49 protein-coding genes and 1 pseudogene (2 of these 50 cut by a window edge) are annotated in these 56740 nt (G+C 71.3%); 21 read left to right on the top strand and 29 right to left on the bottom strand.

The window, feature by feature from the left end; genetic code table 11:
* From EV562_RS22550 to EV562_RS22565, 4 genes are all read right to left on the bottom strand, one after another.
* Positions 1-1018: the beginning of a helicase-related protein gene (locus EV562_RS22550; RefSeq protein ID WP_030404635.1), read on the bottom strand. Its footprint begins 2162 nt before the window's first position; the window shows 1018 of its 3180 coding nt (coding positions 1-1018); its start codon is at positions 1016-1018; its stop codon lies beyond the left edge, outside the window.
* A complete protein-coding gene (locus EV562_RS22555) occupies positions 1015-2532 on the bottom strand; it encodes an NERD domain-containing protein (RefSeq protein ID WP_133888642.1) in 1518 nt (505 codons plus the stop codon). Before EV562_RS22555 ends, EV562_RS22550 begins: the two co-directional genes overlap by 4 nt.
* Positions 2529-7250, bottom strand: a complete 4722-nt coding sequence (locus EV562_RS22560) for a DEAD/DEAH box helicase family protein (RefSeq protein ID WP_133888643.1) — start codon at positions 7248-7250, stop codon at positions 2529-2531. The genes EV562_RS22555 and EV562_RS22560 overlap by 4 nt, the downstream gene beginning before the upstream one ends.
* Positions 7251-8116: 866 nt before the next feature.
* A complete protein-coding gene (locus EV562_RS22565) occupies positions 8117-8608 on the bottom strand; it encodes an ImmA/IrrE family metallo-endopeptidase (RefSeq protein WP_133888644.1) in 492 nt (163 codons plus the stop codon).
* Between the two features lie 633 nt (positions 8609-9241).
* Between EV562_RS22565 and EV562_RS22570 the strand changes: the two genes are divergently transcribed.
* Positions 9242-10678, top strand: coding sequence for a carboxylesterase family protein (locus tag EV562_RS22570; RefSeq protein ID WP_133888645.1), 1437 nt, complete (start codon positions 9242-9244; stop codon positions 10676-10678).
* A 63-nt stretch (positions 10679-10741) separates the two neighbouring features.
* The gene (locus EV562_RS22575; protein ID WP_133888646.1) at positions 10742-11764 is read left to right on the top strand and encodes a zinc-binding dehydrogenase; all 1023 of its coding nucleotides are present in this window, start codon (positions 10742-10744) and stop codon (positions 11762-11764) included.
* 30 nt (positions 11765-11794) lie between these two features.
* On the opposite strand, the gene EV562_RS22580 is transcribed toward EV562_RS22575, so the two are convergent.
* A complete protein-coding gene (locus tag EV562_RS22580; protein WP_133888647.1) occupies positions 11795-12730 on the bottom strand; it encodes an AraC family transcriptional regulator in 936 nt (311 codons plus the stop codon).
* A 114-nt stretch (positions 12731-12844) separates the two neighbouring features.
* Here EV562_RS22580 and EV562_RS22585 point away from each other — a divergent pair, with 114 nt between their 5' ends.
* From EV562_RS22585 to EV562_RS22605, 5 genes and pseudogenes are all read left to right on the top strand, one after another.
* Positions 12845-13240, top strand: a complete 396-nt coding sequence (locus EV562_RS22585) for an MmcQ/YjbR family DNA-binding protein (RefSeq protein WP_133888648.1) — start codon at positions 12845-12847, stop codon at positions 13238-13240.
* Entirely contained in the window at positions 13237-13605 is a 369-nt protein-coding gene (locus tag EV562_RS22590) for an MmcQ/YjbR family DNA-binding protein (protein ID WP_133888649.1), read from the top strand. The genes EV562_RS22585 and EV562_RS22590 overlap by 4 nt, the downstream gene beginning before the upstream one ends.
* A gap of 86 nt (positions 13606-13691) precedes the next feature.
* Positions 13692-14996, top strand: coding sequence for a replication-associated recombination protein A (locus EV562_RS22595; protein WP_133888650.1), 1305 nt, complete (start codon positions 13692-13694; stop codon positions 14994-14996).
* Positions 14997-15098: 102 nt separating this feature from the next.
* Positions 15099-15443 (top strand): annotated as a pseudogene (locus EV562_RS22600) (GNAT family N-acetyltransferase); the annotation flags it as partial.
* Between the two features lie 10 nt (positions 15444-15453).
* A complete protein-coding gene (locus EV562_RS22605) occupies positions 15454-16026 on the top strand; it encodes an SLATT domain-containing protein (protein ID WP_166661949.1) in 573 nt (190 codons plus the stop codon).
* 98 nt (positions 16027-16124) lie between these two features.
* Here EV562_RS22605 and EV562_RS22610 read toward each other — a convergent pair whose 3' ends face one another.
* Together EV562_RS22610 and EV562_RS22615 are read right to left on the bottom strand one after the other, a co-directional pair.
* On the bottom strand, positions 16125-17228 hold the full coding sequence (locus EV562_RS22610; RefSeq protein ID WP_279588510.1) for a HAMP domain-containing sensor histidine kinase: 1104 nt from the start codon (positions 17226-17228) through the stop codon (positions 16125-16127).
* A 10-nt stretch (positions 17229-17238) separates the two neighbouring features.
* Complete coding sequence (locus tag EV562_RS22615) at positions 17239-17934, bottom strand: response regulator transcription factor (RefSeq protein ID WP_133888654.1); 696 nt, start codon at positions 17932-17934, stop codon at positions 17239-17241.
* 309 nt (positions 17935-18243) lie between these two features.
* On the opposite strand from EV562_RS22615, the gene EV562_RS22620 reads away from it, so the two are divergent.
* From EV562_RS22620 to EV562_RS22635, 4 genes are all read left to right on the top strand, one after another.
* Positions 18244-19152 carry an endonuclease/exonuclease/phosphatase family protein gene (locus tag EV562_RS22620; protein WP_243860138.1) on the top strand — a complete coding sequence of 303 codons (909 nt, stop codon included), beginning with the start codon at positions 18244-18246 and terminating at the stop codon, positions 19150-19152.
* Between the two features lie 230 nt (positions 19153-19382).
* A complete protein-coding gene (locus EV562_RS22625) occupies positions 19383-19694 on the top strand; it encodes a zinc ribbon domain-containing protein (protein WP_133888656.1) in 312 nt (103 codons plus the stop codon).
* Positions 19695-19850: 156 nt separating this feature from the next.
* Entirely contained in the window at positions 19851-20933 is a 1083-nt protein-coding gene (locus tag EV562_RS22630; RefSeq protein ID WP_133888657.1) for a helix-turn-helix domain-containing protein, read from the top strand.
* Positions 20934-21419: 486 nt separating this feature from the next.
* The gene (locus tag EV562_RS22635) at positions 21420-23357 is read left to right on the top strand and encodes an NAD-binding protein (protein WP_133888853.1); all 1938 of its coding nucleotides are present in this window, start codon (positions 21420-21422) and stop codon (positions 23355-23357) included.
* Between the two features lie 96 nt (positions 23358-23453).
* Here EV562_RS22635 and EV562_RS22640 read toward each other — a convergent pair whose 3' ends face one another.
* Positions 23454-25313, bottom strand: a complete 1860-nt coding sequence (locus EV562_RS22640; RefSeq protein WP_208298401.1) for a prolyl oligopeptidase family serine peptidase — start codon at positions 25311-25313, stop codon at positions 23454-23456.
* 143 nt (positions 25314-25456) lie between these two features.
* Here EV562_RS22640 and EV562_RS22645 point away from each other — a divergent pair, with 143 nt between their 5' ends.
* The gene (locus tag EV562_RS22645) at positions 25457-26326 is read left to right on the top strand and encodes an SURF1 family protein (protein ID WP_243860118.1); all 870 of its coding nucleotides are present in this window, start codon (positions 25457-25459) and stop codon (positions 26324-26326) included.
* A 22-nt stretch (positions 26327-26348) separates the two neighbouring features.
* Here the strand turns inward: EV562_RS22645 and EV562_RS22650 are convergent, their stop codons facing one another.
* The 4 genes from EV562_RS22650 to EV562_RS22665 all read right to left on the bottom strand — a co-directional run bounded on the left by EV562_RS22650 (position 26349) and on the right by EV562_RS22665 (position 31359).
* The gene (locus tag EV562_RS22650) at positions 26349-27800 is read right to left on the bottom strand and encodes a hypothetical protein (protein ID WP_243860119.1); all 1452 of its coding nucleotides are present in this window, start codon (positions 27798-27800) and stop codon (positions 26349-26351) included.
* A gap of 104 nt (positions 27801-27904) precedes the next feature.
* A complete protein-coding gene (locus EV562_RS22655; protein WP_133888855.1) occupies positions 27905-28477 on the bottom strand; it encodes a SigE family RNA polymerase sigma factor in 573 nt (190 codons plus the stop codon).
* A gap of 519 nt (positions 28478-28996) precedes the next feature.
* A complete protein-coding gene (locus EV562_RS22660; protein ID WP_133888658.1) occupies positions 28997-30082 on the bottom strand; it encodes an aspartate-semialdehyde dehydrogenase in 1086 nt (361 codons plus the stop codon).
* Complete coding sequence (locus EV562_RS22665) at positions 30082-31359, bottom strand: aspartate kinase (RefSeq protein ID WP_133888659.1); 1278 nt, start codon at positions 31357-31359, stop codon at positions 30082-30084. The genes EV562_RS22660 and EV562_RS22665 overlap by 1 nt, the downstream gene beginning before the upstream one ends.
* A 299-nt stretch (positions 31360-31658) precedes the next feature.
* Between EV562_RS22665 and EV562_RS22670 the strand changes: the two genes are divergently transcribed.
* A complete protein-coding gene (locus EV562_RS22670) occupies positions 31659-33869 on the top strand; it encodes a VCBS repeat-containing protein (RefSeq protein ID WP_133888660.1) in 2211 nt (736 codons plus the stop codon).
* A 47-nt stretch (positions 33870-33916) separates the two neighbouring features.
* Here the strand turns inward: EV562_RS22670 and EV562_RS22675 are convergent, their stop codons facing one another.
* The 7 genes from EV562_RS22675 to EV562_RS22705 all read right to left on the bottom strand — a co-directional run bounded on the left by EV562_RS22675 (position 33917) and on the right by EV562_RS22705 (position 38565).
* Positions 33917-34495, bottom strand: coding sequence for a Uma2 family endonuclease (locus EV562_RS22675; RefSeq protein WP_133888661.1), 579 nt, complete (start codon positions 34493-34495; stop codon positions 33917-33919).
* A gap of 50 nt (positions 34496-34545) precedes the next feature.
* Positions 34546-35535, bottom strand: coding sequence for a hypothetical protein (locus EV562_RS22680; protein ID WP_243860120.1), 990 nt, complete (start codon positions 35533-35535; stop codon positions 34546-34548).
* Between the two features lie 285 nt (positions 35536-35820).
* On the bottom strand, positions 35821-36006 hold the full coding sequence (locus EV562_RS22685) for a DUF397 domain-containing protein (RefSeq protein ID WP_133888663.1): 186 nt from the start codon (positions 36004-36006) through the stop codon (positions 35821-35823).
* Positions 36003-36815, bottom strand: coding sequence for a helix-turn-helix transcriptional regulator (locus EV562_RS22690; RefSeq protein ID WP_133888664.1), 813 nt, complete (start codon positions 36813-36815; stop codon positions 36003-36005). The genes EV562_RS22685 and EV562_RS22690 overlap by 4 nt, the downstream gene beginning before the upstream one ends.
* 62 nt (positions 36816-36877) lie before the next feature.
* Positions 36878-37537, bottom strand: coding sequence for a DUF5063 domain-containing protein (locus tag EV562_RS22695; RefSeq protein ID WP_133888665.1), 660 nt, complete (start codon positions 37535-37537; stop codon positions 36878-36880).
* Entirely contained in the window at positions 37530-38129 is a 600-nt protein-coding gene (gene recR / locus EV562_RS22700) for a recombination mediator RecR (RefSeq protein ID WP_133888666.1), read from the bottom strand. Before recR ends, EV562_RS22695 begins: the two co-directional genes overlap by 8 nt.
* Positions 38130-38217: 88 nt before the next feature.
* Positions 38218-38565 (bottom strand): YbaB/EbfC family nucleoid-associated protein, encoded by a 348-nt coding sequence (locus tag EV562_RS22705; protein ID WP_133888667.1) that lies wholly within the window; start codon positions 38563-38565, stop codon positions 38218-38220.
* Between the two features lie 248 nt (positions 38566-38813).
* On the opposite strand from EV562_RS22705, the gene EV562_RS22710 reads away from it, so the two are divergent.
* The gene (locus EV562_RS22710; RefSeq protein ID WP_133888668.1) at positions 38814-39572 is read left to right on the top strand and encodes an SLATT domain-containing protein; all 759 of its coding nucleotides are present in this window, start codon (positions 38814-38816) and stop codon (positions 39570-39572) included.
* 31 nt (positions 39573-39603) lie between these two features.
* On the opposite strand, the gene EV562_RS22715 is transcribed toward EV562_RS22710, so the two are convergent.
* Positions 39604-41817, bottom strand: coding sequence for a serine/threonine-protein kinase (locus tag EV562_RS22715; protein ID WP_133888669.1), 2214 nt, complete (start codon positions 41815-41817; stop codon positions 39604-39606).
* 213 nt (positions 41818-42030) lie between these two features.
* Between EV562_RS22715 and EV562_RS22720 the strand changes: the two genes are divergently transcribed.
* The 3 genes from EV562_RS22720 (at position 42031) to EV562_RS22730 (ending at position 44990) form a co-directional block, all read left to right on the top strand.
* Positions 42031-43386 carry an aspartate aminotransferase family protein gene (locus EV562_RS22720; RefSeq protein WP_133888670.1) on the top strand — a complete coding sequence of 452 codons (1356 nt, stop codon included), beginning with the start codon at positions 42031-42033 and terminating at the stop codon, positions 43384-43386.
* A gap of 154 nt (positions 43387-43540) precedes the next feature.
* On the top strand, positions 43541-44233 hold the full coding sequence (locus tag EV562_RS22725) for a GntR family transcriptional regulator (RefSeq protein WP_133888671.1): 693 nt from the start codon (positions 43541-43543) through the stop codon (positions 44231-44233).
* A 106-nt stretch (positions 44234-44339) separates the two neighbouring features.
* Complete coding sequence (locus tag EV562_RS22730) at positions 44340-44990, top strand: hypothetical protein (protein WP_133888672.1); 651 nt, start codon at positions 44340-44342, stop codon at positions 44988-44990.
* 9 nt (positions 44991-44999) lie between these two features.
* On the opposite strand, the gene EV562_RS22735 is transcribed toward EV562_RS22730, so the two are convergent.
* The 4 genes from EV562_RS22735 to EV562_RS22750 all read right to left on the bottom strand — a co-directional run bounded on the left by EV562_RS22735 (position 45000) and on the right by EV562_RS22750 (position 47587).
* Complete coding sequence (locus EV562_RS22735) at positions 45000-45290, bottom strand: hypothetical protein (protein WP_133888673.1); 291 nt, start codon at positions 45288-45290, stop codon at positions 45000-45002.
* A gap of 108 nt (positions 45291-45398) precedes the next feature.
* Complete coding sequence (locus EV562_RS22740; protein ID WP_133888674.1) at positions 45399-45599, bottom strand: hypothetical protein; 201 nt, start codon at positions 45597-45599, stop codon at positions 45399-45401.
* A gap of 58 nt (positions 45600-45657) precedes the next feature.
* Positions 45658-46149, bottom strand: a complete 492-nt coding sequence (locus EV562_RS22745) for a DUF3515 family protein (RefSeq protein ID WP_133888675.1) — start codon at positions 46147-46149, stop codon at positions 45658-45660.
* Positions 46150-46303: 154 nt separating this feature from the next.
* Positions 46304-47587, bottom strand: coding sequence for an adenylosuccinate synthase (locus EV562_RS22750; protein WP_003975310.1), 1284 nt, complete (start codon positions 47585-47587; stop codon positions 46304-46306).
* A 185-nt stretch (positions 47588-47772) separates the two neighbouring features.
* On the opposite strand from EV562_RS22750, the gene EV562_RS22755 reads away from it, so the two are divergent.
* A complete protein-coding gene (locus EV562_RS22755; protein ID WP_133888676.1) occupies positions 47773-48678 on the top strand; it encodes a diacylglycerol kinase family protein in 906 nt (301 codons plus the stop codon).
* Between the two features lie 34 nt (positions 48679-48712).
* Here the strand turns inward: EV562_RS22755 and EV562_RS22760 are convergent, their stop codons facing one another.
* Positions 48713-49219: a helix-turn-helix domain-containing protein gene (locus EV562_RS22760; protein ID WP_208298402.1), complete on the bottom strand. Its 507-nt coding sequence runs from the start codon at positions 49217-49219 to the stop codon at positions 48713-48715.
* 73 nt (positions 49220-49292) lie between these two features.
* Here EV562_RS22760 and EV562_RS22765 point away from each other — a divergent pair, with 73 nt between their 5' ends.
* Together EV562_RS22765 and EV562_RS22770 are read left to right on the top strand one after the other, a co-directional pair.
* A complete protein-coding gene (locus EV562_RS22765; RefSeq protein WP_133888677.1) occupies positions 49293-50210 on the top strand; it encodes an ABC transporter ATP-binding protein in 918 nt (305 codons plus the stop codon).
* Positions 50207-51832 (top strand): ABC transporter permease, encoded by a 1626-nt coding sequence (locus EV562_RS22770; RefSeq protein WP_133888678.1) that lies wholly within the window; start codon positions 50207-50209, stop codon positions 51830-51832. The genes EV562_RS22765 and EV562_RS22770 overlap by 4 nt, the downstream gene beginning before the upstream one ends.
* A gap of 63 nt (positions 51833-51895) precedes the next feature.
* On the opposite strand, the gene EV562_RS22775 is transcribed toward EV562_RS22770, so the two are convergent.
* The gene (locus tag EV562_RS22775; protein ID WP_133888679.1) at positions 51896-53407 is read right to left on the bottom strand and encodes an endonuclease/exonuclease/phosphatase family protein; all 1512 of its coding nucleotides are present in this window, start codon (positions 53405-53407) and stop codon (positions 51896-51898) included.
* Positions 53408-53547: 140 nt separating this feature from the next.
* Between EV562_RS22775 and EV562_RS22780 the strand changes: the two genes are divergently transcribed.
* Positions 53548-53772: a hypothetical protein gene (locus EV562_RS22780; RefSeq protein ID WP_243860121.1), complete on the top strand. Its 225-nt coding sequence runs from the start codon at positions 53548-53550 to the stop codon at positions 53770-53772.
* Here EV562_RS22780 and EV562_RS22785 read toward each other — a convergent pair.
* The 3 genes from EV562_RS22785 to EV562_RS22795 form a co-directional block, all read right to left on the bottom strand.
* Positions 53755-54984 (bottom strand): cytochrome P450, encoded by a 1230-nt coding sequence (locus EV562_RS22785; protein ID WP_133888681.1) that lies wholly within the window; start codon positions 54982-54984, stop codon positions 53755-53757. The genes EV562_RS22780 and EV562_RS22785 overlap by 18 nt on opposite strands.
* A gap of 168 nt (positions 54985-55152) precedes the next feature.
* Entirely contained in the window at positions 55153-55818 is a 666-nt protein-coding gene (locus EV562_RS22790; RefSeq protein ID WP_133888682.1) for a response regulator transcription factor, read from the bottom strand.
* A protein-coding gene (locus EV562_RS22795) for a histidine kinase (RefSeq protein ID WP_166661950.1) crosses the window boundary here: on the bottom strand, positions 55815-56740 show its 3' portion. 421 nt of this gene lie beyond the right edge of the window; 926 of the gene's 1347 nt are visible here — the last part of the coding sequence; its start codon lies off the right edge, out of view; it ends in the stop codon at positions 55815-55817. The genes EV562_RS22790 and EV562_RS22795 overlap by 4 nt, the downstream gene beginning before the upstream one ends.

Consider the following 56740-nt stretch of genomic DNA (forward strand, 5'->3'; position numbering starts at 1 on the left):
CCTTCTTCATCCTGCCGACCGTGTTCTCCGAACGTTCGGCGATACGGACGGCCACGGCTTTGTCGTCGCCGAACGCTTCCGCCCGTTCCATCTGCCGGGAAGCCCAGCCGGCGAACGCCTCGACGAAGGCGTCCAACGATTGCAGTACCGCTCCGGGGTCCTCGTCGATCTGCTGGAGGTGCCTCATCTCCAAGGCCCCGGCTTCGGCCGTCCCCTCGTCGAAACCCGTGGTCTCGACGGCGGGCACCACGAACGCCGGGACGGGTTCGAGGAAGATCCGTGTGCAACGGCCAGCCGTGAACTCCCAGTCCGCGGCCATTCCGTGCCCGACCGCGTAGACCTTTCGGTTGCGGTACCGCAGACGCAGCTCGGCGGCTTCCGGATCGGCATCGAACGAACGCGTCGTGTCGTACTCCAGGATCTCTGCACCAGCGGGCGGAGTGACGGCCAGACGGACCTGGAACAGCATCCCGGGGATGTCGAGACGGTCGTCACCCGTGGACTCGGTCAGAACCCGTACATGGACGGTGACCAACGAGTTTCCCCCGAAGACGCGCCAGCGCGATCCGACCTCGACCGAAACACCCCCCACGGACAGGCGCTCGATCTTCTTCTCCCGCCGGAGCTCGATGACTCCGGCGGAGAACGGAGTACGCCGCCATCCGGGTGGCCCGTCCCCGTCGACGACGGCGTACGTGCCGCACGAGAAGTCGACGTCGACGGAATCGCCGTCGGTGACGAAGGAGATCGCGACGGACGAGGGCCTCCAGTCCTCTGCCAGGGGGACCCCGGCGCCGCTCTCCTCCACCTCGCCGTCCGGGACGTCGGCGGAAACGTCTTCGTCCGTGTCTCCGCCGCCGTGAGTCCCTCGATTCCCGGCCTCGACCGGGAACAGCATGCCGACGGCGTACTGCCGGTGAGGCAGGTTCGTCGTGACCTCGTCATCGCCCGCCTCGGGCCCTACGTAGGACTCTCGAAGGTGTTCCAGGGCCTTCTTCTGAGCCACGGTGAGGTTCACTTGCAGACCTGCTTTCGAAGAAGAGCCTGGAGCCGCTTCTTGTCCTCTTTGGACGCGATCACGTGGAGCGTGACCCGCGCCCTCGTGACTGCCACGTAGAAGGCGGCCAGGCCCCGATCGTCGTACTCACGGGGCAGGCCGCAGACGATGACGTGCTCTGCTTCCAGCCCCTTGGCGAACCGCGGGTTCGTCACGAGGAACCCGGCCTCGCTTCTATAAGGCTCGGCGCCCTCGGAGACGTTGATGATCCAGATGTCTTGACGACGGGCGCCGTCCGCGACGAGGTCCCGGGCCACGGATTCCGCGGCGTCGACGTCGGCCGTCCCATCGGACCACCGCCACTCCACTCGGTCACCGTGGACGATGCCCGGGTCTCCGACGTCGGCACCCAGGTATTCCTGCACGACGTGGACGATCGCCCGGGTGTTGCGGACGTTCCGGTCCAGGTCGTACTGGAGCGCCTCCTGCTGGACCAGCTCACAGACATCCGGGTCGAATTCGCCGTCGACGCGTGCCTGGTTGTTCGGATCCAGGAACATCCTCCACCGACCGCCCTCGCGACCTCCGCGGATCACGGAGTCCAGTGCGTCCATACCCTCGGCGTTCATAAGGTCCTGCGCCTCGTCGACGAAGACGACGTCGTACTGCTTGTCACCTGACAAGTCCGCGAACGGAAGAAGATCGATGTCTCTGCCCTCGATCCGCGGGCCGAAGAAGTCGACGAGAGCGGGTGAGTGGAAGGTGATGAGAACCGACTTTCCCTCGCCCGCCTCCTGCTTCGCGCCTTCCACCAACACCAGGGACTTTCCGGTGCCCGCACCGCCGAAGACGAGCATCCTCGGGTTTCGGGAGAGCGCGGCCAGGACCCGTGCCTGCCCCTCGGTCGCCCGGTTCTGCTCCTCCAGGACGGCGCCCCGCTGTGCATCCATGACGGGCATCCGCGTGAACTCGCCGAAGAGGCGTGCCCGCAGGGTCTCGGACCGAGCGATCCTGACTCCGAAGGGTGCGGTCCTGGCCTCACCGGCGACCTTTTCGAAGGCTTCCGTCATCGCCGCGGTGGTCATCTGGTCCCTAGCCCACCAGTGGCTCCCCTTCCACTCGACCGCGGCCGGAGGCGCGTCGATGTCGGGGGTGAGGGCGACGGCCTCGGTCGCGAACCAACCGACGCCTTCCTCCTGAAGAATGTCCCGCAACGCGTACATCGCCGACTGCGCCTGGTCCATCGGGGACTCGCGCAGCTTCTTCCAGTCACCGTGGCGGTCGATGGAGTACCAGACGCCGTCGTACTTCTTGACACCCCCGCCCTTGACCTCGACGATGACGACGACACCGTCCCAGAGCACGACGAAGTCGGCTTCCCCCTGCTGCTTGACCGCATGACTCCGCAGCTTCACCGAGTGGAAGGCGACCGCCCCGTGGGGCCCGTCGATAGCCCGCAGCAGTCGCGCCACCCGCCGTTCGGCGTTGCTGGTGGTCGTCGTCTCGACGTCGGCGAGATCCGGTACCAGGATCATGCTCCCTGCTTTCGCCAGAGGTCTTCGTAGGCGCGGTATCCGAGGAAATCGTTTACCGCCCCGAAGTTGTCGGCGACGTCCACGATGAGGCACTCCGGTTTGCCGCCGTTCGCGGGGCCGCGCAGTCCGCGGCCGGCCATCTGGATGTACGCGCTGGGGCTGAACGTCGGCCTCGCGATGTACAAGGCCCGGACACCGGGTGCGTCGAAGCCCTGGATCAACAGATCGCAGTTGGCCAGGACCCGGATCTCCCCCTTCTTGAACTTCTCGATTACGTCACGGCGTGCCTGCCGTCCGGTCTGGCCGCTGACCGCCTCGGCCGCGACCTGCCTGTAACGAAGCGTGGCGGCGAGGACCTGGGCGGACAGGACGTTCGGAGTGAACACGAGGATCGGCCATTCCGGGTCCCTGCGAAGAATGTCCTCCACGAGGATCCGCATGCGGGCCTGGTCCCGCCCGATGCGGTCGAGAACCTTGGGCTCGAGTTTGCGCCAGGACTGCACCTGCTCGAGTTCGTCCGGCTTCAGTGCGACGTCCACGCCCTTCAGCACCTCGTGTCGAACCCGCGCGAGGACGCCCCTCTTCGACAGCTCCTCGTAGGCGTTGCCTCCGAAGGCCCTCATGATGTGGTGGCCGAAGCGGGCCGCCAGCTCCTCCGTCGGCTTGGTGACGACGTCGCTCTTCCCCTTGAACGGGGTGGCCGAGACGCCCACCAGAGGCCGCTCCCAGCTACGGCCGTCGACTCCGAGCCACCTGAGGATTTTCGTGTACATCTTCGATCCGCCCGCCCGGTGGGCCTCGTCGATGAACACCGCGGACGCGCGACTGAGCCACTCGTACTCGGGGGTGTCGGCGACCCTGTCGAGCTTGGCGTCGGTGGCCACGACCACGCTGAACTCGGTATCGGGCTCGTGGACCACGTTGGAGTTCCAAAGCCTGCCGATGGTCAACGGACGCTCGTCGCCGAGCCATCGCCAGACGGTCTCGAACGTCTGCACCGCCTGCTCGCAGAGCTCCTCCGACTGCGCGATCCAGATCACGGTTCCGCTCATGTCGCCGTCGACGAAGAGCCGCAGCACGGTTTCGGTGGCGACGCGAGTTTTTCCGGCTCCCGTCGGAAGTTCCACCATGCCCTTGCGTGCGCGCCCGTCCGCTTCCCGGGACGTCAGAACCTCCTTCAGCTCCCGGCTGATCTCCTTCTGGAAATCGTGCAGAGGGTTGAGCCTCACGGCACCGGGCACGACGAACTCCTCGTCCTGGTGCCGACCGCGGCGTCCGGCATACTGCGTGCCGAATCCCATCTTCCGGAGCCAGGCGACGGTCGACGCTCCCCCCGCCCACGCCGTGGGAACGTCCGTGTACCCCTCGACGCTGAATTGATCTTTGAGGAATCTGATCGAGTCGCTGCCGTAGACCGTCAGGAAGAGCTCCGCAACGGACGTGGAGTCGTCCACCAGGCCCTGCCCTTCGAGTGCCTGCCAGAGCCCCTTCGGCAGGCACTCCTTCAGCGTGTCGTCGCCGAAGAAGATCTCCAGGCGCTCCGCATCACCGGTTGCGGCACGGGCGGCCTGCCGCTGTTCCTCCAGACGTTGGTCTGCACGTGCTCGGAGGATGTCGCTCAGCTCGGCGTTCGACAGACGCAGGTCGAACGCGCCGTTGACGATCTGCAGAACGCGCTTTTCGTCGAGGTCGGCATGGACCACAAGAGTCAGCCCCTCGAGATGCCACTCGAGCGTCTGGTCCTCGACGCCGTCCTCGGTGGTCACGCGCTTCGTGATCTGGACGGCCTTCGCCACGGTCGCGTTCACGACCTTGTCCTCGACGAACGTCGAACGCAGCCCGGCGTACAAGTCGATGACGCGCTCCTCGCCCTGCCGGCCGTCGACCAGCAGCGAGAAGGAGAAGCTGTCCTCGAACCGACGACATCCGACCTCCTCGACGAGCAGCTCCGCTTCGTCGGGGTCCGCCTTGAGGTACGGCTTCTGCCTCATGCTGAGGAACGCGCGTTCTTCTTCGGTCGTCGCCAAGTACACCGCGTCGGGCCGCCTCGCCTCGATGACGCGTCCAACCCTGGCGGGGATGAGTGCCGGACGCCCGTCCGGGAATGCGGTCCTGCCGGCAGTGAGAACGAACCCCGTCAGGGCCCCGTTCTTGATCGGCTTGAGGACCTCCGACCGGAGCGCTTCGCGCATGACTTCCGCCGGAACCTCGTCCAGTCCCTTCGGCAGTGCCAGGGCGTCTTCGACGTGGCGCGGTCCGCGGAAGAGAGGCAGCAGAGCCTCGTACTCGACGAGCGACGCGGAGACTACGTGACCGGGTGCCCGGTACCCGCGGCTCGACTTCAGCAGGCCAGCCTGGTCCACCGCCCATCGCACGGGGGAAGCGACTCGGTGGGTGAGCCCCGTGTCGACGTCCGTGCAGAGCCAGTGACCCGTCTCGTCGAGCCGGAGCAGCCTCTCCGTCCAGTGTTCGCGGATGCCCTCGGGCGCCTCCGCCTCCTTCAGCATCAGGAGCGCCGAGAACGGACCCGGACCGTCGCCCCTATCGAACTCGACCTCTTCGACGGGGCGCTCTCCGGGCCCCAGCCTCCGGTTCAGCTCGTCCAGGACGTACTGGCAGTAGTCGTCGAAATGGACCTCCTCTTCGACCGAGTACGAAGCCACAGGTTCTGTGATGACGCCTGCTGCATGGGCGATCTGGGGAACGCACTTCGTCCTGTCCAACACTCGGTCGGCAATGCCGTCACCGAGGCCGTCGATGTCCAGCACGTACTCGGGCGACGCCCAGCCGCCGTCGCGTGTCGGAACCTTGAGGGAACCTGCCTTGTTGCCCGCCACGAGCTTCTGCGCCTGCGCTATGGGCACGTCGACGGCCGCGTCCCAGAATTTCGGAAGCTCGTCGTCCTCCGACTCCGGCGACAGCTTGGCCATCCTGGCCTCGAACTTCGCGAGCGGATCCAGGTCCCGGAAGCCCCTGTCACCGAGCTTCTTCTCGACGCCGGGAACGGCTAGAAAATTCGGATCGACGAAGCACGATCCCTCGACCTCGATGCCCTCCACGCGATGGAGGAAGACCTGACCGCGATCCTTGACGGACTTCATGCCGCGAGTCGTGGGTATGACCTTCGCGGAGCCGATGCCGTCGACTCTGGGATTCCGCAGCACGAAGTCGAGCGCTCTCGCGGCAGAGGCCGCGTCGGCCCCCTCCGCCCACTCACGCAGCCACGACAGGACGCCTCTCTTGGGTACCTTCTCCAGCGCCTTCGCCTCATCCCTCGGCCGCGAGTCGACGAAGGCGGAGGAGGCACTGCACACGTAAAGCGTCCGCAGACGCGTCATACGCTGATTGTTGGCGTAGCAACGCCAGTGCGGCACATCGCCGCTAGTGTGGGGAGACTTGATCCACTCTTCGTGGTCGCGCTCGGACGCCTCGCTGACGCGGAAGTCGAGAGGACGGAGCTCCGGCGGCGTGCGCAGTACACCTGCAGCATCGGGGATCAGAGCCCTCTCGCATCCGAGCTGCGGGATATGAACGCAGAGGATCTCATCGCCGAACGAGTGGGTCTCGCGACCACGTGCAGGCATGTAGTCCAAGTGCGCTGCAGGATCGTCGAAGGACGAAACCTTCGGCAACATGTCGAGGAACATCCCGGAGAGAGTCACGAGGATCTCCCGGTTGTACGCGTTCGCGAGCAGCGTGGTGCGGTCGTCGTTGACGCTCCAAGGGGCGTTAAAGAGGGCGGATGCCGACGTCCTGTCCTGGAGCGGGAAATACGACCAGAACCCGCCCGTCTTCAGTTGGGCGAACCGTGCCGGCATGGCGACCGTGACCTTCATCCGGTCACGCGACACCGCTTCACCGACCTCGGTCCGAGCCTCGGGGCTGGGTGCGTGCATCCGATTCTCGACGTACCACTCCTCGTGGTCACCGTCGGGACGCTCGATGCGGAACCTACCGTCACCGAGGTCACACGACACGTGGCTCGTCACGAAGTCGGCGTCGGCGCCGACGACCCGGAGCCGGACCTCGCGCACCGAGTTGACGAAGAGGAGGAACTCGGAGCGGAACTCCTCGATCTCCCTCCGGAGGTTCTCCAACCTCGACGCATGCGGCAGTCTGACGATCGTCACCGCCCAGTCCGCCAGCTCGGCCAGGATCGGGTCCTCGGCGAACTCGACGTCGGCATCGATCCGCGTCAGGGTCCTTAGGACCGGCAGCCTCTTGGATGCGGGGGCGATCGCCGCGAGGGCCGTCTTCGCCTTGGGGGAGTTGAACTCGAAGGCGATCGACCGGCTGAACACCTGCGGAGCGTCGGTGACCGCGAGCACAGATTTGAACCCGAGTCCGAACCGCCCGATCTCATCGCCTCTCTTACCGCTGAGGTGCGCGTGCGCGAGCGTGGTCAGGCCGCTACGCGAAAACGGACGCCCGGCGTTCGCGCAGTACAAGGTCTGGCGATCGAGGTCGAGGACGATCTCGACCCGCCCGGCCCCCTCCTCGTGCTCGGCGGCTCCCGACATCGCGTCGGCCGCGTTCTGCACCAGCTCCAGTAGCGTGCGGTTCGAGTAACCGCCGACTCGGATGGACTCCTCCTGATTGGCATGCTCCGCGATCAGGTGCGAGTTCGCACGATACGAGTTGGTCGCCCGCTCGAAGAGGTCGTCGACCTCGCGAACCAGACGCTCGTCGGGAATCCAACCGGCTCGATTCGTCGCCACGCCTACACCGCCCCCGCTGCCGACACAGCAACGCACCACTGCCAAAGCCGCACTTGCATGGCTCCTGAAACGTCGATCACCATGTTCACCGGCGATGTGTCACACACCACACCACCGACCTGCCACGGACTGTAGACGCATCCACTGACAGACCGACCGGTTATTAGCAGATAGGTCGTCGAAGCAGGAGGATAGAAACCTACGCCAAACCTTCACAAGTTGTAAGGCGCAGGTACGTCACGGGTCGGTGTCGACGGGTCACTCAGCGAGAGCCGAGACGACACCGACTCGGTGGCACAGGAGGATGGGCCAAGTGAACGGGAACGTCGCACGGTTGCCGGCGTGAAGGTCCTCGCCCGAGCTGGGGTAGGAAACGCTGTGGGAGCCGTTTGGGAGCCGACCCGCTCCCCAAGCCCGTTCCATACGGCGTGAGACCAAGCGAGACCACCCACCTGACCAGGGCAAACAGGATTCATGCTGGCAGGGGTGGTAGCCGAACCTCATTCGGGACGAAGAGGTCGTGGGTTCAAATCCCGCCACCCCGACAGCTGAAACAGCAGGTCAAGGGCCTGACTCTCTCTGAGGGTCAGGCCCTTGCTGCGTCTCCGGAGATCGTCGGGGAGAAATCTGAGAGAAGATCTTGGTCGGGGTCTCCCAAGCCGCTGTAGCCACGCCACTCGATCACCGGGTCACAGCATCGTGGTCCCGTGCACAACCGCGAACCGGTCACTCCGGATGACCGTGTCACAGAGCGCCCGGCAGCGAACGCGTAGAGGCTGCGCGCAGCCCAACGGGCCAGCGCTTATCGATTCAACTGGCCGATCGGATACGCCGCCCGCGCGCACCACTCATGTTCATGCGCCATGTCAACATGCTTCTTGTAACTCCGTACTGGAGCATTGCTTCCGCAGGGTGCGCCTGGCGATGGACCACGCCGCTTCGTTGGTGATGAGGAGACTGCCGGCCAGCCAGTCGGCCTCCTCTTCGATCACTCCATCCCAGTGCCTACAACCGTGAAGGTCGAGCGCAGGTCCGGGTGGGTGCATCAGGAGCGCATACGCGTTTTCGTGATCGGCTGAGCTGTTCTGCCGCCCCGGATCGTGAGAGTCGTTCACCCAGATCTCTCGCCGCGACGCCGCGGGGACGGTCAAAGCACTCACGGCTTCCCGCTCGTCGGCGAGGAGTCGACCGATCCGTGCGTCATGGGCTATCGCCGAGCTGAAAGTCTTGACCGGGAACGCCAAGTGTTCGGCGAGTCGGGCGGGTGCGAGTGGCGACGCGGGATGGAGCCCCAACTCCTTCCGCATCTGCACCGCGAGACGGTTGGCTTCAGCCTTGAAGCCATGACGCAACGACATAGGGAGCTCCCCTACTCCGGCTGATCGTTCACCAACTGGTTGTAGGCGACAGTGATCAGAGCTTCGAGGGCTTCCGCAGCCTGCGGCGTGAGGTTGCGATCCGATCTGTCCTGTCTGTCCCAAGCGAACCCGTCCTTTGACATCCGATCGAGGCGTTTGGCAACGAACTCAGTCGTCTCGGCTTGCCCGACAGGAAATCCAGTCGGAGGGGTGATCACGCTGCGGCGCCGAATGCCGGTATCGACAGGAGTGGAGAGCACTGCCCCGCCTGCCGAGGTGTCGTGTCGACGACAAACGCGGGAGTAAGCAGCGCCGTCCGTTGCTGGACCGCGCGACGGTCAGGTTCGAAGACGCATTGCCGGTCCGGCCGTTTCGGTGGTCGTGGGGCGGACGCAATTTCCCCGGACGGTGCTGGGCGGCGGCTACAGCGGAGTGCCGTCTGTGACAAGCGGCCGCAAGAGCTGCGAATGACGAAGAAGAGGAGCGTCAAAGTGTCACCTGGTGACCATCGGGTGACCGCTGCCCGCCGGGCGATTTGTCGGATCCCGGGGAAGGATGGGAGAGCGCCACGGCGAGCAATCACCCGCCGACGCCCCCTCGCACATCACCCGAACCGCGCCGGAAGGACATGTCATGACCGCCACCGCACCCAAGGCTCCGACTGCACCAGGGGTGCGGTCCTGGTGGGGGATCCCGTACGCCACCGCCGAGCGGTACCGCCGCCCCGTGGTCGCTGAGTTCGATCCGAACCTCCCTTATGACCGCAAGGGCGTCGTCTCCATCCAGCCCGACAGCGGCGACTGGCTCGAAGCGGACAGCGGGATGGGCGAGGACTGCCTGAACCTGAACGTATGGGCCCCCGAGCAGCCGGCCGGCAAAGCGCTCCCGGTGACCGTGTACATCCACGGCGGCGGATTCGAGTACGGCGCGAACACGCAGATCACCTCGAACGCCGCCGGCCTCGCCGCGACGGGGCGCGTGGTGGGCGTGTCCATCAACTACCGGCTCGGCGCCTTGGGCCCGCTCTCACTCTCGCAGTACGGCGGGAAGCTCGCCGAGGCCAGCAACCTCTTCCTCCAGGACGTCATCGCCGCACTCACCTGGATCCAGCGGAACATCGCCCACTTCGGGGGCGACCCCGACAACGTCACCGTCTACGGCCACAGCGGCGGCGCCTATACCTCCTACGGTCTGCTCGGCGCCTCTTCCGCCGACGGTCTGTACCGGCGTCTGGCCGGGTTCTCCGGCGGACCCGCCCGCTCGATTCCGGCCTGGTGGGCCGAGGAGCTCGCGCACCGGTTCGTCACCGAGCTCGGCGTCGCGGACAACCCGGAGAAGCTGCTCGACCTCGACCCGCTCCCCCTGCGGGACGCCCTGCGCAAGGTCCTTCCGACGGACCTCGGCGTCCGCGGCGGGGTGGACAACCAGGCCACCGGCGTCGTCCTGGACATCGGACAGCCAGGCGCGGTGGTACACGCTCACCCCCTGGACGTCCTGGCCTCGGGCGCGCGCCGCGACGTCGACGTGCTGCTGAGCATGGCCAGCGACGACATGGGCTGGTGGGTGGCGAACGACCTCGACCGGTTCGACCCGCAGACGATCGACCGCGTCGTCGACGAGGTCGCGGGGTGGCGCATTTCCCGCTCCCGCGCCAAGAAGATCGTCGATACCTATGACCAGGGCGGCCGTACCCCGGCCGAGGTCCGCGCCGCAGTCATGGCGGACTACCTCTTCGCGATCCCCGCCGCCCGCGGCGCCCTGGCCCACGCCGCCGCGGGCGGCAACGCACACCTTCTGGTGATCGGCCCCGCCGAGGGCGCGCCCGCCGTACACGGCACCGAGATGTATGCCCTGGTCGGCCAAGAGCAGCCGGGCCGCAGCGCCGAACAGGCCGAGCGCGACACCCGGATCCGCGACATCGTGCTCGACTTCGCCACCGGCGAGCACTCCCGCCTGTGGCCCGCCGTCACGGACAAGCCCACCGCGGAAACCGTCGGCAACTCCCCCTTCGAGGGCACCGCGCACTACCAGCAGGTCCTCGACCTGTGGGAGGGCATCGAACGCCCCTGACGACTTCCGGGTCGCCATCCGGAACAGCGCACCCAGAGGGCGAAACAGAGTGAGGAACTCGGCATGAGCCAATCAACAGCAGCCGGCGACGCCGTACAGGCGACGATGCGGGCCGTCGTCGTCACCCGGCCCGGCGGCCTCGACGCACTGGAGATCAAGGAAGTGCCGGTGCCCGTCCGCAAGCCCCGCTGGGTGCGGATCCGGGTGAAGGCGTTCGGCGTCAACGAGTCCGAGGTCACCACCCGCAAGGGCGAGTCAGATGCGGAGGTCACCTACCCGCGCGTTCCCGGCATCGAGGGCGTCGGCGTGGTCGACGAGGCCGACGAGGACAGCGGACTGCGGCCAGGCCAGCATGTGGCGACCATGATGGGCAACATGGGCCGCTCGTACGACGGCTCGTACGCCCAGTACGTGACCGTCCCCGCGGCGCAGGTCATCCCGTTCGACACCAGCCTGCCGTGGGACCTCGCCGGCGCGCTGCCGGAGATGTTCCAGACCGCGTACGGCTCCCTCGCCACGGGCCTGGGCCTGCGAGCGGGGCAGACACTGCTGATCCGCGGCGGCACCTCCACGGTCGGGCTGAGCGCGGCCACGATCGCGAAGGACCTGGGAGCCACCGTGCTGTCCACCACCCGCAGCCCGGACCGGGCAGGGGAACTGCGGGCCGTGGGCGTCGACCATCCCCTCGTCGACAACGGCACCCTCGCCGACCAGGTGCGCGAGCTGCTGCCGGACGGTGTCGACGCCGCACTGGAACTGGTGGGCTGCTCGGTCCTCGCCGACACCCTCCGCACCGTCCGCCGCCACGGCACCGTCTGCTTCACCGGAGCCCTGGCGGGCCAGTGGACGATCCCCGACTTCACCCCGTTCATGATCCCCAGCGGGGTGCGGCTGACCAGCTACGCAGGCGAGGCCGCCGACCTGCCGGCCGACGTCTTCGCCCACCAGCTCCAGGCCATCACCGAAGGGCGCCTCAAGGTCCCGGTCGCCAAGGTCTACCACGGCCTGGAACAGGTCCGTGACGCCCAGGCCGACCTCGAGTCCGGCACCACCCCGGGCAAGCACGTCGTCGTCCTGGACGACTGAGAATCGGACCATCGGGGCGCCGCACTCCGCTCACGGCCCTGTCACGTCCTCCCGGGCCGCGAACGCGGCCGGCGGGATGCCGGTGCGGTCGCGGAAGAAGCGCCCGAAGTTCGCGGGATCGGTGAAACCGAGGTGAGCGGCCACAGCGCGGGCGTCCCACCGGGCATCTCCCAGCAGACGCCGGGCTTCGAGGAGGCGCCGCTCGTCGATGAGCTCCCGCACCCCCTTGCCGGTGGCCTCCCGGGCAGCGCGGCTGAGGGTGCGGACCGAGCAGCCGAGCAGCTCGGCGTAGTCCGCGGCCCGGTGCAGTTCGCGGAAGCGCAGCTCCAGGGCATCCACGAACCGCCCGTAGGTGTCACCACGGCCCGTTCCGGCCGTCGCCGCGCCCGCGGGGGTGATGCCAGCGGCGCCCGCGAGGCGCAGCAGCAGCGATTCGAGCAGGTTGCGCCGCAGGGCGTGGTGGACATCGAGAGGGCGGCGCCCGAGGGCCCGGTGTTCGTCCAGGAGCTGCAGGGCCGTCTGCTGGAGCCAGGCGGCGTCGTCGGGGTGCGGGCTGAGCACGGCAGGGGCGTCGTGCGCGGTGAGCGGTGCCAGGAGACGCGCGATTTCGGGCCTCAGCACATCCGGCTCGAACAGGATGAACGGGCCGCGGGCGGCGCCGGGCGGATGCCAGCACTGCACGTGTCCGGGACGCACCCACAACCACTGGCCGGGCGTCACCGTCCGCGTGACGTGGTCGACGTCGTGCTGCAGCTCACCCTCGGTGACCGCGATGAGGTAGTGGAAGGTGGCACGGCCCGGACGGGGCGGGTTCCACGGCCAGTCGTCGTGCTGGGCGAAGAAGTCCTCGACGGTACTTACCTCAAGGCCGTACGGAGTGCCGACCGGGGGCTGGAAACCGTACAGCGGGACCTCGGCCGGTCCGGCCTGGCCGCTCGGGCTCGGGTGTCGCTTGTCGACCATCACGTGTCCGCAGCCTACCGCCCTTTTTGTCGGCTTCGAGGGAAGGATGGGACGTGCCGGCGCGACCGCCGAGACATCCGACGTCCCTGCCGCAGCCACCCGAGGAAGGCAACGCCCATGAACGGATCGACCCTGTACAAGACCGCCGCCGATCATGCGGAGGGACTCCCCGGAGCCCAGCTGGAGCATCCCTTCGGCGACGACTGGGAGGTCTTCAAGGTACGCGGCAAGGTGTTCATGCTGATGACCGAGGTGCCGGGGCGTCCCGTGGTGATCCTCAAAGCGGACCCCGGCGAGGCCCTCGACCTGCGGGAACACAACAGCCACATCACCCCCGGCTACCACATGAACAAGAAGCACTGGATCACGCTGGAGGGCGGTGACGGCGTCGACAAGGAACTCGTCGGAGAGCTCGTCACCGAGTCCTACCGGCTCGTCGTCTCCCGTCTCCCCAAGGCCGAGCGCCCCGTCGACCCGCACACCTACGGCAGCACCACGCGGGCGGCCCGGTGAGCGCGGCCGGCGACCGGCTCCAGGACACCGTCCGTCAGGCGGCCCTCGCGCTGCCCGGAACAGACCACGGCTACCCGTTCACCAAGCACCTTGACGTGTACAAGGTCGCGGGCAAGGTGTTCCTGATCGTCACCGACGACCCGGACGAACAGATCATCACGGTCAAGTGCGAACCCGAACACGCCCGCGCGCAAGTTCGCCGCTACGCCACGATCACACCGGGCCGCTACCTCGACAAACGGCACTGGATCTCACTCGGACCAGGCCCCGGCATCACCGAGCGGCTGGTCACAGACGCGGTCGAGGATTCCTACGACCTGGCCGTCGAACGGCTGCCGCGACGCGACCGCCCTGATGCTCGATGAGCACCACGAGCGCCTGAGCCCTCGCTCCCCAGCGGCCGTGCCACGCCCGCCGCATCCGCACACGACACCTTCGACGCGAGAGACCGATGGAACCGACCCTGCCGCTCTTCGACGAGGAGCCCGCCCGGCCACTCGCCTACCGCCTGCGCCCTACCCGGCTGGAAGACGTCGTCGGGCAGGACCACATCCTGGCCCAGGACGCCCCGCTGGGCCGCATGGTCGCCCAGCAGCGTCTCGGCTCCGCCATACTGTGGGGCCCGCCCGGCGTCGGAAAGACGACCATCGCCCGCCTCCTCGCGGACAGCAGCAACCTGGCCTTCGAACCGGTGTCGGCCACCTTCTCCGGCGTGGCCGAACTGCGGAAGGTCTTCGCCGCCGCCCGCAGCCGGCGCACCATCGGCCAGGGCACCCTGCTGTTCGTCGACGAGATCCACCGCTTCAACCGCGCCCAGCAGGACAGCTTCCTGCCCTACGTCGAGGACGGCACGATCACCCTGATCGGCGCCACCACCGAGAACCCGAGCTTCGAACTCAACGGCGCCCTGCTCTCCCGCACCCAGGTCCTCGTCCTCAAACGCCTCGACGAAACTGCCCTGTCCACACTCCTCGACCGCGCCGAGCAGCTCATCGGACACCGGCTGCCCCTGGACGACGACGCGCGCAGCGCCTTGATCGCCATGGCCGACGGCGACGGCCGCTACCTCCTCAACACAGCCGAACAGCTCCAGGCCCTCCCGGACACCGGCACCCCCCTGGACACCGCCGCGCTCGCCCACCACATCCAGCAGCGTGCCCCGCTGTACGACAAGGCGCAGGAGGGCCACTACAACCTGATCTCCGCGCTGCACAAGTCGATGCGCGGCTCCGACCCGGACGCGGCCCTGTACTGGCTCGCCCGCATGCTCGACGGCGGCGAGGACCCCCTGTTCGTAGCCCGCCGTCTGGTCCGCTTCGCGAACGAGGACATCGGCATGGCCGACCCGCACGCCGTCCAGCAGGCCCTTGCCGCCTGGGACGTGTACGAGCGCCTCGGCTCTCCCGAGGGCGAACTGGCGATCGCCCAGGCCGTCGTCCACCTCGCCACCGCCCCCAAATCCATCGCCGTCCACCGCGGCCTCATCGCCGCGCACCGCGCCGTCCGCCGCACCGGCTCCCTTATGCCGCCCGCCCACATCCTCAACGCCCCGACCCGGCTGATGAAAGACCTCGGCTACGGCAAGGACTACCAGTACGACCCCGACACCACCGACGGCTTCTCCGGCGCCGACTACTTCCCCGACGGTATGGACCGCGAGACGTACTACCAGCCCACCCGCAACGGCTACGAAGCCCAGCTCACCGAGCGCCTACGCCACTGGGCCGCCTTGCGCGCTCGTCGACGCAGCGGCTGACGTGGACGCGTGGGCGGCGGGCCAGAATCTCGCGGTCGGTGGCGGGGGAAGTCGGATCCGACGCCATGTTGAGATTCGCAGGTCGCAGGAGGCAAGAGAGTGATCGACGGTGAGCCGGCCGGTTGCGTCACGGTCCGGCCCGTCGAGGGCAGGCAGTGGCTGGAGCACTTCTACCTCGCTCCGGACCGGCAGGGCCGAGGGCTGGGGTCCGCCGTGCTGCGCTCCGTACTGGAGCGAACGGACGCGCAGGGCATGACCGTGGGGCTGAACGTCCTGCAGGGCAGTGCCGCCCGCCGGCTCTACGAGCGCCACGGTTTCGTCGTGGAGTCCCAGGACTCGATCGACGTCTTCATGATGCGGCCGCCCGGGGTGAGGGCGGGTGCTGCCGAGAATTCCCAGGTTCGGAATGCGGCTGCCGGCGCTGCCGTGCCGGAGGGCACGCCCTAGGCTCGGCGGTATGGGACAGCGGGGTGGGGCGGAGCAACAGGCGGACGTGGCGCAGAAGTTCACCGGTATGCGGCCGATGGAGCCGCCGCCTGCCGGGTCGGACGCGCTCGGGGTGACGACCCACTACCTGACGCATTTCAGGAAGGAATACACCCGCACGCGCGAGCTGATGAAGAAGAAGGCCCGCCGGACCACCGTGGGGATCGCGGCCCTGAACGGACTGATCGCCGTGCTCGGTGTGGCCGTCGCGGCCTGGAGGTCCTACGCCCCCTGGCTCGGGCTGGCGAGTACCGGTGTCGCGGGCATCGTCGGTGTGATCTCGGCGTGGAGCGGTCTCATGCGCCACCACGAGCTGTGGCAGCAGCGGAGTCTGATACTCGCGGAACTCCAGCGCGTCATCCGGAACGTCGAGCGCCGGGAAGCGGCGGGCGACGACCGGCAGCTCATCGCCCGGGAAGCGATGGAGCTGCTCGACGCGACGCTGAGCCAGGACGCCAGCAACTGGGGCAGCCTGAGCCGGACTCCGCTGGCCGGAGCCCCGTACCCGTCCCTCTCGGCGCCCGCCGAACGCTCGCAGGAGTGACGACGGCGCCGCCCGTGGCCGCCCGGCCGGCGACAGCCCTCGTACCGCTCCGCGGGTCCCGCCGACGGCCACGGCCCCGGCAGCCTGCGGGACTGCCGCTAGGTAGAGATCCTTCCCGGGCCCTGACCGCCCGCGGGACTCTCCGGGCCCGTCGGCAGTGCCACCGTGACGCGGAGGCCGCCCTCGGGGCGGGGGGCGACGGTGAGGGTGCCGTCGTGGGCCTCGGTGATGGTGGCGACGATGGCCAGGCCCAGGCCGGTGCCCGCGTGGTCGGTGTGGACGCGTTCCGTGCCGCGCTGGAACGGTTCGGTGAGGGTCGTCGCCTGGGCGGGGCTGATCGGGTCGCCGGTGTTCTCGACGGTGAGCAGCGCGGTGCGGGGGCCCGGGGCGGCATGGATCCGGACCCAGCCACGTTCGGGGAGGTTGTGGACGATCGCGTTGTGGACGAGGTTCGCGGTCAGTTGGAGGAGGAGGGCCGGTGAGCCCAGGGCGGGGGTCACGTCACCGGCGGTTTCGAGGGTGATGCCGTTCCGCTCCGCCAGGGGGAGCAGGGTCTCGGCGGCCTCTTCCGCGAGGAGGGACAGGTCGACGTGCTCCCGGGTGAAGGAGCGCTGTCCCGCGCGGCTGAGCAGGAGCAGGGACTCGGTGAGGTCGATCGCCCGGGTGTTGACGGCGTGCAGGCGCTCGATGATCTCGCCGGTGTCCTGGTCGGGGTCGGTGCGGGCCACGTCGAGGAGGGTCCTGGAGACGGCCAGCGGGGTGCGCAGTTCGTGCGAGGCGTTGGCCGCGAAACGCTGCTGTGCGGCCACGTGGGCTTCCAGGCGGTCGAGCATGGTGTCGAAGGCGTCGGCCAGTTCCCGGAACTCGTCCCTGCGGCCCGGCATCCGGATCCGGTGGGAGAGCGATCCGGTCTGCGCCGTGCGGGTGGCGTGGGTGATCCGGTCCAGGGGGGCGAGCATCCGTCCGGCGAGGAACCATCCGCCCAGCAGGCCGAAGACCAGCAGGAACGCCATGACCGCGACCGCCGTCGGGGCGAAGCTGCGGAGGAAGACCGTGCCCGGGGTCGCTCTCACCGCTCCCCGTTCATTGGTGATCAGCCACCCCTGCCGTACGAGGAACACTCCCACGGCCGCGAGCAGCAGGGCGCCCGCGAGCATGAGGAAACCCGCGTAGCTGAGGGTGAGTTTGAGGCGGACGCTCATGCCGGAAGGTCTAGGCACGGTCGCCGCCGTCGTGCCCGTCGGCGGGCGGGGTGTCGATGCGGTAACCGACGCCCGGCACGGTGGCGATGATCCAGGGTTCGCCGAGGCGCTTGCGCAGGGCCGACACGGTGATGCGGACGGCGTTGGTGAACGGGTCGGCGTGCTCGTCCCACGCGCGCTCCAGGAGTTCCTCGGCGCTGACGACACCGCCCTCGGCGGCGACCAGCACGTCGAGCACCGCGAACTGCTTCCTGGTCAGGGCGACGTAGCGGCCGTCCCGGTAGACCTCCCTGCGGAACGGGTCGACGCGCAGACCGGCGATCTCCCGTACGGGGGGCCTGCTGTGGGCGCGCCTGCGGTCGAGCGCACGGAGTCTGAGGGCGAGTTCCCGCAGGTCGAAGGGCTTGGTCAGGTAGTCGTCCGCGCCGAGTCCGAAGCCGGAGGCCTTGTCGTCGAGGCGGTCGGCCGCGGTGAGCATGAGGATCGGCATGCCGCTGCCGGAGGCGACGATGCGACGGGCGACCTCGTCACCGGACGGGCCGGGGATGTCGCGGTCGAGGACGGCGATGTCGTAGGCGTTGACCCCCAGGAGGTGCAGGGCCGTGTCGCCGTCGCCCGCGATGTCCGCAGCGATCGCTTCCAGGCGCAGGCCGTCGCGGATGGCCTCCGCCAGATAGGGCTCGTCCTCGACGATCAGCACACGCATGCCGTCGAGGTTACGAGCCGGCACGTGTCGTGGGCGTATCGAAAAGCGCATACGCCGGTGCAACGGGGTCTTCCCTTCACTGACGGCATGTCTCCGACACGACCGACCTCCACACCGCCGACGTCCGCCCCTGCCCCTGCCCCGGCTCCTGCCCCTGCGCCCGCCCCCGTGCCCACACCCACCCCCACACCCGCACCGGCGTCCCTGGTCCGCGCGCTGCCGCGGCGGGTGCTGCGCGGAGCGGGCCGCGCCGGGCTCTGGAAGCGTGCGCCGGTGCTCACCGGGGCGGCGCTGGTGCTGGGCCTGGTCATGCTGCTGCACGCGTACGTCCCGAACCGGTGGGGGAACGCCGGCAGCCTGGTCGAGACCTTCCTGCCGTGGTTCGGGCTCCTCGTCCCGGTGCTGGCGGCGGGGGCGGTGTGGCGCCGGGCGCCCGCCGCGGTGCTCGCGCTGGTGCTGCCGGTCACGGTGTGGCTGAGCCTGTTCGGCGGGCTGCTGGTCGACAAGTCCCGCCCGGGCGGCGACCTCACCCTGGTGAGCCACAACGTCGGCGCCGACAATCCGGACCCGGCCGGCACCGCCCGCGACCTGGCCGCGTCCGGCGCCGACGTGCTGGCCCTGGAGGAGATCACCGCTCAGGACCGGGGCGTGTACGAGGCGGAGCTGGCGGAGCGGTACCCGTACCACGCGGTGCGGGGCACGGTCGGGGTGTGGAGCAGGCTGCCGTTGTCGGACACGCGGCCGGTCGACATCGCGACGGACGTCGGGCCGCTGGCCGCCACGAAACCGGCCGACGTCAGGGCGGCCGGGGACCGGGCGCTGCGCACCACGGTGGCGACGGAGCGGGGCCCGCTGGCGGTGTACGCGGTCCACCTGGGCTCCGTACGGCTGAACCCCGGGTCCGGGTTCTGGACGGGCTCGCGCGACCGGAACGCACAGGCGCTCGGTGAGGTACTCGCCGCCGACCGGAGCGAGCGCGTGGTGCTGCTCGGCGACCTGAACGGCACCCTGGACGACCGCGCGCTGGCGGGCATCACCTCGAGGCTGCACTCGGCCCAGGACGCGGCCGGGGACGGCTTCGGCTTCAGCTGGCCGGCGAAGTTCCCGGTGGCGCGGATCGACCAGATCCTGGTGCGCGGCGTGGAACCGGCCGGTTCGTGGGTGCTGCCCGCCACCGGCAGCGACCACCTGCCGGTCGCGGCCGGAGTCGACTGGTGAGCCTCGCGGGCTTCGCACGGCCGGGCGCCGCCGCCCTGCGACGAGGTGCCCCCGGGCAGGAAGTCCCTGCCCGGGGTGCGGGCTCACGTCTGCCGACTACGTCGACCGGAGATCGGCCGCCGTGACCCACGGTCCCGCGGGTGGCCCTCGTGGTCCGTTCCGGCGCAATCTGGGAGAGGATCTACGTGTCCTGCGCGCTCGCGGGGGGCCGACCGGGAAGGACCCAGCTCATGATCATTTTTGGCACCAAGGGATATCTCTACCAGCTCGCGATACTGACGCTGGTGTGCAGCCGGTGCGGGAACCCCTCCGCGCACACGCTCAGGAAGCGCGTCACGAAGTTCACGCTGTTCTTCGTGCCGCTGTTCCCCTTCTCCACGAAGTACGCGATGCAGTGCACGTTCTGCGGCGTCGAACAGCAGGTGACCAAGGAACAGGCGGAGCAGCTCCAGGCGCAGGAGACCGGCGGCCAGGGCGGCTTCCCGGGGTCCGGCGGCCAGGCGTACGGGCCGTCGGGGCAGCAGCCGTACCAGCGGCCGTGAGCACGCGGGCCCAGTCGCGGGGCGGCGGGGCCCGGTGGCTGCCGCCCGACGTGCGCGTTGCCGCTTTCCGGCAGCGTTGCCGCTTTCCGGCAGCGCTGACTACCCTCGCACAGTCGTACACCGCGCACCGGGCGTGAGCGGCAGGGGAGGTGCGGGGTGACGGACCTGCGGACGGACGAGCCGGAGGCATACCTGACCGGGTATGCCGAGATCCTCGCGGGGGTCGCCGACACGGGCCGCCGGCCCACCCGCGACGAGCTGGAGGAGCGGCGGCTCCTCGGTGAGCGGGCGGCGGAGGCGGGGCACAGTCTGCGCAGTCTCGTACGGCTCCACCTCGACGCCACGCGCACCTCCTGGCCCCGTGTCGGGCCGGCGTCCTCCGGCCTGGACGGCACCGGCACCGTGCTCGCCGCCGTCGCCCAGGCCGTGGACGCCTTCGCCGACGGGTACGAACGCGCGCAGCGGCTCGCCGTACGCCAGGAAGAGGCCGCGCGGCGGGAGTTCATCGACGACCTGCTCTACGGGCGCAGCGATCTGGGCCGCCTCGCCGAACGGGCCGAGCGTTTCGGGCTCGTCCTCTCCCGTGCCCACGCCGTCGCGGTGGCCGAGGGCCCCGAGGCGTACGACGACACCGCCCCGGTCACCCGGACCGTGGAGACCGCGCTCATCTCCCGGTTCGGTGACCGGCGGGTCCTGATCACCACCAAGAACGGGCAGTTGATCTGCATCGCGCCCGGCGACCAGGACGACGTCCTGTCCTTCTTCGCCAAGCAGGCCTTCGCCGCCACGGACGGCAGCAGGGTGGCCATCGGCCGCCCCCGGAGCGGCGCGGGCGGGGTGGTGCACAGCTACGAGGAGGCGCTCAGCACCCTCGAACTCGCCGACCGGCTGAGCCTGGACGAGCCCGTGGTGCGCGCCGCGGACATGCTGGTCTACCCGGTCCTCGCCCGGGACCGGCAGGCGATGGCCGACCTGGTGCTGAGCGCGCTGGGCCCGCTGCGCGGGGCCCGTGGCGGTGCGGAGCCGCTGCTGCGGACCCTGGAGGTGTACTTCGACGCCGGCTGCACCGCGGCCGAGGCCGCCCGGCGGCTCGCGCTCAGCGTGCGGGCGCTGACCTACCGGCTGGACCGCATCCACCAGCTGACCGGGGCGAACCCGTCCGATCCGGTGCACCGCTACACGCTGCAGACCGCGGTCATCGGGGCCCGTCTGCTCCAGTGGCCCGCGCAGGAGCTGTAGCCGCCCCCTCGGCAGTCCCCCGTCGCGCCCGGCGCGGCGCCGTCGGCAGTCCTCGGGCAGCACAGCGCCCTCGGCGGCCCTCGGCGTCCCCGGCGCGGCGCCGTCGGCAGTCCTCCGGCACAGCGTCGTCGGCAGGCCCTCGGCACCCCCCGGCGCAACGCCGTCGGGCGCCCGCTCGCGCGGTCCGCCGAAGTCCAGCGACAGGGCGGGCGGCACGCCCCCCGTGCGGCCCGGTCCGAGAAGCCGGGCCCTGCGTGCCGTCCCCCGCCCGCCCGTCGCCGAGCTTCGGTGAGAGGGATCGTGCCACGGGGCGCGGCAGCGCGTCACTGCCGGGTTCCGGCAGCTTTCAGGCGTCTTCGATGCCGCCTTCGCTCTCTTCCGGCGCCCCCTGGAACCGCACCGGGTGCCTGTGCTGTCCTTGCCCCAATGGGGACTCATACGGGGAACGTTCCGAACCAGCTTCCGCAGGGCGACGGTTACGCGCACATGGTGGTGTGCGGCGACGACGGGCTGGCGCACCGGCTGGCCGCCGAACTGCGCGGCGTCTACCGCGAACAGGTCACTCTCGTCGTCCCACCCTCCGTACGCCGGGTGCGGCAGCCGGTGGTCGGACGGGCCCGCGCCGCCTCGGCGGCGCTCCTCGACCGGGTCAGCGCGGCCGTCAACCGGACGGGCAACGGCGATCCGGTCGGGCCGGGCCGCGCGGTGGAGGCCACCGAGCCGACCGAGGACGTGCTCGCCGAGGCCGGTGTGGAGCGGGCCACCGCGCTGGCCCTCGTGTACGACGACGACGAGACCAACATCCGCGCCGCCCTGACCGCGCGGCGGCTCAACCCCCGGCTGCGGCTGGTCCTGCGCCTGTACAACCGGCGCCTGGGCCAGCACATCGAGGAACTCCTCGACCAGACGGCCGCGTTGGCGACCGGTGACGGTACCGCACCGGATTCCGGGCCCGGCGGCCGGACCGGTGCCGGGGCGGGGCCCGGCGGCGGCGAGGGGTCGACGACCGTGCTGTCCGACGCCGACACCGCCGCGCCCGCGCTGGCGGCCACCGCCCTCGTCGGCACCAGCAAGGTCGTCGAGACGGACGGCATCCTGCTGCGCGCCGTCGAACGCGACCCGCCCCGCCCGGGCGAGGTGGCCGACCCGGGACTGTGCACCCTCGCGCTGCTGTCCGCGACGAGCAACGACCCGGCCGGCGCGGACGGTTCGGAGAACAGCGGCGCGCAGGGGCCGCAACTGCTGCCCGACGCGGCGGCGGTGAGGGCGGCCACCGGACGCGGGACCGTCGTCCTGGAGCAGGTGTCGTACTCCGGTCCTTCGCTGTCCGCCGGGCGGGCCGGGGTGCCCGCCTTCGGCGAACTGTTCTCGCGGCGACTGCGGTGGTCGCTGGCCGGTCTGGGCGCGTGCGTGGTCGCGCTCGCCGTGGCGCTGATGGTGGTCACCGGGGACCATCCGCTGCACGCCACCTACGTGACGCTGCTCGACCTGTTCTCCATCAACGAGCCCGCCCACAACAAGGACTCCGGCCGTCAGATCCTCCAGCTCCTCTCCGGGTTCGTCGGGCTCCTGCTGCTGCCCGTCCTGCTCGCGGCCGTGCTGGAGGCCCTCGGCACCTTCCGCAGCGCCTCGGCCCTGCGCAAGCCCCCGCGCGGGCTCGGCGGGCACGTCGTGCTGCTGGGTCTCGGCAAGATCGGCACGCGGGTCCTGACCCGGCTGCGGGAGATGAACATCCCCGTGGTGTGCGTCGAGGCCGACCCCGAGGCACGGGGCATGGCGACCGCGCGGCGGCTGCGGGTGCCGGTGGTGCTCGGCGACGTCACCCAGGAGGGCGTCCTGGAGGCCGCCAAGATCCACCGCGCGCACTCCCTGCTCGCCCTGACCAGCGTGGACACGACGAACCTGGAGGCGGTGCTGTACGCGCGGTCCGTACGGTCGCGGCTGCGGGTGGTACTGCGGCTGTACGACGACGACTTCGCGACCGCCGTGTACCGCACCCTGCGGGCCGCGCACCCCTTCGCGCTCACCCGGAGCCGCAGCGTGACGCACCTGGCGGCGCCGTCGTTCGCCGGGGCGATGATGGGCCGCCAGATCCTGGGGGCGATCCCCGTCGAGCGGCGGGTGCTGCTGTTCGCCGCACTGAGGGTGGCGGGGCATCCGCAGCTGGAGGGGAAGACGGTCGGGGAGGCGTTCCGGGCGGGGGCGTGGCGGGTGCTGGCGCTCGAGGTCTCCGACGGTGTCCTGGACGGGGAGCGGGCGGGGGGCGCGGCTCCCGAGGGGGCGGCGGGACGTGGGTCGCGGTTGGTGTGGGAGCTGCCCGACACGTACGTCCTGCGGGGCTCGGACCGGGTGGTGCTGGCGGCCACGCGGCGGGGGCTGGCGGAGTTGCTGGGGCGGCGGGCGCGGCGGGGGGCGGACGTGTAGGGGCACCGCCCCCACGACCCGTCCAGGGGACTCCGCCCCCTGGACCCCCCGCCCGTGCCCGCCCACCACCCGGCTCGGCCGGCCGAGAGACCGGCGTTACGGCAAGTGCCTCCTGGCGAAGTCGAGTTCCAGGGAGACCTGCTTGATGCGTTCGTCGACGACCAGGGAGCCGTGGCCCGCGTCGTAGCGGTAGACCTCGTGGACGGCTCCCCTGGCCTCCAGCCGCTTGACGTAGTTCTCGACCTGGCGGATCGGGCAGCGCGGGTCGTTGACCCCGGCGGAGATGTACACCGGGGCCTTGACCGCGTCGACGTAGGTCAGCGGGGAGGACGCCTCGAAGCGCTCGGGGACCTCCTCCGGGGTGCCGCCCAGCAGGGTGCGGTCGAGAGCCTTGAGGCCCTCCATCTCGTCGTGGTACGCGGTGACGTAGTCGGCGACCGGCACCGCCGCGATGCCCAGCGCCCACGCCTCGGGCTGGGTGCCGATGCCGAGCAGGGTGAGGTACCCGCCCCAGGAGCCGCCGGTGAGGATCAGGCGCTCGGGGTCGGCGAGGCCCGAGGCGACCGCCCATTCCCGCACCGCCGCGATGTCCTCCAGCTCGATGAGGCCCACCCGGTGCTTGAGGGCGTCGGTCCACGCGCGGCCGTACCCGGTGGAACCCCGGTAGTTGACGCGGACCACCGCGTATCCGTGGTCGACCCAGGCGGCCGGGCCCGCGGCGAAGGCGTCGCTGTCGTGCCAGGTCGGCCCGCCGTGGATGTCGAAGACCGTCGGGAGCGGACCGGCCGCCCCGGCCGGCTTCTGGACCAGGGCGTGGATGCGGCCTCCGGGCCCGTCCACCCACACGTCCTCCACCGGGACCGAGCGGGGCGACTTCATGCCGGGCGGGTCCAGGACGACGCGCCCGGTGGTGGAGCGGACGGCCGGCGGCTCGGCGGCCGAGGACCACAGGTACTCCACGCTCCCGTCGGGGCGGGCCGTGGCGCCGGAGACGGTGCCGGGCGGGGTCTCGATCTCCGTCAGCCCGCGCTCGGCGAAGTCGTACCGGAACAGCTCGCTGCGGGCCTCGAAGCCGTGCACGATCAGCAGCCCGGAGCCGTCCGGATACCACTCCGCGCTCACGTCGCCCGGCAGCTCCAGGGCGAGGTCGGTCTGCTCCCCCGTCGCCACGTCCCACACCAGGGGCTCCCAGCGGCCCCGGCGCTGGTGGCCGATGAGCAGGCGGGTGTCGCCGTCGACGGGCGCGAAGCCCAGGACCTCGAGGCCCAGCTCCTCCTCGCCGCCCCGGGTGTCGTCCAGCTCGGCGACCGTGCTTCCGTCGGGGCGCAGGACGCGCAGCGCCGAGTGCATGGCGTCGCCGTGCTCGGTGTGCTCGATCGCGATGAGGGAGCCGTCGTGGGAGAGATCGCCGACGCCCGCGGACTCACGGTGCCGGTAGATCTCCGCCGGGGGGCCGCCCGCGTACGCGAGGTGGATCGTCGTGCCGTCCTCGTCCGTGGAGCGGCCGATCACCGCCGTGCGCCCGTCCCGGCCGAGGGCCAGGCCCGCCGGGTAGGAGGGGTCGAGGCCCGGCACGGCCGGCTCGTCCTCGCCGCCCGCGAAGGGCTGGCGGCGCCAGACGCCGAACTCGTCGCCGTCCTTGTCGTCGAACCACCAGATCCACTGCCCGTCGGGCGCGAGCACTCCGTCCGTGGTGCCGTTGGGACGGTCCGTGACCTGGCGCTGCTCGCCGCCGGCGCGGTCCCACGCGTACAGCTCGTACGTCCCCGTCGCGTTCGACACGAACAGGGAGCGGTCCGGGGCGTCCTCGGCCCAGTCGGGCAGCGACACCCTCGGCGCGCGGAACCGCTTCTCCCAGTCGGGCAGCTGCCCGTCCCGCGTCCGCCGCTCGGCCGCGCCCCGCTCGTCCGCGTCCACGTCCCTGTCCGGCGGTACGGACCCGTTGCTCTCAGTCATGGCCCCATACTGCCCCGACCGGGCGACCACGCGCAGAAGAGATCCCCAGCCTGTGGACAACCTCCCCCGCCCCGCCCCTCTCCCCCACGTTTTCCACAGCCCCGAGGCAGGGGCGCCGGGGCACGCACCGTACCGTGGAGGGCGTGTACCGGTTTCTGCTGACGCCCCGCTGGTGGGGGATCAACGTCTTCGTCGTCCTGGCCATCCCGTTCTGCATCTTCATGGGGTCCTGGCAGCTCGGCCGGTTCGAGGACCGGGTGCAGGACCACGAGACCGCCTCCACGCAGCAGGACTCGGCCCGCCGGGAAGCGGCGCGCCCGCTGAGCGAGCTGCTGCCCGTGGACAAGGCGACGGTCGGCGAGCAGACCACCGTCACCGGCCGGTACGACGATCAGCTGCTGGTCCCGGAGCGCAAGCTGGACGACCGGGAGGGCTTCTACGTCCTCACCCTCCTGCGCACCGACGACGGCGAGGCCCTGCCCGTCGTGCGCGGCTGGCTGCCGGGCGAGCCCGACCCGGCGAAGGCCCCGACCCCGCCGGCCGGCGAGGTCACCGTGACCGGGGCGCTCCAGGCCGCCGAGTCCCCCGGCAGCAACGGCGTCAGCGGCCGCTCCGGCTGGCCCGACGGGCAGACCGGCGCGATCAGCGCGGCGACGCTGCTGAACCTCGTGCCGTACGACGTGTACGACGCCTGGGTCACGTTGAACGAGGGCGACTCCGGGATGCGGACCGTGCCCGTGAGCGCGCCGCAGAACACGGGGCTCGACCTGAAGGCCTTCCAGAACCTCGGCTACACCGCCGAGTGGTTCGCCTTCGTCGGCTTCGTGATCTTCATGTGGTTCCGGCTGCTGCGCCGCGAGGTCGAACTCGCCCGCGACGCGGAGCTGGGCCTGGTCACGGAGGACGAGCAGGGCGCGCAGGACCAGCAGAGCGAGCAGGACCCGCAGGGCACGCGGGACCAGCGGGACGAGACCGACGGGGCCGACGGGACGAAGGCGGGCCTCGTCTCCTGACCCGCCCAGGGCGACCCCGGGCTCACGCCCCCTGGTCCGCCAGCAGCCCCGTCCAGTACACGGTCCCCACGCACGCGTCGGTCACCGTGGCCGTCGCCGAGCCGGAGCCGCCCTCGGGGCTGTACGTCACCGACACGCTTCCCTCGGCCGGGCCGTCCTCGGTGACCAGCTGGGCCGTGGGACCGGCCTCGCCGCCGCCTCCCGCGGAGCTGCCCCCCGCGGCGGTGGTGTCCCCGGTGGGCGAGGGCTCGGGCGAGGGCCCGCCCGTGCCGCCCCCCGTGGTGCCGCCGGGCGTGGGACAGGTCTCCGAGGGCACCCAGGCGAACTGCACCTCGTACGCGGCACCCGGCGCCAGGGTCAGCGCGGGGGACTCCAGCGACGGGTCCGGCAGACCGGCCGCGGCGTCCCCGGCGGCGTGCCGCGCAGTGCCGATCCGGGAGGCGTCCGCGGCGCCCAGCGAGGCGGTGACGACGCTGCCGGGGCCCGTGACGGTGCAGCCGGCCGGTGAGACGTTCGTGACCCGGAAGGAGCCGTAGACCACGCCGGTGGAGTCGGGCGCGGCGCTGCTCGCCACGGCCGGGCCGAGCGAGCCCGGCGCACACGCGGGGACGTCGGCGGGGGTGCTGGTGCTGGGGGCGCCCGAGGGGGACGATCCCGCCGCGGCGCCGCTCTCCTTGCCGCCGGGCGTCTCCTCGGGGTCGGCCTTGTCCTTGCCCTTGTCGGTGTCCCCGGTGCCCGCGATGCCGCTCTGGCCGCCGGCCGGGTCCTTGCCCTGGGAGGCGCCGCCCTGGGCCTGCGAGGCGTTGCCCGCGACGGACGGGTCGGCGCCCGCGCCGGTGGTGTTGGAGACGTGCACCAGGGCCGGGACCGCCGTGCCCAGGAAGAGGACGGCGGCGGCCGCGCCGACGAAGGCCTGCCGCTTGCGGGCCCGCCGGGCGGGCACGGCGCGCCGCAGGTGGTCCAGGGTGCCGTCGCTCGGCTCCATCGCGTCGACCGCGCGCCGCATCATCGCGCGCAGGGCGGCCTCGTCGGTGGCCGGTTCCTCGGCCCCCGGAGCGTCGGGGCCCAGGCCGTACGGTCCCTGCTCACCGGGGTTCAGCCCCTCGGGGCCCTGCCCACCGGCCCTCGGGCCCCCGGGGCCCTGCCCGTCCGCGCCCTGCCCGTCCGCGCCTTGCAGCTTGTCCGCGCCCCGCTCATCGAGGCCCAGGCCGTCCCGGCCCCGCACCTCGGGGCTCCCGCCGTCGGGACCCGGCTCACCGCGACCGAGGCCGTCCGGACCCCGCTCGTCCGCGCTCCCCTCACCGGGGCCCAGGTCGTCCGGCCCCTGCACATCCGCGCCCCGCTCCTCGGGGATCACACCGTCGGAACCCTGCTCGTCGCGCTCGTCGGGACCCTGCTCGGCGGAGTCGTCGGGCTCGTCGGGCCCCTGCTCGTCGGGCTCGTCGGGGCCCTGTCCTTCGGGGCCGTGGTTCACGTTTCCGTTCCCAGCGTGCGTGTGCCTGTGCTGATCTCGCCCGTCCGGCCCGGAGGGCACCTCGGGTCCCTCGGGGTCGTGCGGTCGGGCGTCGTTGCCGTCGCTCATGCCGGCGCCTCCATGGCCACCCTGAGCGCCGCGATCCCGCGTGAGCCGTACGCCTTGACCGAGCCCAGGGATATGCCGAGCGTCTCGGCGACCTGGGCCTCCGTCATGTCCGCGAAGTAGCGCAGGACCAGCACCTCGCGCTGCCGGCGCTGCAGTCCCTTCATCGCCTTGATCAGGGAGTCCCGCTCCAGCTGGTCGTAGGCCCCCTCCTCCGCGCTCGCCATGTCCGGCATGGGCTTGGACAGGAGCTTGAGTCCGAGGATGCGGCGGCGCAGCGCCGAGCGCGACAGGTTGACGACGGTCTGACGCAGGTACGCCAGGGTCTTCTCCGGGTCACGGACGCGTTTGCGCGCCGAGTGGACGCGGATGAAGGCCTCCTGGACCACGTCCTCGCAGGAGGCGGTGTCGTCGAGGAGGAGGGCGGCGAGGCCGAGCAGCGAGCGGTAGTGCGCCCGGTAGGTCTCGGTGAGGTGGTCGACGGTGGTCCCCGCCGCCACGTCCTCGGCGCCGTCGCGCTGGTTCGGTATGCGGGCCGGCCGCGCTGCGGGCATGGGCGCGATCACCGGCATGCCACCGGCCGGACCGGCCACACGGGGACGGACGGACCGGACGGGCGGGACGGGCGGGCGCAGTGCCGCTCCCCGTGCCCCTGCGGTGAATTCGAGAACCTCTGCCACGCCAGTTGGACACCTTCACCCCCGAGAGGGTTGTACGTGCCGGACGTCACGTTCCGGTGTCCGTCGGACAGCCGTCCGGACGGTCTTCCGGGCGGCCGCTCGCCTGACGGTGCGTCATAGGCCCTCATCGTCCCGCTCTTCCCCTATGTCCCATGGGCACGAGCGTCCCCACGCCCGTGCTCGGCGTCCCCACGCCGACCCACGCGTCTCCGCGCCCTGAATGGGTGACCGCAAAGACGCTCCCCGCCGCTCGCGCGGTTGCGGAGGGCGGGGAGGAAATCCTCTGACGGCTCGGGTGTCCGGTACAAGTAGTCCGGACCAACTTCCGGATCACATCTCGTCCATGGATCCTACAAACGAAGTCCACGGTGGCCAGGGCTTTTGCCCTACTGATCCGATTCTGACCGCGGGTCAGCCGAACTCGGCCGCCACCAGTTCGGCGATCTGCGCGGTGTTCAGCGCGGAACCCTTGCGGAGGTTGTCCCCGCACACGAAGAGTTCGAGGGCGGTCGGGTCGTCCAGGGCCCGGCGCACCCGGCCGACCCACGTCGGGTCGGTGCCGACCGCGTCGGCGGGGGTGGGGAACTCCCCCGCGGCCGGGTTGTCGAACAGGACGACACCGGGCGCGGTGGCGAGGATCTCCCGGGCTCCCTCGACGCTGACCTCGCCCTCGAAGCGGGCGTGCACGGTCAGGGAATGGGTGGTGACCACGGGGACCCGTACGCACGTCACGGCGACCGGCAACTGCGGCAGCCCGAGGATCTTGCGGGACTCGTCCCGCACCTTCATCTCCTCCGACGACCAGCCGTCCTCCCGCAGCGACCCGGCCCACGGCACGACGTTCAGCGCGACCGGCTCGGGGAACGGCCCGGTGTCGTCGCCGACGGCCCGCCGTACGTCACCGGGGTGGGTCCCCAGCTCCGTCCCGGCCACCAGGGACATCTGCCGGCGCAGGGTGTCCACGCCGTCCCGTCCGGCCCCGCTGACCGCCTGGTACGAGGAGACGACCAGCTCGCGCAGGCCGAACTCGGCGTGCAGCGCGCCCAGCGCCACGATCATGGACAGCGTCGTGCAGTTCGGGTTGGCGACGATGCCGCGCGGCCGCATCCGCAGCGTGTGCGGGTTGACCTCGGGCACGACGAGCGGCACGTCCGGGTCCATCCGGAACGCGCCGGAGTTGTCGACCACCACCACGCCCTTGGCGGCGGCGACGGGCGCCCACTGCGCGGAGACCTCGTCGGGTACGTCGAACATCGCGACGTCGACCCCGTCGAGAGCCTCTTCGCTCAGCGCGACGACCTCGACCTCCTCCCCGCGTACGGTCAGCTTGCGGCCGGCCGAGCGCGGGGAGGCGATCAGGCGGATCTCACCCCAGACGTCCGCGTGCTGGGACAGGATCTGGAGGATGACCGAGCCGACGGCACCGGTCGCGCCCACGACGGCGAGCGTGGGCCTGCCGGTACGGCCGTCCCGGCCGTTGCCCTGCGCGGCGGACATCAGCGTCCGGTGCCTCCGTAGACCACGGCCTCGTCGCGGTCGGAGTCGAGCCCGAAGGCGGTGTGCACGGCTCGCACGGCCTCGTTCACGTCGTCCTTGCGGGTGACGACCGAGATGCGGATCTCGGAGGTCGAGATCAGCTCGATGTTCACTCCGGCGTCGGAGAGCGCGGTGAAGAAGTCGGCGGTGACGCCCGGGTTGCTCTTCATCCCCGCGCCGACCAGGGAGATCTTGCCGATCTGGTCGTCGTAGCGCAGCGAGTCGAAGCCGATGCCGGGCCGGTTCTTCTCCAGCGCGTCGATGGCCTTGCGGCCCTCGGCCTTGGGCAGCGTGAAGGAGATGTCCGTCAGGCCCGTGGAGGCGGCCGAGACGTTCTGGACGACCATGTCGATGTTGACCTGGGCGTCGGCGATGGCGCGGAAGATCGCGGCCGCCTCGCCCGGCTTGTCGGGCACCCCGACGACCGTGACCTTGGCCTCGGAGGTGTCGTGCGCGACTCCGGAGATGAGGGCCTGCTCCACGTGCTTTTCCCCTTGCTTGATCGGCTCGCTGCTGACCCACGTGCCCTGCAGTCCGCTGAAGCTGGACCTCACGTGAATCGGAATGTTGTACCGGCGGGCGTACTCCACGCAACGGTGGAGGAGCACCTTCGAGCCGGAGGCAGCGAGCTCCAGCATGTCCTCGAAGGAGATCCAGTCGATCTTCTTCGCCTTCGGCACCACGCGCGGGTCGGCGGTGAACACGCCGTCGACGTCCGTGTAGATCTCGCAGACGTCCGCGTCGAGCGCGGCGGCGAGCGCGACGGCCGTGGTGTCGGAGCCGCCGCGGCCCAGCGTGGTGATGTCCTTGCTGTCCTGGCTGACGCCCTGGAAGCCGGCCACGATGGCGACGTTGCCCTCGTCCACCGAGGTGCGGATGCGACCCGGCGTGACGTCGATGATCCGGGCCTTGTTGTGGACCGAGTCGGTGATGACTCCGGCCTGGCTGCCGGTGAACGACTGGGCCTCGTGGCCCAGGTTTTTGATCGCCATGGCCAGCAGCGCCATGGAGATACGCTCTCCGGCGGTCAGCAGCATGTCGAGTTCCCGTCCGGCAGGGATCGGGGAAACCTGCTCGGCGAGATCGATCAGCTCGTCCGTCGTGTCGCCCATCGCGGAAACGACGGCGACCACCTGGTTGCCGTTCTTCTTCGCTTCCACGATCCGCTTGGCGACGCGCTTGATGCCCTCGGCATCGGCTACGGAGGAGCCTCCGTACTTCTGCACGACAAGGCCCACGTGCGCTCCTCGCTCAATCCGTCTCTTTCCGCAGGTACGTACATGTACTGCGGTCGGCTCATTTTACCGAGCGTCCGGATCCCGCCACTGCGGTATCGCATGGTGAGACCCGGGTACTCGCTCCGGTTGGCTCATGCCCAGGGCCACGCGGGTCACTCGGGAAAGTGCGGCGTGTCACACGTTCACAAGTGTCTCCCGGCCGCGTGAAAAGGGCTCGCGGAACGGGCAACCCTTGGGGCCGGTGGTGAGTCTGAGGGCTGTGGCGCGCGGTGCGCCACGTCCTGGGGAGGACCACCGCCTTGTCTCACGCACGCCCGCCCGGCCGCCGGTTCGCGGCCGCCGTCACCATCGTTCTCGCCGTGACCGCCGGTCTGACCGGCACGACCGGCCCGGCCGAGGCCGCACCCACGGCGCCGGCCGTGTCGACGGCCGTGTCGACGGTCCACCAGGCAGGGGCCGAGTCCGTCGCCGCGTTCCCGGTCGGCCACGCGATCGAGGGGGTGACCGAATCGGGCTACCTGACCAAGGGCCCCGCGACCTCGGCACTCTCGTGGGTCCGAGCGTCGGACGGAGCCGTGACCGCGCTGCCGGACGGCCCGTCCGTGTCACCCACCGGTGCGGGCGATCTGCTGGCGATGAACACCGGCTCCGAGGCCTGGCTCCAGGACGCGGCCGACGGCGGACAGCTCTTCAAGGTCCGGTTCAAGGAAGGCGGAGGCACCGGCGCCTACACGGGCGCCGCCGGGCGGGCGCTGTTCAGCACGGCGGCCAGGCCCGAGGGGGGCGTCGACCTGCGCATGCACACCGAGGGCGACGTGACCTCGACGGTGATCGGTTTTCCCCGTGGCTTCCGGTCCTTCTCCGTCACCCCCGGTACGTCCGCACACGCTGTGCTCACCTACCGGGCCCTCACCGACACCGGCTCCTACGAAGACCGCTGGGCCCTGATCGATCTCGCCACCGGCACGATCACGGAAACCGGGAGGCGCGAGGACATCGGCACCGAAGGCGTCGCCGTCTCCCCGTCCCACGTCGCGTGGGTCGAGCACGGCACGACGGAGACCAGTGCGGTGGTCCGCACTCGCTCCACCGGAGAGACGCGCCGGATCCCCTTGGGGGACCAGTGGACCGGCAACCTGAGGATCGGCCTCCAGGGCGACCACCTGATCTACGGCCTTCCCGGCGGCGCCATCGCCAAGGCCCCCAAGGCGCTGTTCGCCCTGACGGCCTACGACCTGACGACGGGCGCCAGGACCAAGCTCCTGGACCATGTCACCTCGACCGCGGTCTCGTCCGACGGTGTCTTCCACGCCCGCGGCGGCACCGTCGCCCAGGGCGAGGGGCTCTACCGCGTCGACGCGGGCACCGACGGCGGGGCGCCGAGCGCGTCCCTGGTCGCGAGCACGGGGGAGCCGACGAGCCTAACCCTGGTAGGCCACGACATCCCCGAGGTGATCGATCTCAGTCACGGCGGCGGACGGAGCCTGGCCTGGACCCTCTCCCGGAGCAACGCGAGCATCACGGCCAGCCTGCGCCACGTTCGCACCGGAAAGACGGAGACGCTCCAGTTCTACGGGCCCATGTCCGCGAACTTCACCACGAGTTGGCACGGAACGCTGGACGACTCACAACTCACCGCGTACAACGGCGACTACGAGTGGGAGATGTCCGCGCGCCCGCTCAACGGCATCGGCCCGGCCCTGACCGCCTCCGGCACCTTCAAGGTCGTCAGGTCGCCCGTCGCTCCGCACGACTTCAACGACAACGGAACCCCCGACCTCCTGGCGCGGGACACCTCCGGCCGTATGTGGCGCTCGGACTCGCACGCCGCGAGCTACGAAGGAGAGAACGAGCTCGTCGGCGGTGGCTGGAACGCGTACGACCGCATCGAGGCGACCGGGGACGTCGGCGGTGCCGCGACGGGTGATCTGGTCGCCCGCGACACGAGCGGCGTGCTCTGGCTCTACCTCGGCAAGGGCGACGGCACCTTCGCCGCCCGCACCCGGATCGGCGGCGGCTGGGGGATCTACGACCAGATCGCGGCGGGCAGCGACCTCACCGGCGACGGCAGGGCCGACCTCCTGGCCACCGACAAGAACGGCGTCCTGTGGCTCTACAGGAGCACCGGCGACTGGCGCTCCCCCTTCACCGCCCCCATCCGCGTCGGCGGCGGCTGGAACGTCTACGACCAGCTCACCGCGACCGGTGACATCGGCGGCGCCGCGAGCGGTGATCTGGTCGCCCGTGACAAGGCAGGCGTCCTCTGGCTCTACCTCGGCAAGGGCGACGGCACCTTCGCCACCCGCACCCGGATCGGCACCGGCTGGGACATCTACCGGTACACCGTCGGCATCGGCGACGCGGACCGTGACGGACGCCCCGACCTGTTCGCCTACACGGACTACGGCACGTACTACTACCCGGGCACAGGAGACTGGCGCTCCCCGTTCGGCACCCGGGAGAGCGGGAGCCTCCCGGTCACCGATCCGGTCCACACGGCAGTGCTCTGACCGGCAGGCCCCGGCCCGGCCCGGCCCTCACCGTCCCCGGGCCGGGCTCAGTCCGCCAGCTCCTTGAGGGGCTCGGTGTCGAGGGTGATGTCGACGGGGGCGGGGAGGTGGACGGTCGCGCCGAAGGGCAGCCTCTCCTCGTGCTGGTAGCTGCCGTTCTTCGGTTGGTTGAACACGACGACGGAGCAGCTTTCCCGGTCGATGAGGAGGTAGACCGGGATCCCGGCAGCCGCGTACCCGTCGGGCTTGTCCACACGGTCCCGCCGCGCGGCATCCGCGTCCCACGAGGTGACTTCCACAGCCATCAGAGCGCCGTCGGGCGGTGACCACTCACCGTGCCCCTTGAAGGCACCCGGGGGAACCAGCACCCCGTCCGCTCGCGCCCGCCCGTTGCGGTACGCCTCCGTCTTGAGACCACGCTCCGCGTGCAGCCAGAGATCGGGGCGGTGCTGCATACAGAGCCTTTGCAGCCAAGCGACGATCTCACTGTGGTTGCCGTCCGGCATGGGCTTGACCGCGACCTTTCCCCTGATGAACTCCAGCCGCACCAGCTCTGGTGCACGGCGGTCGAGCTCCTCGAACTCCTCGACGGACATATCGGGCCGGTGCTCGGTCCTGGGGGTCATGGCGTCGCCTCCTCGACACCATGGTGCCCTGGCCGGCGCCTGCCGCACGCTCACAGCGCCCGCTCCGGCCCGGGCCGCAGGCCGGCCGCCGCGCGTACCTCGGCCGCGCGGCGGGGGACGTCCACGATCTCGTACACCGCGTCGGGGGCGGCCAGGAACGTGTCCGGCACGTAGCCGACGTCCAGCAGACCGGCCTCCTCGGCGGCCACGGCCGCCTTGAACTCGGCGTGGCAGTCGGGGCACATGCCGTCCTTGATCTCCACCGTCCGCTCGTCCGCGTCGCAGTCCATGCAGGCCATGACCGCACGGGTCACGCGGGCCCGGCGCGGGGCGGCCTTCTGGCGGATCTTCGCCTTCTTCGGGGGCATCCTGTTCTCCAGTCGGTTGCGGGCGAGACCGCCCGGGTTGTTCACGGTCGCGGGAAGGCCGTCGGTCACCGCGCGGGTGATGTCCTGGGGCGTGGCGCCGCGGGTCAGCCATTCCTCGGCCAGGGCCGCGAGGGACCGGCAGTCGGCCTCGGACAGGCGCATTCGAGGTTCCGCCTCGCGGATCGCGGCGAGGGCGAGGTACGAGGTCCTGGCCTCCGGGTCCGCTCCGGCGTCGGAACGCGGCTCGGGCTCCGGCTCCGGTTCGGGCAGCTCGGGCTCGTCGGTGCGGGCCAGGCCGGGGCGGAGGTCACCGGGCACGATCCGGCCGCCCCGCCGCCGCGCGAACTCCGCCCACCACTGCGGTGACCTGCGGGTACGCGACCAGTACGTCCGCGTGACCCACCGCATGGTGTTGTCCTCGACGGTGAGGTGCTCCCTGATCCAGCGCAGGTGGCCGGCCTCGCTGATGCGGTTGAGGGACGTGCGGATCGCCTGCTGGCCGTAGCGCGGGTGCTCGGCCGCGAGCACCTTGTGGCCCATCGCCTGACCGTCGCCGAGGTGGTCGACGAAGACGGCGATCTCGGCCTCACGCGGGGACAGATGTGCGAAGTCCGGGTCGGCGTGCGGGTCTTCGTCGCCCGCAGGGCGTTTTCCGTAGCCCGGATTGGCCATGGGGTGGGACGGGGAGGGCAGGGCGGGACTAGGGTTGGCGTAAGCCACCATCGAAAGGCTCGATTCGATGCGTCGGTCAGGTCCCGGATTGGTGTTGGCGCACCGCCGGGGCCGACTCACTTGTCGGTCATATGCCGCGAACCTAGAGCGGCTTGACGCAGCGACGCAAGCCGATCACGGAACGTCACCCTAACGAGGTACGCCGCCTCAACTCACGTTCAGACTTGGTTGGTTGGGTACTTCAACCAGATCGGAAAACCAAGGGAAGAGCTCGGATCCCGAGGCTCAAGCTCCGGGCTGAACTGCGGCGATGAACGCCGACCAGGCGGGAGCCGAGACTTGGAACCGGGGGCCCGTCGGGGCGGACTTGGAGTCGCGGATGTGTATCGCGCGGCAGCGCGCGACTTCTACACAGGCTCCGCCTTCGTTGTCGCTGTAGCTCGACCGGAACCACTTCAATTCGTCGCTCACGACTGATTCACCATCCGCTCGATGAAACGGGCGGTCTCGTCGGGATCGAGTGCCCGCGTGCGGATCATGCTTAGCCGCTCGGTGACGCGGCTGACAACACCCGCATCAGCCGAAAGTTCGCTGGCGAACGCGCCCTCCATGAAGGCGACCCGCTCGTGGTCCTGCCCCTCCACCAACACCATGGGGCCCATCAGCGCATCACTGAAAGCCTGCCCGAAGGGGAGAACCTGCAACGCGACGTTGCGCAGCCGGGACGCTTCCAGCAAGCGCTCCAACTGCTCTTCGTCCACCAACGGGCTGCGCAGCGCAGCCTCATACAGAACGAAGCTGAGCCCGACAGGGGGTTTCCGTTGGGTAAGAATCGCCTGTCGCTCCATCCGGGCCGCGACCCGCTCCTCCACCGTCTCCTCGTCGAGGGGCGGAATACGGTTGTCGATGAGTCCCTGCGCGTAAGTCTGTGTCTGTAACAGGCCCGGCACCAAAGAGACTTCGTACCACCACAGGCTCGTCGCCTCCCGCTCCCGCTCGATGAAGTCGACGGCCCGTGCGGAGTACCGCTCCCTGCGGACGTACTCCTTCGCCGCGCTCAGCATGCCCTGTGCGCCGCAGAGTTCGTCCGCGATGTCGAGGAGGCGGGGCGACGGCATCCGTACGCCGCGCTCCATGGACGAGATGGTCTCCGGGGCGTAGTTGGCAGCGGTGGCCAGGGCCTCACGGCTGACGTTGGCCAGAGTGCGCCAGCGTTTGATCTGGTTGCCGCTGTAGCACCAGGCTGCGGGCGGCTGGGAGTTGTGACTGGGGTTCGGCACGGCGCCCACCTCCGACTGCTCGTTGGCTACCGAGCGTAGGTGAGCGGGGCGGCTTGCGTGACCTACTTCACCGGGCGCAGCCCCAGCGGGCCCGCGATCTCCCGCACCATGACGCGGCCCGCCTCGGACTCCAGGGCGTCGTCGCCGAGGTCCTGGTCGGTGTCGAGGCCGTCCAGCTCCTCCAGGGGCTGGTTCAGGCGGACGTGGGCCACGACCGACTGGAGCGCGCGCAGGGTCGCGGAGGCCGTGGAGCCCCAGTTGGAGAAGTAGGAGAACTGCCACCACCACAGGGCCTCGGTGGTGCGGCCGGCCTTGTAGTGGACCATGCCGTGGCGGAGGTCGGTGATGACGTCCGTGAGGTCGTCCGAGATACGGGCCGGGACCGGGGCCTTGCGCGGCTCGTAGGGGTCGAAGACCTCGGAGTACACGTCGATCGGGTCGAGGATGCGGGCCAGGTTCTCGCGGACCTCGTCCACGTCCAGCTCCGGTCCGGGGTCGGGCTCGTAGCGCTCGTCGGGGACGATGTCCTCGTGGGCTCCGAGGCGGCCCCCGGCCAGCATCAGCTGGGAGACCTCCAGGAGGAGGAAGGGGACGGCCGAGGCGGGCTCATCGCCCTTCGCGACCTCGGTGACGGCCACCAGGAAGCTCTCGATCTGGTCGGCGATCTGGACCGCGAAGTCGTCCGGGTTCTGGTTGGTCGCGTGCAGCGTGGCGTCAGACATCTAGGAGTCGTCTCCCCTCGAAGGCGCGGCCGAGGGTCACCTCGTCCGCGTACTCCAGGTCGCCGCCCACCGGGAGGCCGCTGGCCAGGCGGGTGACCTTGAGGCCCATGGGCTTGATCATGCGGGCGAGGTACGTGGCCGTGGCCTCGCCCTCAAGATTCGGGTCCGTGGCCAGGATCAGTTCCGTGACCGTGCCGTCCGCCAGGCGGGCCAGCAGCTCACGGATGCGGAGGTCGTCGGGGCCGACCCCGTCGATCGGGCTGATCGCGCCGCCGAGCACGTGGTAGCGGCCGCGGAACTCGCGGGTGCGCTCGATGGCGACGACGTCCTTCGGCTCCTCCACCACGCAGATGACGGAGGGATCACGCCGGGCGTCGCGGCAGATGTTGCACTGCTCCTCCTGCGCGACGTTTCCGCAGGTCGCGCAGAAGCGGACCTTGGCCTTCACTTCCATGAGGGCCTGGGCGAGCCGCCGTACGTCGGTGGGCTCCGCCTGCAGGATGTGGAAGGCGATCCGCTGCGCGCTCTTGGGACCGACGCCGGGCAGCCGCCCGAGTTCGTCGATGAGGTCCTGGACCACGCCTTCGTACAACGGACTGCCGTCCTTCCTGAGGTTGCTGCACTACGTACGGTAGATGGCTCGGGCCGGTCTGAGAAAGGCGAACCGGGAAAAGGCGTGCTCAGAAGGGCAGGCCGGGGATGCCGCTGCCGCCGCCGCCCAGTCCCTCGGCGAGCGGGCCGAGCTTCTGCTGCTGGAGGGTCTGCGCGTTCTCGTTGGCCGCCTGGACGGCCGCGAGGATCAGGTCGGCGAGGGTCTCGGTGTCCTCCGGGTCCACCGCCTTCGGGTCGATCTTCAGGCCGCGCAGCTCGCCGGAGCCGGTGACCGTGGCCTTCACGAGGCCGCCGCCCGACTGGCCGTCGACCTCGGTCTGTGCCAGTTCCTCCTGGGCCTTCGCCAGGTCCTGCTGCATCTTCTGGGCCTGCTGGAGCAGCTGCTGCATGTTGGGCTGGCCACCACCGGGAATCACGTTCAGCTCCCATCACGTCGGGTCACGACGGTTTTGCCGTTCGGCACGAGCCTACGTGGTCCGGGCGGCCCTCGCCCCAGCACTCTTTCGAGTGATGCCGCCGCAGCCCTATACCTGATCAACGCCCTCTTCCGGGCGGAAAAGCGGCGGAACCCGGCTCTTCGCCACCCATTGGGCGGTAGGAAGGTTCCGGCGCGTGAGGCCTCGCGGACGGCGAGCAGGTACGGCGAGCAGGTAGGGAGTGCCGGGTGGGTCAGCCGGAGATGCAGCCCGAGGGGCCGCCGCACTACGGGCGGGACGGCGAGGAGGCGGCCGGGCCGCGGCCGGGCGACCTGGCCGGGCGGCCGTTCCCGCTCGGGGACTGGGCCCTGCCCGCGGAGCGGCTGGACGAGCTGTACCGGTGGGTGGAGCGGGGCGCGCTGGACGCGGCGGCCTGGTACCTCGCGGACCGGGTGTGGAAGCGGCGCGGCGCCGTGCTGCTGCGGGCCGGGGCCGCGGCGGGCGCGGTCGCCGGGGCGGCGCTGCCGCTGCTCGATCTGTCCGGCGCGGTGGGCGGCGTCGCACGCTGGGGGTATCTGGCGCTGCTGTGGGCGGTGGCCTGCGTGGCGGGTGACCGGTATTTCGGGGTCACGTCCGGGTGGATGCGGGACGTGGCCACGGCGCAGGCGGTGCAGCGCCGGCTCCTGGCGCTCCAGTTCGACTGGGCGTCGGAGAGCGTGCGGGAGGTGCTGGGGCCGGCGGAGGGCACGGCGAGCGAGGCTGCGGAGCGGTGCCTGTCGGTGCTGCGGCGGTTCTCGGAGGACGTGTCGGAGCTGGTGCGGGCGGAGACGGCGGACTGGATGGTGAGCTTCCGCCCGGGACCGGCACGGCTGGGTCCGCCCGCCGGGACGGCGGACGGACCGCGCCCCGAGGGCGGGGGCGCGGGGGGCACCGGGCGCTTCGCGGTCCCGCCGCAGAACGGCTCCCGGCCGAACATGCCGCGCCAGCGCCCGCCGGAGCCGCGGTGACCTGCCCCCGGCGGGCGCGGCACCGGCCGGGTCAGTCCGCCGGGGCGCGGGTGTAGACCAGCGACTCGCCCGTGTCCTCGTTGGTGCGCTCCAGGCCGCCGCCCGGCAGCAGGGTGACCGTGCTCGCCCCGCCCGGGGCGCAGCTGCCGGACGGCCCGGTCGTGACCTGGGACGGGCCGAGCCGCAGCGGCCCGTCACCGCCCGGATCGGCGGCGAGGGCGGCCTCGAACACGCAGTGGTACGTGCCGGTGTCCGTCGGGCCGTCCGCCACCAGGGTCAGCACCGTGTCGCCGACCTCGCCCTGCACGATGCTCAGCTTCCGGGGGTGCGTGCCGGACGTGTTGTCGATGGTGGTCGTCCAGTCACCCACGTAGGCGGCCGGGACCGGGCCCTCGTCGGCGGCCGGGTCGGTCGAACCGGTCGACGGTGATCCGTCCGCGGTCGTGCCCGACGTGCCGGACGAGTCGGTGCTCGGGTCCCGCGGCGCGCCGGTGGACCGGGTGGGGGCGGAGCCGCCGTCCGCCTTCTGGTCGCCGCCCCCGCGCATCAGCGCGTAGACCGTGCCGCCGGCGCCCAGCGCGACGACCAGGGCGACGACGATCAGCAGCGCGGTGGAGCGGCCGTTCCGGGCGGGATCGCGCGGGGGGCCGTAGGGCGGGGGTCCGTAGGGCGGGGTGGCGTAGGGCGGGGTGGCGTAGGGAGCGGGCCCCTGGGGCGGGAGCCCTGGGGGCAGGGGCCCTTGGGGCGGGGGCCCTTGGGGCGGGGTCGGGCCGAGGCCGCCTCCGGCGCCGTACGGCGGCCGGTACCCGGGCTGGGACGCCTGCCAGGCCGGGGCCGGGGCGTATCCCGGCACGGGCGGCTGGGGGTGGCCGTGGGCGGTGGGCGGAGGCGTGGGCGGGGCCTGGCCCGCGACCATCGTCGGGAGGTGGTTCAGCGGAGTGACGCCGCTGCCCGGCTCACGCGGGGGCGGCGGACCCACCCGCGTCGTACCGTCCGGCGCCGCGCCGGACGGGTGCGCCGCGCCGGGCGTCTCGGGGTGGGACGTCTCGCCGTGGGGCGCCGCGCCGTGGGGCGCCTCACCACCGGAGCGTGCACCGCCGGGTGCCACACCGCCGTGCTCCGCACCGCCGGGCGTCTCGTCGCCGGACGCCACGCCACCGGGGCGCGCGCCGCCACTCCCCGCACCACCGGGTGCCACGCCACCGTGCTCCCCACCACCGGACCCCGCGCCTCCCGGCCCCGCACCCCCGCGTACCGCTGCCGCATCCGCGGCCGGCGTCCCGGGGGCTCCGGCGTGTCCGTGACTCCCGGCGGGTCCGGGGTCTTCGGGGTTCTCCGTGTCCAGGAGCCGTACCGCGTGCCGGCCGAGCTGGGCCACCAGCGCACCGGGCAGCCACGGGTCACGGGAGCGGCCGTCGGAGACCGTGTCCTGGGCGCCGGTGCGCTCCAGGACCTCGGCGAGGCCCGGCCGGGCGGCGGGATCCTTCTTCAGGCAGTCGCGTACGAGGTCGGCGATGCCCTCGGGCACCCCCTCCAGGACGGGCTCCTCCTGCGCGATGCGGAACATCAGCGCGTGCACGCCGCTGTTCGCGGTGCCGAAGGGCAGCCGGCCCGTGGCGGCGTAGGCGAGGACCGAGCCGAGGCAGAACACGTCGCACGCGGGCGTGATCCGGTCGCCGCGCACCTGCTCGGGCGCCATGAAGCCGGGCGAGCCGACGAGCGCGCCGGTGCGGGTCAGGCCGCCGTCGGTCACCGTCTCCAGGGCCCGCGCGATACCGAAGTCGATGACGCGGGGGCCGTCGATGGTGACCAGGACGTTGGACGGCTTGAGGTCGCGGTGGACGATCCCGGCGGCGTGGATGTCCTGGAGCGCGTGCGCCAGACCGGCGCCCAGCGTGCGGACCGAGCGTTCCGGCAGCGCTCCGTGGTCGTGCCCGACGACCTGCTGGAGGCTGGGCCCCGCGACGTACCCGGTGGCCACCCACGGCACCGCGGCCTCGGTGTCCGCGTCCAGTACGGGCGCCGTCCAGTACCCGCCGACCCGGCGCGCGGACTCCACCTCCTGCCGGAACCGCTCGCGGAACTCCTCCAGCGCGGCCAGCTCCTCGCGCACCAGCTTCACGGCGACGGTGCGCCCGCGGTCCGAGCGGGCCAGGTAGACGTGGCCCATGCCGCCGGCCCCCAGCCGCCCCAGCAGCCGGTAGGCCCCGATGTTCTGTGGGTCCCCGTCCCCCAGTGTCCGCATGCTGCGCCGCCTTCCCCCGAACGTGAGCAACAGAGTGAGGATAGTGCGGGGGCGGGCCCGCGGAGCGCGGGCGATGTCCACGGTTCCGTAACGGAGCGCCTCCGCGCGCCGACCACGCGTCGCGGGCGCGTCGACAACCTGTCGTGGAAAGCTCCCGACCGCAGACAGGACGCCGATTCCGTTTCCGCATCGCGGACATCTACCCTCGGCCGCATGACCCCTCAGCCCTCCCCCCAGGCCGGCGCCGCCGTGAAGGCCGCGGACCGCGCGCACGTCTTCCACTCATGGTCAGCGCAAGAGCTGATCGACCCGCTCGCCGTCGCCGGCGCCGAGGGGTCGTACTTCTGGGACTACGAAGGCAAGCGCTACCTCGACTTCTCCAGCGGACTCGTCTACACCAACATCGGCTACCAGCACCCCAAGGTCGTCGCCGCGATCCAGGAGCAGGCGGCGAAGATGACGACGTTCGCTCCCGCCTTCGCCGTCGAGGCGCGCTCGGAGGCGGCCCGGCTGATCGCCGAGCGGACGCCCGGCGACCTGGACAAGATCTTCTTCACCAACGGCGGCGCCGACGCCGTCGAGCACGCCCTGCGCATGGCCCGGCTGCACACCGGCCGCCCCAAGGTGCTCTCCGCGTACCGCTCGTACCACGGCGGCACCCAGCAGGCCGTGAACCTCACCGGTGACCCGCGCCGCTGGGCCTCCGACAGCGGCACGGCCGGGGTCGTGCACTTCTGGGCGCCGTTCCTGTACCGCTCGCGCTTCTACGCCGAGACGGAGGAGCAGGAGTGCGCGCGGGCGCTGGAGCACCTGGAGACGACGATCGCCTTCGAGGGCCCGGGGACGGTCGCCGCGATCGTGCTGGAGACGGTCCCGGGCACCGCGGGGATCATGATGCCGCCGGCCGGCTACCTGGCCGGGGTGCGCGAGATCTGCGACAAGTACGGCATCGTCTTCGTGCTGGACGAGGTCATGGCCGGTTTCGGACGCACCGGCACCTGGTTCGCGGCCGACCTGTACGACGTCGTGCCCGACCTGATGACCTTCGCCAAGGGCGTGAACTCGGGGTACGTGCCCCTGGGCGGCGTCGCGATCTCCGGTGAGATCGCCGCGACCTTCGCCGAGCGGCCCTACCCGGGCGGGCTGACCTACTCCGGGCACCCGCTGGCCTGCGCCGCCGCCGTCGCCACGATCAACGTGATGGCGGAGGAGGGTGTGGTCGAGCACGCCGCCCGGCTCGGCGGCGAGGTCGTCGAGCCGGCGCTGCGGGAGCTGGCCGAGCGCCACCCGTGCGTGGGCGAGGTGCGCGGGACCGGCATGTTCTGGGCGCTGGAGCTGGTGCGGAACCGGGAGACCCGGGAGCCGCTGGTGCCCTACAACGCGACCGGCCAGGCGGCCACCCCCATGTCCGCGTTCGCCGCCTCCGCCAAGGCCCACGGCCTGTGGCCGTTCGTGAACATGAACCGCACCCACGTGGTCCCGCCGTGCAACATCACCGAGGCGGAGCTGAAGGAGGGCCTCACGGCCCTCGACGCGGCACTGTCCGTGGCGGACGAGTACACGCGGTAGCCGGGGCGGGGCAGGGGGTCCGAGCGCGTAGGGTTGCGTGCTCGTACGCGGTAGACATGTGTACGAGTACGCCCCCGAACGTCGCTCCCGGACGCGTCACCTCCCCCACGACGCTCCGGCCGGCGCCCCGGACCCGACGAGGAGACGCCCGCCCATGCCCGGCCCCAGCGCCACCGGTGCCGTCACGCGCAGCACCCTGCGGCGGCAGATCGCCGACGCGCTCCGCGACGAGGTGCTGGCCGGGCGGCTCCAGCCGGGGCAGGAGTTCACGGTCAAGGAGATCGCCGAGCAGTACGGGGTGTCCGCGACGCCGGTGCGCGAGGCCCTGGTCGACCTGTCCGCGCAGGGGCTCCTCGACGCCGACCACCACCGCGGCTTCCGCGTCCACGAGTACTCGGCCGACGACTTCCGCGGCATGATCGAGGCCCGCAGCCTGGTGACCGACGGGATGTTCCTCGCCCTCGCCGCCGACCTGCCGGACCCGGCCGACCCGCGCATCGCCGCCGCCCTCGCCGGGGTCCGCCGACGCGGCGAGGAGGCCCAGCGCGCCGCCGCGGCCGGGGACCTGACCGTCCTGATCGGCTACGACCTGCGCTACTGGCGCGAACTGGCCGCCCTCTTCGGCAATCCCTACCTCTCCGACTTCCTGCACCGGCTGCGTGTGCAGAGCTGGGTGTGCACGGTGCAGCACCTGCGCCGGCTCAGCGAGCTGCGCGGCGCGCTGTGGTCCGGGCACACCGAACTGGTCGACGCCCTCGCCCGCCGTGACGTCCCCGGCGCCCGCGCGCTGGTCGACGCGTACAACGGCCACTCGCTCGCCCTCATCGAGAGCCTCACGGCGGGATGACCAACGCCGGACGTGTCGTGGTCGGGCCCCAGATGGGTATGGGACCTGCACGCAACACGCACCGACTACGCTGCCCTGACCACCGTGCTGTGTGAGGAGCCCTCTTTTGGCCTGTGACCTGTGGCTGGTACCGCTCGTCGATGTCTTGTGCCACACGCCGGACAACCCGTTCGCCGAGGAACTCGCGCAATACGACAAGGTGCTGGCCGAGGCCGGGCTGCCGCCGGTGCCCGTGTACCAGTACATGCCGGGTCTGTCCGGCGAGGTCGCGCCGGTGGCCGGTTTCGACTACGACGCACTGCATTTCCTGCGCCGGGCGTACCTCCTTCAGGTGTGCGGCCTTCCGGTGACCCCGGTGGACGAACTCGGCGGCGACTACGAGCAGTTGTTGGAGATGTTCGAGTCGACGGCCCAGCAGTCCCACCTCGTCTGGCACTACGACCACGCCGGTGCCTACGTCCCGGTCGACTTCCCGCACCCGCTCGCCAACGACGAACTCCTCGCCGGCGGCGGCCCGCTGGGCTCCGCGCACACCCTGCTGCGGGAACTGGAGTCCGTCGCCCCGGCCCTCGGCATCGACCCGGCCAACCCCCCGGCCCCGCCGCAGCCGCCGCTCGCCCCGACGGAGCTGGAGGAACCGGCCGTTCCCGCGCCGTACGACTCCAGCCCGTTCGCCCGGGAGCGCCATGTGTGGCTGGGCCTGCACGCGGCGGCGACGCGGAGCCTGGCGCAGGGGTCGATGATCGTCTTCAGCTGACCCCTCGGGTCACCGGAGTCCGTGGAGGCCGAGGGACAGATCCTCGGCGTTCATGATCGGGCAGACCTCGATCTCGGCCTTCAACTCGCTGAAGAACGGCTCACCGATCCGGGGCATGTCCGAGTTGTTCTGCATGTCGAACACCAGCAGGGCCGTCCGGCGTCCACCGAGGGCGCCGAAGTAGGCGGCCTCCGGCTTGATGTCGTCGAGCATCTTCCTCATGGCGTCCTGCATCCTGCCGCTACGGATCAGTTCGTTCGACGTCTCCGTGTCCATCGTCGCCTTGAGCAGCATGCGCATCGCACTCACCTTCTTACACCGACGCGACGCGTGAAGCCTCGTCTCCAGCCTATGCCCGCGGGGTGCGGCCCGCTCAGCCGATCCGGCTCCGCGACCGACGTGGCCCCGTCACCGCACCAGAGTGATCCCCGGCGGCCACAGCACCCCGTCGGCCAGCAGCAGCGACGGTCCCAGGTGGACGGGGCACACCCGCAGCGGCGCCCGCAGGTGCCGGGCGACCTCGAAGCGGGCGGGGTCGCCGCAGTCGCCGGGCCCGGTCTCGCCGCCGTACGGGCCCCGGCAGACAGCGGCGCGGTCACGGTCGGTCATGCCCCGATCCGACACCACCGCACGCGTCGCCGCCCGGCGGAGGGGGCCGAACGAAGGGCTACAGCGTGGTGTCGGCGTCGTCCAGGCCGATGCACTTGCGCTCCTGCGGGAGCCACTTCACGGCGGGGTCCAGGGCGGCGAGGATGCCGCCCACCTCCTCGCGCGGACCGGAGTACGTGAACTCCACGGCCGGTGAGCGGCCGTACGTGCGCAGCACGCTCACGCCGTCGCGCTTGAGCCGGGCCTCGTCCAGGACCCAGTCGACACCGTCCGCCGTGACGCAGAGGTTGACGTTCGGCTGGAGTTCCTCGGCGCCGCAGCGGAACACCGCCTTCTGGCCGCCCCAGGACGCGACGCCGTCGCCGAGGGCCCAGTCGCGCGAGGCGCCGGGTATGCCGTCCGGGAGGCGGGAGACCACCTTGCCGCACTTGGGGTCGTCGGCGTGCGGGGCCGCGGAGACGCGGTGGCCGTCGACGTAGAAGGCGCCCCCCGTCACGGCGACGGCCGCCACGGCCAGCCAGATCCACGTCCGGGTGGTGGGCTTCCGCATGTTCCGCTCGCTCCGTGCTGTCCGTGGTGGTCGTGCCGTCCGTGTTGTCCGGCTCCTGCCGGTCCGGCCAGCGTATCCGCCGCCCGCACGCCGACGGCCGGGACCCCGTGCGGGGCCCCGGCCGTCGGTGCGCGAACGCGGTGCGCGGGCGGTTCTACAGGAAGGAGTTGATCTCGATCGTCTCGTCCCGGCCCGGGCCGACGCCGATCGCGGAGATCGGGGCGCCGGACATCTCCTCCAGGGCCTTGACGTACGCCTGGGCGTTCTTCGGCAGGTCGGAGAACGACTTCGCCTTGGTGATGTCCTCGCTCCAGCCGGGCAGCGTCTCGTACACCGGCTTCGCGTGGTGGAAGTCGGACTGCGAGTACGGCAGCTCCTCGACGCGCTTGCCGTCGATCTCGTACGCCACGCAGACCGGGATCTGCTCCCAGCCGGTGAGGACGTCGAGCTTGGTGAGGAAGAAGTCGGTGAGCCCGTTGACGCGGGTGGCGTACCGGGCGATCACCGCGTCGAACCAGCCGCAGCGCCGGTCACGGCCGGTGGTGACGCCGCGCTCGCCGCCGATGCGGCGCAGGGCCTCGCCGTCCTCGTCGAACAGCTCCGTCGGGAAGGGGCCGGCGCCCACGCGGGTCGTGTACGCCTTGAGGATGCCGATGACCCGGCTGATCTTCGTCGGGCCCACGCCGGCGCCGGTGCAGGCGCCGCCCGCGGTCGGGTTCGACGAGGTGACGAAGGGGTACGTGCCGTGGTCGATGTCCAGGAGCGTGCCCTGGCCGCCCTCGAAGAGGACCACCTTGTCGTCGTCGAGGGCCTGGTTGAGGACCAGGACGGTGTCGGCGACGTACGGGGCGAGCTTGTCCGCGTAGCCCAGCAGCTCCTCGACGACCTGGCCGGTGGCGATGGCGCGGCGGTTGTAGAGCTTGGTGAGCATCTGGTTCTTGACGTCGAGCGCCGCCTCGACCTTCTGGGTGAGGATCGACTCGTCGTAGAGGTCCTGGACCCGGATGCCGACGCGGTTGATCTTGTCGGCGTAGGTGGGACCGATGCCGCGACCGGTGGTACCGATCTTGCGCTTGCCGAGGAAGCGTTCCGTCACCTTGTCGACGGTGACGTTGTACGGCGTGATGATGTGAGCGTTGCCGCTGATCAGGAGCTTGGACGTGTCGACGCCGCGCTCGTTCAGCCCGCTCAGCTCGGAGAACAGGACCGACGGGTCGACGACGACGCCGTTGCCGATGACCGGCGTGCAGCCGGGGGAGAGAATCCCGGAAGGGAGCAGGTGCAGGGCGTACTTCTGGTCGCCCACGACTACCGTGTGGCCGGCGTTGTTGCCGCCCTGGTAGCGCACCACATAGTCGACGGAACCACCGAGCAGGTCCGTCGCCTTTCCCTTGCCTTCGTCACCCCACTGAGCACCGAGCAGCACAAGTGCGGGCACGCGCGTACACCCCTTCCGGGCGGGGCATGTCCATGGTCGAGGGCGTATGCGACGGATTTCCGCCACGTACACCGCGACCGTCGTTGGCCGCCAACCGTCGGACCGGGTGCCCCGGAATAGACGAAGCCCCTGGCGCAACAGCGCAAGGGGCTCTTGCACCAAGATGCTACCCGAGGAAGCGAGGCATGGCCGAGGTGGCGACTTCCGCGAGCTCTTCCGCGAACTCATCCGCGAGGTCCGATCCGCTTCTGGTGGTCGTCGATCCGGTCGCCCGACGGACGGACGGGGAGTCCGTCCGGATCGCGAAAGACGTGCTCAGCGCGGGTGCGTCGCACACGAAGGTGTGTCTGCCCGACGGTCCGGAGGAGTTCGCACGGGCGCTCGGGCGACGCGGTTCGCGGCGTCCGGTGGTGGTCGGGGACGACAGCACGCTGCTGCGCGCCGTCGCCCTGCTGCACCGCCAGCGGGAGCTGGCGGAGTGCGCGCTGTCGATGGTGCCGGTGGGCCCGGCGCTCGGCCTCGCCCGCTCGCTGGGGCTGCCGACGGGCGCCGTGGCGGCGGCTCGGACCGTCCTCGACGGTGCGGAACGGCGCCTCGACCTGCTCGTCGACGACAGTGACGGGGTGGTGCTCGGGACGGTGGCGATTCCGCCGCTCCCGGTGCCGGTACCGGGACGGGAGGACCCGGTGTCCGGCCCCGGTGGACCGGCGTCGTTCCGTCCCTGGCTGCGGACCTGCCAGTCGCTCGTCCGGACGCTGGCGTCCTCGCGTCCGGCCCGCACCGCTCTCGTGCCGGGGGCGGCCGGTCCGGCGCGGCTGCGGGTGGAGGTGGACGGCTCGACGCTGGTCGACCTGGACCAGCCGGTCGAGGGGGTGTCGGTGACGCCGGGCGCGGCGGGGGCGGCCGTGGTGGAGGTACGGCCGCTGTCGGTGGGCGCCCAGGCGTCGCCGCTGACCGTGAGCGGGCGGACGGTGACCGTGTCGGGGGCGCACTTCCGGTACCGGGCCGACGCGGTGGTGTGCGGGCCGGTGGGGACCCGGACGTGGGTGGCGCGCGAGGGGGCGTGGGGGCTGACGCTGCCGGCGACCTGAGCGGCGGGGTCAGCGGCAGGCGGTGGTGGTGGTGTCACCCCTGCCCGAAGGTCTTCTCCCGGTGTTCGCGCCAGCGTTCCATCATGGCCGCGATCTCCCCTTCGACGAACTCGAAGAAGGCGAGCGTCTCGGCCATGCGCCGGCCCGCCGGGGTGTCGACGCCGAGGCTGGTGACGCCCTCGCGCAGGGCGCCCTCCCACCGCTTGAGGACGGCCTCCCGGTTGGTGAGCGCCTCGTACCACTGGTTGCTGTGCACCCGGTAGCGCTCCCGGCGTGAACCGGGTTCGCGCTCGCGCGCGACCATGTGCTGCTGCGCGAGGTAGCGCACGGCGCCGGAGACGCCGGCCGGACTGACCCGGAGGCTCTCGCCCAGCTCCGCCGAGGTCAGCGAGCCCGAGTCGGAGGCCAGCAGCGCGGCGAAGACCCGGGCCGGCATGCGCTGCATCCCGGCCTCGACGAGCTGGGCCGCGAAGCCCTCCACGAACTTCGACACCGCTTCGGGGTCGCGCCCCGCTTCCGCCTGACCCGCTGACTGCCTCATCCTCCGATCATCCCTCACCTCTTGACGGTTTCTTAACTTCACAAACTTCTGAAAGAAGCGTACTTTCCGAATCATGACGAAGGCAATCAGCGTCTCCGGACTCCACAAGTCGTTCGGACGCACGCGCGCGCTGGACGGGCTCGACCTGGAGGTCGAGACCGGTGAGGTGCACGGTTTCCTCGGCCCCAACGGAGCCGGCAAGTCCACCACCATCCGCGTCCTGCTCGGCCTGCTGCGCGCCGACCGCGGCGCCGCGCAGGTGCTCGGCCGCGACCCGTGGGCGGACGCGGTGCAGGCACACCGCCGGATCGCGTACGTCCCGGGCGACGTGACGCTGTGGCGCAACCTCTCCGGCGGCGAGGTCATCGACCTCTACGGCCGGCTGCGCGGCGGACTGGACCCCCGCCGCCGCGCGGACCTGGTCGAGCGCTTCGAACTCGACCCGACCAAGAAGGGCCGCACGTACTCCAAGGGCAACCGGCAGAAGGTGGCCCTGGTGGCCGCCTTCGCCTCCGACGTCGACCTGCTGATCCTCGACGAGCCCACCTCCGGACTCGACCCCCTGATGGAGGAGGTCTTCCGGCGCTGCGTGGAGGAGGAACGCGAGCGCGGGCGGACGGTGCTGCTCTCCTCCCACATCCTCAGCGAGGTCGAGGAGCTGTGCGACCGGGTCAGCATCATCCGCAAGGGGCAGACCGTCGAGAGCGGCTCGCTCGCCGACCTGCGCCACCTCACCCGGACCAGCGTCACCGCCGAACTCGCGGCCGCCCCGAACGGGCTCGCGCGGCTGCCGGGCGTGCACGACCTCGACGTCCGCGGCCACCGGGTCCGGCTCCAGGTGGACACCGGCGAGCTGGACGCCGTGCTCAGGTCGCTGAGCGAGACGGGCGTGCGGTCGCTGACGTCCACGCCGCCGACGCTGGAGGAGCTGTTCCTGCGTCACTACCGAACCGGGGACGCGGAGTCCGGTGCGGAGGTGACGGCACGATGACCGCCACCGCCGGCGCCACCACCCCGGCCTTGACGACCACCCGGCGCGGAAGCTCGCGGCAACTGGCCGGCACCGGCACGCTGCTGCGCTTCGCCCTGCGCCGCGACCGGGTGCTGATCCCCGTCTGGGTCGCGGTGAACGCCCTCATGGTGCTCTCCATGCCGAGCACCCTCGACGGCCTGTACGGCACCGCCGCCGAACGCGCCGACCTGATGCGGCAGATGCGGACCAACTCCGCCCTGCGGGCGCTGGTCGGCCCCGTCTTCGGCGACGGTCTCGGCGCGCTCACCGCCTGGCGCGTCGGCCTGTACGCCGGCGCGCTCGCCGCCGTGATGAGCCTGCTGATCGTCGTACGGCACACCCGGGACGAGGAGGAGAGCGGGCGGCAGGAGATCGTCGTCTCCGCGGCGGTCGGCCGCCGGGCCCCGCTGACGGCGGCGCTGCTCACGGCGGCGGTCGCCGACGCCGTCCTGGCCCTGCTGATCGCCGGGGGACTGGCCGGGCAGGGAGCGGCCGGCGCGGCGGCCCTCGGCCTGGGCATCGCGGGCACCGGCATGCTCTTCGCGACCACGGCGGCGATCGTCGCCCAGCTGACCGAGAGCGCACGGCTCGCCCGGGGACTCACGGCGGCGGTGCTGGGCCTGGCCTTCGTGCTGCGCGCGGCGGGCGACTCGGGAACGGACGACGGGTCGTCGGTGTGGACGTGGATGTCGCCGCTGGGCTGGCTGGAGAACCTGCGGGCCTTCGCCGGTGAGCGGTGGTGGGTGCTGCTCCTGATCGTGGGCGCCGCGGTGGCGCAGGGGGCGGTGGCCTACGGGCTCGCCGGGCGCCGGGACCTCGGCATGAGCTTCCTGCCGACCCGCCCGGGACCGGCCGCCGGGCGCCTGCGGACCGCCGGTGCGCTGGCCTGGCGGCTCCAGCGCGGCGGCGTCCTCGGCTGGAGCGTCGGCTTCCTCCTCGCCGGTCTCGTCTACGGCGGGGTGACGGAGGGCGCGGCCGACCTCGTCGGGGACAACGAGCAGGCCCGCGGCGTCATCGAGCGGATGGGCGGACAGGCCGGGATCACCGACGCGTTCGTGTCGGCGATGGTCGGCATGCTCGGACTGGTCGCCGCGCTGTACGTGGTCGCCTCGGTGCTGCGGCTCAGCGGCGAGGAGACCTCCGGGCGCGCGGAACCGGTGCTCGCGGGCGCGGTGGGCCGGCTGCGGTGGGCCGCGGGGCACCTGGTGATCGCCTTCGGCGGTGCGGCGCTGCTCATGCTGCTCGCCGGGCTCGGCTTCGCGGCCGGGTACGGGCGGGACGCCGGGGCGATCATCGGCGCGTGCCTGGTGCAGCTGCCCGCGGTGTGGGTGATCGGCGGGGCCGCGGTACTGCTGCACGGCCTGCTGCCCCGGGCGGCGCCGGCCGCGTGGGCCGTCGCGGGCGCGGTACTGCTCCTCGGCTGGGTCGGACCGGCCCTCGACGTACCGCCGACCGTCCTCGACCTGTCCCCCTACGGCCACCTGCCGAAGCTGCCGGGCGGCCGGATGGACTGGCCGCCGGTGCTGGTGCTCACCTCGCTCGCGGTGGTCCTGGTGGGGACGGGCCTGACCGGCCTGCGACGTCGTGACCTGACGACGTGACCGGCGGGAACGGGCCCGCGGCCCCGGTCCGGGACGCCGTGCGCGTCCCGGACCGGGAGCGCGTCACCGTGCGGGCAGGACGACGCGTGCCTGGATCGGATAGTGGTCCGAACGACCCGCGTCGGCGGTCACGTCGCACGAGAGGACGGTCGCGTCGGACGGAGCGAACAGATAATCGATCTTGATGTTCCGCGTGCCCAGCGGTTTCGTCGCCCGGCCGTCACGGATCCGGTCCGCCGACCGTCCCTCGTCGCACTCCCTGTCCGCCGCGTAGGCGAGGGTGACCACGTCCTTGGGGGTGTCGGGCGAGGCCGAGTCCGGTGGTACGGAGTTGAAGTCGCCGCCGTACACGGTGCGGTATCCGGCCGGCGTGTACGAGTGGACGATGTCCTGCAGCATCGCCGCCTGCTCCCTGCGCTTCGTCCCGTCGGCGTCGTCCTGCGCCACCCCGGCACTGAAGTGGGCCGTGCAGAACTGAAGCGCCTGGGCCGGGAGAACGGCACACAGCGCGGTGCGCTGCTCCATGCGCACCCACGTGTCCCCGATGGTCCTGTTCTTCGGCGAGGGCAGGTCGTAGGACGTGTACCAGACGTTGGAGTCCGGCACGGCGAGAGCGATGCCGTAGGAGCCCCGGTCCGTCCAACCCGCGCTCTCCGAACCTGCGTTGTCGCAGGTCCTCGCGGCCTTCACGGACGATCCGTCGACGTCGAACTTGATGGGCGCGAAGCGCACGTCCCACCCGGAGGAGGTCGCCTCTTCCAACGCGCGTTCGATCGCCTTGGCGTGCGACTCGCAGAGCTCCTGGAGGAACACCGCCCGGTACTGGCCCGCGCCGGAGCCCAGCCGGGCGGCGATCTGGCTCCCCAAGGCGGCGCCGTCCACCCTGTGGTTGAGGCAGTCACCGTTGTGATTGGCGCAGACGTTCCACGTCATGACCCGGAAGTCGGCGCTCGTGGCGGGGGCCGCGGGAGCGGGCCGAGGCCCTTGGTCGCTCGCGTTCTCCTCACCGAGGTACACGAGCCGGAACTTCTCCCACGAGCCCACCGAGTCGGAACGCGCCCGCAGCAGCCCGCGGTCGGTGTCCGAGTCCTCCATCTCGGCGCTCACGTACTTGTAGCCGTCGTCCGTCCAGGCGCTGAGGGCGTAGGTGCCGTCGGCCTGCTTCTTCAGGTGCAGCTTCTCCCATTCGCCGACGGTCGCGCCCCGGGCCCGCAGCAGGTTCTCGTGGGTGCCCGCGTCGTTCCGCTCGGTCGTGACGTAGTTCCCGTTCCCCTCCGAGCGGAGGGTGGCCGTCCACCCCTTGTCGTCGGTGTGCAGCGTGAACTTCTCCCAGGAGCCCAGGTCGTCGACGGAGTCCGCGGTCGTGCGGGCGCGCAGCATGCCCTCCCCGTCGCCGCCCGTGTCGACCTCCGCCGACACGTAGAGCCCTCCGGCACCGACGGACTGGAGGGCGTACTTGTCACCGGCCGTGACGGGAACCGGCCGGGCGGCCGCCTGCGCCTCCACGGTCGACATCGTTATCAGCGCGAACAGAGCGGAGCACAGGACCACCAAGTGCCTTGCTTTCCTTCTCATTTACCCCCACCTCAGGTCATGCGTCGTCAGTGCGGGCACTGTACGTCGCTTCGATGGGTGATGAAACCAACCGCCGGGGTGGGAGCGTCGGGGCAGGTATGGGTCGGGATGCGGTGGCGGGCGGTGGGTGTGCGGTCTCGGTGGCCGGGGCCGTGGGTGCGGTGGTCGTCTGGGGGCGGACCTCGCGGACCCAGCGGCACCTGGGCAACGGGTTCGAGAACAACGGGCAGGACTTCGGTGCCGTCCTCACCGAGCTGCCGCTGGTCTTCCTCGCCGGGGCCGTCGTACCCGCCGTGCTCTGGGGGCTCGGCGCCTGGCTGCTGTGGCGGCGCCGGCGCCGGCGCTCGTCACAGTTCCACGCGTAGCCCCGTCAGTCCGCGCATCACGAAGTTCGGCCTGCGTTCCGGTTCCGCCGCCAGGCGCAGCGTGGGGGCGCGCTCCAGCAGGGACGTCATGGACGCCGCCAGTTCGATGCGGGCCAGCGGGGCGCCGATGCAGTAGTGGATGCCCGCGCTGAAGGAGATGTGCGGGTTGTCCCGGCGGGTGAGGTCGAGGCGGTCCGGGGCGTCGAAGACCGCCGGGTCGTGGTTGGCCGAACCGAACAGCATCGCCACCTCGGCCCCGCACGGGAGGACCGTGCCGTCGATCTCGATCTCGTCGAGGACCCAGCGCTCGAAGAGCTGCAGCGGGGTGTCGTAACGCATCAGCTCCTCTACGGCGGACGGGACGAGGGAGTGGTCGGCGCGCAGGGCGGCCAGCTGGCCGGGGTGGCGGAAGAGCGCCAGCCAGCCGTTGGTGGTGGCGTTCACGGTGGCCTCGTGGCCGGCGTTCAGGAGCAGGACGCAGGTCGAGATCATCTCCTGCTCGGTGAGCCGGTCGTCGTCCTCGTCGTGCGCCGCGATCAGACCCGAGATCAGGTCGTCGCCGGGCTCCTTGCGACGCGCCGCGATCAGTGAGCGCAGGTACTCCGAGAAGTCGAGCGACGCGCGCACCGCCTTCGCCGCCGTCTCCTCGGACGGGTTCAGCTCGTACATCCCGCAGATGTCCGCCGACCAGGGGCGCAGCGGGGCACGGTCGGACTCCGGGATGCCCAGCATCTCGGCGATCACGGCGACCGGCAGCGGCTCGGCCACGTCGGTGAGCAGGTCACCGCCGCCCGCCGCGACCAGCCGGGCCACCAGGTCGTCCGCCAGCCCGTGCACGTACGGCTTCAGCCGCTCCACCGTGCGCGGCGTGAACGCCTTCGACACCAGGCGCCGGATGCGGGTGTGGTCCGGCGGCTCCAGGTCGAGCATCCCGTGGTCGTTGAGCGTGTGGAAGGGCTCCTGCTCCGGCGGGGGTGCGGTGCGGCCGAAGTCCTCGTCCGAGAAACGGTGCCGGTGGGTCCGGCCGAGGCGGCGGTCGCGCAGCAGCGCCGAGACGTCCGCGTGGTGCGGTACCAGCCACTGGTCGCTCGGCTCGTAGTAGAGCACGCGTCCCCGCGCCCGCAGCTCCGCGAAGGCGGGGTACGGGTCGGCGAGGAACGCCGGGTCCCACGGGTCGAACGCGAGGTCGGACTCATCGGTTGCAGCCGTCATGGACGGACCATAGGAAACGAGGAGCCGCCGCGAAAGGGGACGGACACGGCCCGAGGCGCGCCGGGCCCTCGTCGCCTGTCCCGGTCCGGCACCAGGGGCAGCAACAGGGGCCGCTACGTGTGGTGCGAGGCCGGTGCCGGTCAGCCCGGTGTCACCCGGCGGGCCCGGTCAGCCCGGTGTCACCAGGCGGGCCTCGTAGGCGAAGACCGCTGCCTGGGTGCGGTCGCGCAGGCCCAGCTTCACCAGGACGCGGCTGACGTGGGTCTTGATCGTCGACTCGGCGACCACGAGACGCTCGGCGATCTCCGAGTTGGACAGGCCCTGGGCGATCAGGACCAGCACCTCCGTCTCGCGCTCCGTCAGGTCGCCGTAGGCCCCCTGGGCCGAGGGCATCAGGCGCGGGGTCTCGGACAGCTTGGAGAACTCGGTGATCAGGCGCTTGGTGATCGAAGGGGCGAGAAGGGCCTCGCCGGCCGCCACCACCCGGACACCGTCCGCGAGCTGCCGGGCCGAGGCGTCCTTGAGCAGGAAACCGGACGCGCCCGCGCGCAACGCCTGGTACACGTACTCGTCGAGGTCGAAGGTGGTGAGGACCAGCACCTTCGACGTGCCGTCCGCCGCGACGATCTCCCGCGTGGCCTCGATACCGTTCAACTCGGGCATCCGGATGTCCATCAGCACGACGTCCGGAGCCAGCTCGCGGACCTTCGCCACCGCCTCCCGGCCGTTGACCGCCTCACCGGCGACCTCGATGTCCGGCATCGCGTTCAACAGGACCGAGAAGCCCTCGCGCACCATCATCTGATCGTCGGCGATCAGCACCCGGATCGTCATGCGTCACCCTCGGTCCGAGCGGGGACCGGCAGGAACACCGCCACCTCGTACCCTCCGTCGTCCGTCGGTCCCGCCGTCATCTCACCGTTCAGCATGGAGACGCGCTCACGCATGCCCGTGATGCCGTGCCCCGCCCCCGGCGACGGTTTGACCAGGGTGTTCTGCGGGACGGCGGTGTTGACCACACGCAGGCCCAGACCGCCCAGGACGTAGGAGACCTCGACGCGGGCCGTCGCGCCCGGCGCGTGGCGCAGGCTGTTGCTCAGCGCCTCCTGCACGATCCGGTACGCCGACAGCTCCACGCCGGGCGGCAGCTCGCGCACCGCTCCGGTCACCGCCTTGTCGACGGCCAGGCCGGCATCGCGCACGTTGGCCAGGAGGGCGTCCAGGTCCGCCAGCGTGGGCTGCGGGGCGTCCGGGGCCTCGTAGTCCTCGGCTCGGACGACTCCCAGGACGCGGCGCAGCTCGGTGAGGGCCGCCACCGCGTTCTCCCGGATGGTCGCGAAGGCGCGCTCCAGCTCCTCCGGCGGATTCTCCACCCGGTAGGGCGCGGCCTCCGCCTGGATGGCGACCACCGACATGTGGTGCGCGACCACGTCGTGCAGCTCGCGGGCGATGGTGGTGCGCTCCTCCAGCAGGGTCCGCCGGGAACGCTCGTGCGCGGTGACCGTCTGCTCGGCGGTCACCCGCTGCCGGGCGTCCCGCCGGATGTGCCAGACCGATACGAACAGCAGCGCGAAGGCGGTGAGGACCAGCAGCGGGGTGGAATTGCTCCCGTAGTGCCCGGCGCCCCAGAAGGAGTCGTTGAGGAATCCGTACGCCGCGGTCAGGGCCCACATCCACGCGGCCGTCCGGGGCCGGGTCCGTATCGCCACGACCACCAGGACCACGGTGTGGCACAGGAAGGCACCGGGCAGCCACG

Source organism: Streptomyces sp. BK208, from assembly GCF_004364245.1.
Lineage (GTDB): Bacteria > Actinomycetota > Actinomycetes > Streptomycetales > Streptomycetaceae > Streptomyces.

What these genes read in the sequence shown, in the direction of transcription:
- EV562_RS22555 (WP_133888642.1), bottom strand. Translation starts at nt 2,532, where the DNA reads ATGATCCTGGTACCGGATCTCGCCGACGTCGAGACGACGACCACCAGC.
- EV562_RS22565 (WP_133888644.1), bottom strand. Translation starts at nt 8,608, where the DNA reads ATGTCGTTGCGTCATGGCTTCAAGGCTGAAGCCAACCGTCTCGCGGTG.
- EV562_RS22570 (WP_133888645.1), top strand. Translation starts at nt 9,242, where the DNA reads ATGACCGCCACCGCACCCAAGGCTCCGACTGCACCAGGGGTGCGGTCC.
- EV562_RS22575 (WP_133888646.1), top strand. Translation starts at nt 10,742, where the DNA reads ATGAGCCAATCAACAGCAGCCGGCGACGCCGTACAGGCGACGATGCGG.
- EV562_RS22585 (WP_133888648.1), top strand. Translation starts at nt 12,845, where the DNA reads ATGAACGGATCGACCCTGTACAAGACCGCCGCCGATCATGCGGAGGGA.
- EV562_RS22595 (WP_133888650.1), top strand. Translation starts at nt 13,692, where the DNA reads ATGGAACCGACCCTGCCGCTCTTCGACGAGGAGCCCGCCCGGCCACTC.
- EV562_RS22605 (WP_166661949.1), top strand. Translation starts at nt 15,454, where the DNA reads ATGGGACAGCGGGGTGGGGCGGAGCAACAGGCGGACGTGGCGCAGAAG.
- EV562_RS22610 (WP_279588510.1), bottom strand. Translation starts at nt 17,228, where the DNA reads ATGAGCGTCCGCCTCAAACTCACCCTCAGCTACGCGGGTTTCCTCATG.
- EV562_RS22615 (WP_133888654.1), bottom strand. Translation starts at nt 17,934, where the DNA reads ATGCGTGTGCTGATCGTCGAGGACGAGCCCTATCTGGCGGAGGCCATC.
- EV562_RS22620 (WP_243860138.1), top strand. Translation starts at nt 18,244, where the DNA reads ATGCTGCTGCACGCGTACGTCCCGAACCGGTGGGGGAACGCCGGCAGC.
- EV562_RS22625 (WP_133888656.1), top strand. Translation starts at nt 19,383, where the DNA reads ATGATCATTTTTGGCACCAAGGGATATCTCTACCAGCTCGCGATACTG.
- EV562_RS22635 (WP_133888853.1), top strand. Translation starts at nt 21,420, where the DNA reads ATGGTGGTGTGCGGCGACGACGGGCTGGCGCACCGGCTGGCCGCCGAA.
- EV562_RS22640 (WP_208298401.1), bottom strand. Translation starts at nt 25,313, where the DNA reads ATGACTGAGAGCAACGGGTCCGTACCGCCGGACAGGGACGTGGACGCG.
- EV562_RS22655 (WP_133888855.1), bottom strand. Translation starts at nt 28,477, where the DNA reads ATGCCGGTGATCGCGCCCATGCCCGCAGCGCGGCCGGCCCGCATACCG.
- EV562_RS22660 (WP_133888658.1), bottom strand. Translation starts at nt 30,082, where the DNA reads ATGTCCGCCGCGCAGGGCAACGGCCGGGACGGCCGTACCGGCAGGCCC.
- EV562_RS22675 (WP_133888661.1), bottom strand. Translation starts at nt 34,495, where the DNA reads ATGACCCCCAGGACCGAGCACCGGCCCGATATGTCCGTCGAGGAGTTC.
- EV562_RS22680 (WP_243860120.1), bottom strand. Translation starts at nt 35,535, where the DNA reads ATGGCCAATCCGGGCTACGGAAAACGCCCTGCGGGCGACGAAGACCCG.
- EV562_RS22695 (WP_133888665.1), bottom strand. Translation starts at nt 37,537, where the DNA reads ATGTCTGACGCCACGCTGCACGCGACCAACCAGAACCCGGACGACTTC.
- EV562_RS22715 (WP_133888669.1), bottom strand. Translation starts at nt 41,817, where the DNA reads ATGCGGACACTGGGGGACGGGGACCCACAGAACATCGGGGCCTACCGG.
- EV562_RS22720 (WP_133888670.1), top strand. Translation starts at nt 42,031, where the DNA reads ATGACCCCTCAGCCCTCCCCCCAGGCCGGCGCCGCCGTGAAGGCCGCG.
- EV562_RS22725 (WP_133888671.1), top strand. Translation starts at nt 43,541, where the DNA reads ATGCCCGGCCCCAGCGCCACCGGTGCCGTCACGCGCAGCACCCTGCGG.
- EV562_RS22735 (WP_133888673.1), bottom strand. Translation starts at nt 45,290, where the DNA reads ATGCGCATGCTGCTCAAGGCGACGATGGACACGGAGACGTCGAACGAA.
- EV562_RS22740 (WP_133888674.1), bottom strand. Translation starts at nt 45,599, where the DNA reads ATGACCGACCGTGACCGCGCCGCTGTCTGCCGGGGCCCGTACGGCGGC.
- EV562_RS22745 (WP_133888675.1), bottom strand. Translation starts at nt 46,149, where the DNA reads ATGCGGAAGCCCACCACCCGGACGTGGATCTGGCTGGCCGTGGCGGCC.
- EV562_RS22755 (WP_133888676.1), top strand. Translation starts at nt 47,773, where the DNA reads ATGGCCGAGGTGGCGACTTCCGCGAGCTCTTCCGCGAACTCATCCGCG.
- EV562_RS22760 (WP_208298402.1), bottom strand. Translation starts at nt 49,219, where the DNA reads ATGAGGCAGTCAGCGGGTCAGGCGGAAGCGGGGCGCGACCCCGAAGCG.
- EV562_RS22765 (WP_133888677.1), top strand. Translation starts at nt 49,293, where the DNA reads ATGACGAAGGCAATCAGCGTCTCCGGACTCCACAAGTCGTTCGGACGC.
- EV562_RS22770 (WP_133888678.1), top strand. Translation starts at nt 50,207, where the DNA reads ATGACCGCCACCGCCGGCGCCACCACCCCGGCCTTGACGACCACCCGG.
- EV562_RS22775 (WP_133888679.1), bottom strand. Translation starts at nt 53,407, where the DNA reads ATGAGAAGGAAAGCAAGGCACTTGGTGGTCCTGTGCTCCGCTCTGTTC.
- EV562_RS22785 (WP_133888681.1), bottom strand. Translation starts at nt 54,984, where the DNA reads ATGACGGCTGCAACCGATGAGTCCGACCTCGCGTTCGACCCGTGGGAC.
- EV562_RS22790 (WP_133888682.1), bottom strand. Translation starts at nt 55,818, where the DNA reads ATGACGATCCGGGTGCTGATCGCCGACGATCAGATGATGGTGCGCGAG.